At 64.7% G+C, this 55,551-nt stretch carries 57 protein-coding genes (2 of these 57 running past the window's edge); 34 read left to right on the top strand and 23 right to left on the bottom strand.

Translation table 11 applies throughout. The annotated features are described in order from the left end of the window. Positions 1-1,005, top strand: partial view of an APC family permease gene (locus ACVKN3_RS14455; RefSeq protein ID WP_285406839.1) — the 3' portion only. It extends 315 nt beyond the left edge of the window; the window shows 1,005 of its 1,320 coding nt (coding positions 316-1,320); its start codon lies off the left edge, out of view; it ends in the stop codon at positions 1,003-1,005. A 63-nt stretch (positions 1,006-1,068) separates the two neighbouring features. After that, on the top strand, positions 1,069-3,195 hold the full coding sequence (locus tag ACVKN3_RS14450) for a beta-agarase (RefSeq protein ID WP_354514912.1): 2,127 nt from the start codon (positions 1,069-1,071) through the stop codon (positions 3,193-3,195). Here ACVKN3_RS14450 and ACVKN3_RS14445 read toward each other — a convergent pair. The 4 genes from ACVKN3_RS14445 to ACVKN3_RS14430 form a co-directional block, all read right to left on the bottom strand. Next, positions 3,178-3,360 carry a DUF2061 domain-containing protein gene (locus ACVKN3_RS14445; RefSeq protein ID WP_036139620.1) on the bottom strand — a complete coding sequence of 61 codons (183 nt, stop codon included), beginning with the start codon at positions 3,358-3,360 and terminating at the stop codon, positions 3,178-3,180. The two genes, ACVKN3_RS14450 and ACVKN3_RS14445, sit on opposite strands and share 18 nt — an antisense overlap. Before the next feature lie 90 nt (positions 3,361-3,450). Continuing rightward, entirely contained in the window at positions 3,451-3,864 is a 414-nt protein-coding gene (locus tag ACVKN3_RS14440) for a hypothetical protein (protein ID WP_036139622.1), read from the bottom strand. A 13-nt stretch (positions 3,865-3,877) separates the two neighbouring features. After that, a complete protein-coding gene (locus ACVKN3_RS14435; protein ID WP_354514910.1) occupies positions 3,878-4,345 on the bottom strand; it encodes an Mpo1 family 2-hydroxy fatty acid dioxygenase in 468 nt (155 codons plus the stop codon). 112 nt (positions 4,346-4,457) lie between these two features. Further along, positions 4,458-5,354 (bottom strand): phosphoribosylaminoimidazolesuccinocarboxamide synthase, encoded by an 897-nt coding sequence (locus tag ACVKN3_RS14430; RefSeq protein WP_354514908.1) that lies wholly within the window; start codon positions 5,352-5,354, stop codon positions 4,458-4,460. 455 nt (positions 5,355-5,809) lie between these two features. On the opposite strand from ACVKN3_RS14430, the gene ACVKN3_RS14425 reads away from it, so the two are divergent. The 8 genes from ACVKN3_RS14425 (at position 5,810) to ACVKN3_RS14390 (ending at position 14,496) form a co-directional block, all read left to right on the top strand. Then, complete coding sequence (locus ACVKN3_RS14425) at positions 5,810-6,124, top strand: c-type cytochrome (protein WP_354514906.1); 315 nt, start codon at positions 5,810-5,812, stop codon at positions 6,122-6,124. Next, positions 6,121-6,933 carry a co-chaperone DjlA gene (djlA, locus tag ACVKN3_RS14420; RefSeq protein ID WP_036139630.1) on the top strand — a complete coding sequence of 271 codons (813 nt, stop codon included), beginning with the start codon at positions 6,121-6,123 and terminating at the stop codon, positions 6,931-6,933. Before ACVKN3_RS14425 ends, djlA begins: the two co-directional genes overlap by 4 nt. A 391-nt stretch (positions 6,934-7,324) precedes the next feature. Further along, the gene (rpe, locus tag ACVKN3_RS14415; RefSeq protein ID WP_036139632.1) at positions 7,325-7,999 is read left to right on the top strand and encodes a ribulose-phosphate 3-epimerase; all 675 of its coding nucleotides are present in this window, start codon (positions 7,325-7,327) and stop codon (positions 7,997-7,999) included. A 114-nt stretch (positions 8,000-8,113) separates the two neighbouring features. Beyond that, positions 8,114-8,884: an SEL1-like repeat protein gene (locus tag ACVKN3_RS14410; RefSeq protein WP_354514904.1), complete on the top strand. Its 771-nt coding sequence runs from the start codon at positions 8,114-8,116 to the stop codon at positions 8,882-8,884. A 434-nt stretch (positions 8,885-9,318) separates the two neighbouring features. Continuing rightward, entirely contained in the window at positions 9,319-10,008 is a 690-nt protein-coding gene (gene pdsR / locus ACVKN3_RS14405) for a proteobacterial dedicated sortase system response regulator (RefSeq protein WP_285406821.1), read from the top strand. Positions 10,009-10,018: 10 nt separating this feature from the next. Then, positions 10,019-12,016 carry an ATP-binding protein gene (locus ACVKN3_RS14400; protein WP_354514902.1) on the top strand — a complete coding sequence of 666 codons (1,998 nt, stop codon included), beginning with the start codon at positions 10,019-10,021 and terminating at the stop codon, positions 12,014-12,016. Between the two features lie 240 nt (positions 12,017-12,256). Then, positions 12,257-13,732 carry an anthranilate synthase component I gene (gene trpE, locus ACVKN3_RS14395; RefSeq protein ID WP_285406817.1) on the top strand — a complete coding sequence of 492 codons (1,476 nt, stop codon included), beginning with the start codon at positions 12,257-12,259 and terminating at the stop codon, positions 13,730-13,732. Between the two features lie 86 nt (positions 13,733-13,818). Then, positions 13,819-14,496, top strand: coding sequence for a hypothetical protein (locus ACVKN3_RS14390; RefSeq protein ID WP_354514899.1), 678 nt, complete (start codon positions 13,819-13,821; stop codon positions 14,494-14,496). 4 nt (positions 14,497-14,500) lie between these two features. Here ACVKN3_RS14390 and ACVKN3_RS14385 read toward each other — a convergent pair whose 3' ends face one another. After that, positions 14,501-15,499 (bottom strand): alpha/beta fold hydrolase, encoded by a 999-nt coding sequence (locus ACVKN3_RS14385; RefSeq protein WP_354514897.1) that lies wholly within the window; start codon positions 15,497-15,499, stop codon positions 14,501-14,503. Positions 15,500-15,598: 99 nt separating this feature from the next. On the opposite strand from ACVKN3_RS14385, the gene ACVKN3_RS14380 reads away from it, so the two are divergent. Continuing rightward, positions 15,599-15,916 carry a hypothetical protein gene (locus ACVKN3_RS14380; protein ID WP_354514895.1) on the top strand — a complete coding sequence of 106 codons (318 nt, stop codon included), beginning with the start codon at positions 15,599-15,601 and terminating at the stop codon, positions 15,914-15,916. Here ACVKN3_RS14380 and ACVKN3_RS14375 read toward each other — a convergent pair. The 4 genes from ACVKN3_RS14375 to ACVKN3_RS14360 form a co-directional block, all read right to left on the bottom strand. Continuing rightward, the gene (locus tag ACVKN3_RS14375) at positions 15,907-17,283 is read right to left on the bottom strand and encodes a leucyl aminopeptidase family protein (protein WP_285406809.1); all 1,377 of its coding nucleotides are present in this window, start codon (positions 17,281-17,283) and stop codon (positions 15,907-15,909) included. The two genes, ACVKN3_RS14380 and ACVKN3_RS14375, sit on opposite strands and share 10 nt — an antisense overlap. A 66-nt stretch (positions 17,284-17,349) precedes the next feature. Continuing rightward, positions 17,350-18,048, bottom strand: a complete 699-nt coding sequence (locus ACVKN3_RS14370; protein ID WP_354514892.1) for an HAD family hydrolase — start codon at positions 18,046-18,048, stop codon at positions 17,350-17,352. A 3-nt stretch (positions 18,049-18,051) separates the two neighbouring features. Then, positions 18,052-19,563 (bottom strand): LysM peptidoglycan-binding domain-containing protein, encoded by a 1,512-nt coding sequence (locus tag ACVKN3_RS14365; protein WP_354514890.1) that lies wholly within the window; start codon positions 19,561-19,563, stop codon positions 18,052-18,054. Positions 19,564-19,714: 151 nt separating this feature from the next. Further along, positions 19,715-21,085: a Do family serine endopeptidase gene (locus ACVKN3_RS14360; RefSeq protein ID WP_456991972.1), complete on the bottom strand. Its 1,371-nt coding sequence runs from the start codon at positions 21,083-21,085 to the stop codon at positions 19,715-19,717. Between the two features lie 364 nt (positions 21,086-21,449). Between ACVKN3_RS14360 and ACVKN3_RS14355 the strand changes: the two genes are divergently transcribed. The 3 genes from ACVKN3_RS14355 to ACVKN3_RS14345 are packed head-to-tail and all read left to right on the top strand — an operon-like array spanning position 21,450 to position 25,711. Beyond that, complete coding sequence (locus ACVKN3_RS14355; protein ID WP_285406799.1) at positions 21,450-23,597, top strand: adenosylcobalamin-dependent ribonucleoside-diphosphate reductase; 2,148 nt, start codon at positions 21,450-21,452, stop codon at positions 23,595-23,597. A gap of 21 nt (positions 23,598-23,618) precedes the next feature. Then, positions 23,619-24,878, top strand: a complete 1,260-nt coding sequence (locus ACVKN3_RS14350) for a hypothetical protein (protein ID WP_354514888.1) — start codon at positions 23,619-23,621, stop codon at positions 24,876-24,878. 59 nt (positions 24,879-24,937) lie between these two features. Further along, on the top strand, positions 24,938-25,711 hold the full coding sequence (locus ACVKN3_RS14345; protein WP_354514886.1) for a TSCPD domain-containing protein: 774 nt from the start codon (positions 24,938-24,940) through the stop codon (positions 25,709-25,711). A 273-nt stretch (positions 25,712-25,984) separates the two neighbouring features. Here the strand turns inward: ACVKN3_RS14345 and ACVKN3_RS14340 are convergent, their stop codons facing one another. Further along, on the bottom strand, positions 25,985-27,214 hold the full coding sequence (locus ACVKN3_RS14340; RefSeq protein ID WP_354514884.1) for a DNA cytosine methyltransferase: 1,230 nt from the start codon (positions 27,212-27,214) through the stop codon (positions 25,985-25,987). Positions 27,215-27,289: 75 nt separating this feature from the next. Between ACVKN3_RS14340 and ACVKN3_RS14335 the strand changes: the two genes are divergently transcribed. Together ACVKN3_RS14335 and ACVKN3_RS14330 are read left to right on the top strand one after the other, a co-directional pair. Then, the gene (locus tag ACVKN3_RS14335; protein ID WP_354514883.1) at positions 27,290-27,529 is read left to right on the top strand and encodes a helix-turn-helix domain-containing protein; all 240 of its coding nucleotides are present in this window, start codon (positions 27,290-27,292) and stop codon (positions 27,527-27,529) included. Between the two features lie 3 nt (positions 27,530-27,532). Continuing rightward, a complete protein-coding gene (locus tag ACVKN3_RS14330) occupies positions 27,533-28,615 on the top strand; it encodes a restriction endonuclease, SacI family (RefSeq protein ID WP_354514881.1) in 1,083 nt (360 codons plus the stop codon). A 275-nt stretch (positions 28,616-28,890) separates the two neighbouring features. On the opposite strand, the gene ACVKN3_RS14325 is transcribed toward ACVKN3_RS14330, so the two are convergent. From ACVKN3_RS14325 to ACVKN3_RS14315, 3 genes are all read right to left on the bottom strand, one after another. Next, positions 28,891-30,699, bottom strand: a complete 1,809-nt coding sequence (locus ACVKN3_RS14325) for an XVIPCD domain-containing protein (RefSeq protein WP_354514879.1) — start codon at positions 30,697-30,699, stop codon at positions 28,891-28,893. A gap of 17 nt (positions 30,700-30,716) precedes the next feature. After that, entirely contained in the window at positions 30,717-31,208 is a 492-nt protein-coding gene (locus tag ACVKN3_RS14320) for a hypothetical protein (RefSeq protein ID WP_354514877.1), read from the bottom strand. Positions 31,209-31,516: 308 nt separating this feature from the next. Continuing rightward, positions 31,517-32,245 (bottom strand): HNH endonuclease, encoded by a 729-nt coding sequence (locus ACVKN3_RS14315; RefSeq protein WP_354514876.1) that lies wholly within the window; start codon positions 32,243-32,245, stop codon positions 31,517-31,519. Positions 32,246-32,398: 153 nt separating this feature from the next. On the opposite strand from ACVKN3_RS14315, the gene ACVKN3_RS14310 reads away from it, so the two are divergent. From ACVKN3_RS14310 to ACVKN3_RS14300, 3 genes are all read left to right on the top strand, one after another. Then, entirely contained in the window at positions 32,399-32,530 is a 132-nt protein-coding gene (locus ACVKN3_RS14310; protein WP_456991966.1) for a hypothetical protein, read from the top strand. Positions 32,531-32,906: 376 nt separating this feature from the next. Next, the gene (locus tag ACVKN3_RS14305; RefSeq protein ID WP_354514874.1) at positions 32,907-33,305 is read left to right on the top strand and encodes a lysozyme inhibitor LprI family protein; all 399 of its coding nucleotides are present in this window, start codon (positions 32,907-32,909) and stop codon (positions 33,303-33,305) included. A gap of 143 nt (positions 33,306-33,448) precedes the next feature. Continuing rightward, complete coding sequence (locus ACVKN3_RS14300) at positions 33,449-33,904, top strand: SEL1-like repeat protein (protein WP_354514872.1); 456 nt, start codon at positions 33,449-33,451, stop codon at positions 33,902-33,904. A gap of 468 nt (positions 33,905-34,372) precedes the next feature. Here ACVKN3_RS14300 and ACVKN3_RS14295 read toward each other — a convergent pair whose 3' ends face one another. Next, on the bottom strand, positions 34,373-35,035 hold the full coding sequence (locus ACVKN3_RS14295; protein ID WP_354514870.1) for a hypothetical protein: 663 nt from the start codon (positions 35,033-35,035) through the stop codon (positions 34,373-34,375). A 182-nt stretch (positions 35,036-35,217) separates the two neighbouring features. On the opposite strand from ACVKN3_RS14295, the gene ACVKN3_RS14290 reads away from it, so the two are divergent. From ACVKN3_RS14290 to ACVKN3_RS14280, 3 genes are all read left to right on the top strand, one after another. Next, positions 35,218-35,964 carry a hypothetical protein gene (locus ACVKN3_RS14290; protein ID WP_354514868.1) on the top strand — a complete coding sequence of 249 codons (747 nt, stop codon included), beginning with the start codon at positions 35,218-35,220 and terminating at the stop codon, positions 35,962-35,964. Between the two features lie 151 nt (positions 35,965-36,115). Further along, complete coding sequence (locus ACVKN3_RS14285; RefSeq protein WP_456991963.1) at positions 36,116-36,496, top strand: hypothetical protein; 381 nt, start codon at positions 36,116-36,118, stop codon at positions 36,494-36,496. A 32-nt stretch (positions 36,497-36,528) separates the two neighbouring features. Further along, on the top strand, positions 36,529-37,053 hold the full coding sequence (locus ACVKN3_RS14280; RefSeq protein ID WP_354514864.1) for a hypothetical protein: 525 nt from the start codon (positions 36,529-36,531) through the stop codon (positions 37,051-37,053). A 91-nt stretch (positions 37,054-37,144) separates the two neighbouring features. Here ACVKN3_RS14280 and ACVKN3_RS14275 read toward each other — a convergent pair whose 3' ends face one another. Beyond that, positions 37,145-37,570, bottom strand: coding sequence for a hypothetical protein (locus ACVKN3_RS14275; protein ID WP_354514862.1), 426 nt, complete (start codon positions 37,568-37,570; stop codon positions 37,145-37,147). Between the two features lie 199 nt (positions 37,571-37,769). Here ACVKN3_RS14275 and ACVKN3_RS14270 point away from each other — a divergent pair, with 199 nt between their 5' ends. Further along, positions 37,770-38,222: a DUF4879 domain-containing protein gene (locus ACVKN3_RS14270; RefSeq protein WP_354514860.1), complete on the top strand. Its 453-nt coding sequence runs from the start codon at positions 37,770-37,772 to the stop codon at positions 38,220-38,222. Between the two features lie 123 nt (positions 38,223-38,345). Here ACVKN3_RS14270 and ACVKN3_RS14265 read toward each other — a convergent pair whose 3' ends face one another. After that, the gene (locus ACVKN3_RS14265) at positions 38,346-39,422 is read right to left on the bottom strand and encodes an FAD-dependent monooxygenase (protein WP_354514858.1); all 1,077 of its coding nucleotides are present in this window, start codon (positions 39,420-39,422) and stop codon (positions 38,346-38,348) included. A gap of 286 nt (positions 39,423-39,708) precedes the next feature. On the opposite strand from ACVKN3_RS14265, the gene ACVKN3_RS14260 reads away from it, so the two are divergent. The 3 genes from ACVKN3_RS14260 (at position 39,709) to ACVKN3_RS14250 (ending at position 43,222) form a co-directional block, all read left to right on the top strand. Further along, positions 39,709-41,601, top strand: coding sequence for a glycoside hydrolase family 76 protein (locus tag ACVKN3_RS14260; protein WP_354514856.1), 1,893 nt, complete (start codon positions 39,709-39,711; stop codon positions 41,599-41,601). Between the two features lie 137 nt (positions 41,602-41,738). Then, positions 41,739-42,374 (top strand): hypothetical protein, encoded by a 636-nt coding sequence (locus tag ACVKN3_RS14255; protein ID WP_354514854.1) that lies wholly within the window; start codon positions 41,739-41,741, stop codon positions 42,372-42,374. 542 nt (positions 42,375-42,916) lie between these two features. After that, positions 42,917-43,222: a hypothetical protein gene (locus tag ACVKN3_RS14250; RefSeq protein ID WP_354514852.1), complete on the top strand. Its 306-nt coding sequence runs from the start codon at positions 42,917-42,919 to the stop codon at positions 43,220-43,222. Between the two features lies 1 nt (position 43,223). Here the strand turns inward: ACVKN3_RS14250 and ACVKN3_RS14245 are convergent, their stop codons facing one another. Next, on the bottom strand, positions 43,224-44,120 hold the full coding sequence (locus ACVKN3_RS14245; RefSeq protein ID WP_354514850.1) for a restriction endonuclease: 897 nt from the start codon (positions 44,118-44,120) through the stop codon (positions 43,224-43,226). Positions 44,121-44,277: 157 nt separating this feature from the next. Beyond that, entirely contained in the window at positions 44,278-44,775 is a 498-nt protein-coding gene (locus ACVKN3_RS14240; protein WP_354514848.1) for a VOC family protein, read from the bottom strand. 98 nt (positions 44,776-44,873) lie between these two features. Here ACVKN3_RS14240 and ACVKN3_RS14235 point away from each other — a divergent pair, with 98 nt between their 5' ends. Continuing rightward, a complete protein-coding gene (locus ACVKN3_RS14235) occupies positions 44,874-45,926 on the top strand; it encodes an autotransporter outer membrane beta-barrel domain-containing protein (RefSeq protein WP_354514846.1) in 1,053 nt (350 codons plus the stop codon). Positions 45,927-45,930: 4 nt separating this feature from the next. On the opposite strand, the gene ACVKN3_RS14230 is transcribed toward ACVKN3_RS14235, so the two are convergent. Beyond that, a complete protein-coding gene (locus tag ACVKN3_RS14230) occupies positions 45,931-46,560 on the bottom strand; it encodes a restriction endonuclease (RefSeq protein ID WP_354514844.1) in 630 nt (209 codons plus the stop codon). Between the two features lie 257 nt (positions 46,561-46,817). Between ACVKN3_RS14230 and ACVKN3_RS14225 the strand changes: the two genes are divergently transcribed. Further along, positions 46,818-48,149: a lysozyme inhibitor LprI family protein gene (locus ACVKN3_RS14225; protein WP_354514842.1), complete on the top strand. Its 1,332-nt coding sequence runs from the start codon at positions 46,818-46,820 to the stop codon at positions 48,147-48,149. Between the two features lie 15 nt (positions 48,150-48,164). On the opposite strand, the gene ACVKN3_RS14220 is transcribed toward ACVKN3_RS14225, so the two are convergent. The 3 genes from ACVKN3_RS14220 to ACVKN3_RS14210 all read right to left on the bottom strand — a co-directional run bounded on the left by ACVKN3_RS14220 (position 48,165) and on the right by ACVKN3_RS14210 (position 51,838). Beyond that, positions 48,165-49,199, bottom strand: coding sequence for an autotransporter outer membrane beta-barrel domain-containing protein (locus tag ACVKN3_RS14220; protein ID WP_354514840.1), 1,035 nt, complete (start codon positions 49,197-49,199; stop codon positions 48,165-48,167). Between the two features lie 121 nt (positions 49,200-49,320). Beyond that, entirely contained in the window at positions 49,321-50,694 is a 1,374-nt protein-coding gene (gene cycA / locus ACVKN3_RS14215) for a D-serine/D-alanine/glycine transporter (protein WP_354514838.1), read from the bottom strand. Between the two features lie 79 nt (positions 50,695-50,773). Next, positions 50,774-51,838 (bottom strand): aldo/keto reductase, encoded by a 1,065-nt coding sequence (locus ACVKN3_RS14210; RefSeq protein WP_354514837.1) that lies wholly within the window; start codon positions 51,836-51,838, stop codon positions 50,774-50,776. Between the two features lie 110 nt (positions 51,839-51,948). On the opposite strand from ACVKN3_RS14210, the gene ACVKN3_RS14205 reads away from it, so the two are divergent. Both ACVKN3_RS14205 and ACVKN3_RS14200 read left to right on the top strand, forming a co-directional pair. Beyond that, positions 51,949-52,872: a LysR substrate-binding domain-containing protein gene (locus tag ACVKN3_RS14205; protein ID WP_354514835.1), complete on the top strand. Its 924-nt coding sequence runs from the start codon at positions 51,949-51,951 to the stop codon at positions 52,870-52,872. Then, positions 52,869-53,252 carry a nuclear transport factor 2 family protein gene (locus ACVKN3_RS14200; protein WP_036139697.1) on the top strand — a complete coding sequence of 128 codons (384 nt, stop codon included), beginning with the start codon at positions 52,869-52,871 and terminating at the stop codon, positions 53,250-53,252. Before ACVKN3_RS14205 ends, ACVKN3_RS14200 begins: the two co-directional genes overlap by 4 nt. 33 nt (positions 53,253-53,285) lie before the next feature. Here ACVKN3_RS14200 and ACVKN3_RS14195 read toward each other — a convergent pair whose 3' ends face one another. Then, positions 53,286-53,636 carry a response regulator gene (locus tag ACVKN3_RS14195; protein WP_354514833.1) on the bottom strand — a complete coding sequence of 117 codons (351 nt, stop codon included), beginning with the start codon at positions 53,634-53,636 and terminating at the stop codon, positions 53,286-53,288. Positions 53,637-53,775: 139 nt separating this feature from the next. Here ACVKN3_RS14195 and ACVKN3_RS14190 point away from each other — a divergent pair, with 139 nt between their 5' ends. The 4 genes in view from ACVKN3_RS14190 to ACVKN3_RS14175 are tightly spaced (at most 4 nt apart) and all read left to right on the top strand, a layout consistent with a single transcriptional unit that may run on beyond the window. Then, on the top strand, positions 53,776-54,630 hold the full coding sequence (locus ACVKN3_RS14190; protein ID WP_354514831.1) for an STAS domain-containing protein: 855 nt from the start codon (positions 53,776-53,778) through the stop codon (positions 54,628-54,630). A gap of 4 nt (positions 54,631-54,634) precedes the next feature. Then, positions 54,635-54,997: an STAS domain-containing protein gene (locus tag ACVKN3_RS14185; protein WP_354514829.1), complete on the top strand. Its 363-nt coding sequence runs from the start codon at positions 54,635-54,637 to the stop codon at positions 54,995-54,997. Beyond that, positions 54,994-55,398, top strand: coding sequence for an anti-sigma regulatory factor (locus tag ACVKN3_RS14180; protein WP_354514827.1), 405 nt, complete (start codon positions 54,994-54,996; stop codon positions 55,396-55,398). Before ACVKN3_RS14185 ends, ACVKN3_RS14180 begins: the two co-directional genes overlap by 4 nt. Next, positions 55,389-55,551, top strand: partial view of an ATP-binding protein gene (locus ACVKN3_RS14175; RefSeq protein WP_354514825.1) — the 5' end (the start) only. It continues 851 nt past the right edge of the window; only the first 163 of its 1,014 coding nucleotides appear in the window; it begins with the start codon at positions 55,389-55,391; its stop codon lies beyond the right edge, outside the window. Before ACVKN3_RS14180 ends, ACVKN3_RS14175 begins: the two co-directional genes overlap by 10 nt.

Raw genomic sequence — 55,551 nt, 5'->3', positions numbered from 1 at the left:
GGCAGCGTCGCCGCCGTCGCCACCACGTTCGCCGACTACGCGTGTCGTGCGACCGGCCTGCCGCAGGAGTGGGTCAAGCCGCTGGCGGTGGGGGCGATCGCCTTCATCGTGGCGGTGAACCTGTTCGGCATCCGTGCCGGCGCATGGGTGCAGAACATCTTCACCGTGCTGAAACTGGGCGCGGTCGCGTTGCTGATCGTCGTGGGCCTCTACCTGGCGCGCGGGCACCTGGGGGCGGCGTTCGTGGCCGATCCCACGCACGACGTGCCGGCCAGCACGGTGATCGGTGCCATCCTCCCGGCCTTGTTCGCCTACGGTGGGTTCCACTACCTCAACGACCTGGCCGGCGAAGTGCGTGAGCCCCAACGCACGCTGCCCCGAGCGCTGGGCCTGGGCATGCTCGCCGTCGTGGTCTGCTACGTGCTGGTCAACATCGCCTACATGGCCGGCCTGGGACATGCCGGCCTGGCCGCGAGCACGGCGCCCGCGGCGGACCTGATGCGTCGTGTGTTCGGCGAATCCGGCGCGACCATCATCGCCGTGGGCATTGCCTGCTCGACCTTCGGTTATTGCAGCATCGCCATCGCCGGCGGCGCACGCGTGCTGCAGGTGATGAGCGCGGACGGCATGTTCTTCCGTCCGATCGCGCGCATCGACGCGAAGACCGGCGCGCCGCAGTTCGCACTGGCGGCACTGGGCGGCTGGGCGATCGTGCTGATCCTGTCGGGCAGCTTCAAGGCGTTGCTCAACTACACCACGGTGGGCGAATGGCTGTCGCATGCGTTCGGCATCGCGACCATCTTCTGGTATCGCAGGAAATTACGCGATGAGCCCTCGCCCTACCTCGTGCCTGGGTATCCGGTGTTGCCGCTGGTGTTCACGACGACGGTGTTGTGCGTGATTGCCGCCACCGCGATTACCGAGCCGGGCGATGCCGGGATGAGCCTGCTCATCATTGCCGTCGGTGTGCCGGTGTATTACCTGTGGCGGCGGAAAAGCGCGTAGGCGCTCGCCTCGACAGCCGCCCCGTGTAACCCTCGTTCAAGCGTTCCGTGGCAGATTCGGGGCATGCGTACCTACCTGCCCCTGCTGCTCCTGACGGCCACCGTCTCCGCCCAGGCGACCACGGTCGACCTCGTCCACCCGACATCCGCCACGCATGTCACCACGCGTGACGCCACGCTCGATGCCACGCCACGCAAGGCGGCCGATGGCAGCGAGCTGGTGGCGGTGACGTTCAAGCCGTCCGCCGCGCCATCGCTGGTGATCGCGCCAGTGCAAGGCACGTGGGCATGGCAGCCGGATGGCACGCTGCGCCTGCGCGTACAGAACGGCATGCCCTGGCCGGTCACGCTCATCGTCGATATCGCCTCGGGCGAGAAGCACCTGAAGACGGTGGTCGGGCTGCCGCCGGGGCCACCGCAGACGCTGTCGGTAACACTGAAAGCCACCTCGCCGCGTGCGTTCGGCATGCAGGTGGGCCCGCCGATGCCGTTCGATGACGGCAAGGACAAACGACTGGTGGCCACGGCCGTGGATGGCGCGGTGGATGCCGGCGCCATCACCTCGGTGACCTTGTCCATGCCGCAACCGGGTGCTGCACAAACGCTGCTGTTCGGCACGTTGGACACGGTGGCGGGCGACAGTGACCTGCGCAAGGCGTACACCGGCATCGTCGATCGGTATGGGCAGTACACCCGCGCGACATGGCCGGAGAAGATCGACAGCGATGCAGCCTTGAAGGAGCGCGCGGCTCTACCGGCCGACGCGAAGGACGCCGCGGCGGCGTCGCCGGGTCTCGACCGTTTCGGTGGCCGCCTCGATCGGCCGGCACTCAAGGTCACCGGCTTCTTCCACACGCAGAAGCAGGGCGACCGCTGGTGGCTGGTGACGCCGGAGGGCCACGCGTTCTTCTCGCTGGGGGTGAATGCGGTGAACCTCACCGATGCCCGCACCTACGTGCAGGGCCGCGAATTCATGTTCCTCGATCCGGGCGTGTACCACGGCACGTTCAGCGGTGTGGCCGACAGCCGCAGCGACCAGGGCTCGCAGCGCGACAACGGCATGAACCACGGGCGCTGGTGGGACATCTATTCGCAGAACGTGTCGCGCAGCCTGGGCAACGACTTTGCCTCGGCGTGGCGCAAGCGCAGTGTCGATCGACTGCGCAGCTGGCGCTTCAACACCCTGGGCAACTGGAGCGACCCGGCCTTCGCCACCGACCACCGGATCGCCTACACGGTGCCGATCCTCATCAAGGGCGATTTCAACACGGTGAGCACGGGCTACGACTACTGGGGCCGGATGCCGGACCCGTTCGATCCGCGCTTCCTCAAGGCCACGCAAGCGGCCGTCGCCAACGCGAGCAAGGGCGTGACGGACGACCCGTGGTTGCTCGGTTACTTTGCCGACAACGAACTGGCCTGGGCCGGGCAGGGGCCGCAAGGGCGGTGGGCGCTGGCGGTGGGCTCGCTCGCCCAGGGGCCGGAAAGCCCGGCCAAGCAAGCCTTCCTCGCCTACCTGAAAAAAACTCACGGTGACGCCGCCAGCTTCGCCAAGGCGTGGGGCGTGAACGTCACCACCTGGGATCAGGTAGCCGCCAAGGGCTTCAAGGCGCCGGACCCGAGCGAAGCACATCCCGCCGTGGCCGCGGACAACATCGCCTTCCTGCGCCTGTTCGCCGATCAGTATTTCCGCACCGTCGCGCAGACGCTGAAGAAGGCGGATCCGCATCACCTGTTCCTCGGTGGCCGGCTTGCCGTCCGTACCCCGGAAGTGGAGCAGGCCAGCGCCGCCTACGCCGACGTCACCAGCATCAACACCTACACGGATGTGCCGGAGCACGGTTTCGACGTGGCGGCCTTTCGCAAGATGGACAAGCCCGTGATGATCACGGAGTTCCACTTCGGGTCGGCCGATCGCGGGCCGTTCGGCAACGGCGTGGCGGCCGTGGGAAGTGAGGAAGAGCGGGGCAAGGCCTACGCGCGCTTCGTGGACGCCGCCGTCGCGTCGGGTGTCATTGTGGGCACGCACTGGTTCCAGTACATCGACCAGCCGGTCACCGGCCGGGTGCTCGACGGGGAAAACGCGCACATCGGGCTGGTCGGCATTGCCGATATCCCTTTCAAGGACTTCACCCGGGCCGTTACCGACACCAATGCCCGGGTCGGCGGGGGCTCAGGCGGCGCGCGGTAGCGGCAGGTCGACCCGGCGCTGCCGGAGCAGGTCCCGGCCAAGAGCGAAGGCGATAGGCTCGGCCACGCCCACCAGGGCACTGACGGCCAGGTTCTGGTTGACGGCGTAGCTCATGGAAAACGCGATGCTGAAATGCGTCGCGGCGTACTTGATGGTGCGGGCCATGACGAAATCCTCAGATGGGAATGGATCTCATTATGGGGGTGCCGCGGGTGATGTCCAAGTGATCGTTTTGATGTTTTCGATAGCACGCGACTATCGATGCAGGGCCATGAATCCCACGATGCCGACTACCATCAGGATGGCCACGGTCATGCATGCGCTGGTCGGCTTGACCCGGCGCGCATCGACGCGCGGGACCAATCGCCAGATCAGGAATGCGCCGAGCAGCATGTCCAGCACCAGCCAGCCGCGGACCCAGGCCAACTCGAGCAGGGAGGCGTCCAGCGGTTGCCCATGCCGCGTCAGCAACAGCACCGCCCCGCCCACGCCCAGCGCGATCAGCAGCCAGACCAGCATGGCGAGATAGGTGCGGTTGAACACCACCGGGGTGCGTTCGAGCCAGCGCAGGGCCGACCAGCCGATCAGGGCCGGCACGACAGCGCCGACGCTGGCATAGAGCACCAGCCAGATGATGGCCGACAACAGGGTGAGGAGGGTCTGGGTCACGTGGGCGCCGGGATCAGTACGGTGTGCCGAAGCGGGACAGCGCCTTGCTCATCAGCCAGGCGGGCCCGATCAGCAGGTATTGCAGGTCGGTCAGGAAGGAGGGCCGCTTGCCCTCGATCCGGTGACCGATGAACTGGCCGACCCACGCGACCACGAAGACGACGATGGCCGACCACAACAGGTCGCTGCTGCCGATGCTGCGGTAGAGCGAATCGGTCACCAGGGCCAGGATGATGAAGGCACCCGCCATGGCGAGGCCGATCTTGCGCGACAGCCGGTAGAAGTAGAAACAGAAGGCCAGGAACATCGCCAGCACCGCCCACAGTCCCGGGCGCCCGAGCCAGCCCGGCACGGGCAGCAGCCAGAACAACGCCACCACGGACCAGGTAATGGCCGGCACGCAGATCCAGTGGATCAGCTGGTTGGTCTCGTTCTGGTGGTCACGGCCGTAGTTGCCGAACCAGCGTGCCGCGTCGCGCATGGAAACCCCCGGAAGCGTGGCGTCCCAGGCCGGGCATGGCGCTCCGGCCTGGGCGTGGAAGGCAAGCGTTGAGCCTGGGACGCTGCACGTCAACCTTGCGGTGCGGCAAGGCTCAGGTCAGGCGGATGCCGGCCAGCTTGTCCAGGGCCTCGGCGTACTTGGCGGCCGTGCCTTCGATGACGTCGGCAGGCACCCTTGGCGCGGGCGGCGTCTTGTTCCAGCCCAGGGCTTCGAGGTAGTCGCGCACGAACTGCTTGTCGTAGCTGGGCGGGCTGATGCCGCGCTGGTAGTTGTCCGCCGGCCAGAACCGCGAGGAGTCGGGGGTCAGCATCTCGTCCATCACGTGCAGCACCCCGTGCTCGTCCGTGCCGAACTCCAGCTTGGTGTCGGCGATGATCACCCCGCGCTCGGCAGCGTAGGCCGCGGCAAAGGCGTAGATCGCCAGGGTGGCCTCGCGTACGGCGTTGGCCAGGTCTTCGCCCACGGCATCGACCACGACGTCGAAGCTGACATTTTCGTCGTGGTCGCCCACGGCGGCCTTGGTCGACGGGGTGAAGATCGGTTCCGGCAGCTGCTGCGCCTGCTCCAGGCCTTCGGGGAGGCGGATGCCGCAGATCTCGCCGGTGGCCTGGTAGGCCTTCCAGCCGGACCCGATGATGTAGCCGCGGGCGATCGCCTCGACCGGCACGGGCTTCAGCCGCTTGGTGATGACGGCACGCTTCGCATAAAGCGTGGGGTCCACGCCGGCGGGGAGCACCGAGGCGACATCCTCGCCGGTGAGATGATTCGGAATGATGTGCCGGGTCTTCTCGAACCAGAAGTTCGAAATCTGGGTCAGCATTTCACCCTTGCCGGGGATCGGGTCCGGCAGCACCACGTCGAACGCCGACAGCCGGTCGGTCGCGACCATCAGCAGGCGGTTGCCGGGCAGGGCGTAGACGTCGCGCACCTTGCCGCGATGGATGAGCTCGAGGCCGGGCAGGTCGGATTGCGAGAGGGTGGTCGGCACGGCGAAAGCTCCGGAGGGGACGGTTCGAAGTCCGCCATTGTACGGCGGCCTTCGCGTATTTACCGGCGGCCCTGGCGTTCCGGGCGAGGGGTCTGAGCGATGGGCCCGGGCGTCCCTACCCATGAGACCGGCCAATGGGCCTCGGGGGTAGGAGCGCACGATGTGCGCGATCCGTCTACGTCACCTATGGCGAACGAAGCCACCCCCGCCATGGGCAAGGCGTTTCCAAGCGCCAAACGAAGCAACACCGACCCTCACAACCGGGTTCACGGAAGCGCCTGCCTGTGCCGACGCCCCGCTTCATTCGCAGCGTGGGGGCTGAGGGTTCGCGCACATCGTGCGCTCCTACCCGCAGGCGGACGTAGCTGAGGATTCGCGCACATCGTGCGCTCCTACCCGCAGGCGGACGTAGTCCGCCTGCTAGAATTCCCGGTTACTGCCCTTATTACCTTGCCATGCGATTCCTACTGCACGCGGCGCTTGTTCTGGCCGTTTCCGCCACTGCCCATGCCGCCACGCCGCCTGCCAAGCCGGCGCGACTGGGGCTGTGCGCGGCGTGCCATGGCGAGGACGGCATGGCGCGGATACCGGGTGCGCCGAACCTGGCGGGACAGAAGCTCGATTACCTGCGCGATGCGTTGCGCCAATACCGTGACGGCCGTCGCGACATCCCCGTGATGCGCGCGGCCACCGGCCCACTCACCGATGCGGAGCTTGACCAGCTGGCCCAGTGGTTTTCCGCACAGACCCCCTCCAGGGCCGCTCCATGAATTTTTCCGGCACTCTCATCGGCGCGGTCCTGGGCATGTGGGCTACCCACAACCTGCTCGGCGCGCTCATCGGCGGCGCGCTCGGCTTCATGTTCGACGCCAGTCGCCAGCAGCAGCGCCGACGCACGCCCGCGCAGGGCGGCTACATCGCGCCGCTGTTCGCGCTGATCGGCGCGGTGGCCAAGGCGGACGGGCACATCTCGCAGGCGGAGATCGCCATCGCCGAGCGGCTGATGGCCCGCATGAGCCTGGACCAGGAGCAGCGCCGTCAGGCCATCGATGCGTTCAACGAGGGCAAGCAGCCCGAATTCAACGCCACCGAGGTCATAGACGAGCTGCGCCAGTGGGTGGGCCACCGTCGCGACCACGCGTTCCCGGTGATCGACGTAGTCATCGAGACCGTGCTGGCCGAGGGCGGCAATCCGTCCACGGAGAAAATGGGCATCCTGCGCCAGTTGGCCTTCGCGTTGCGGGTCAGCGACATGGAGCTGATGGCGCTGATGGCGATGAAGGGCTATGCCTGGAACGCCACGGGCGGCGGCCGCGCCTACGGCAACCCCGGCGGTGGCGGCGGCGGTTACGTGCCGCCGCAGCGAAACACGGCCGGCCCCGATCCCTATGCCGTGCTGGGTATCCAGCGTGGTGCAGACGATCGCGCCATCAAGCGTGCCTACCGCAAGCTGATCTCGGAACACCACCCCGACCGTCTCGGCGACCTGCCCGACGACATGCGCCGCCGCGCGGAATCGCGGGCCAGCGAGATCAATGCGGCGTACGAGCGGATCAAGGCGGAGAAGGGCTTCAAGTAAGGCGTCGCGTGGCGTCCAAGACGCGGCCGGCGGGTGCGCAAAATGCATCCGGCGGTGCCCAAAACACATTCGGCGGTGCGTAGAACACATCCGGCGGTGCGTAGAACACATCCGGCGGTGCATGAACGCGTCCGGCCGCGCGTAGGAGCGCACGCATGTGCGCGACATGTGTTGAGGCCGGGACTGGGAGCTGGCGCGCCAGTTCGGTGGTTGTCGCGAAAAGATGTCGCGCACGTGCGCGCGCTCCTACCGGGCGGGTGTCGTGGCGGGCGGATGTCGTGGCGAGCGGTGGGGTTGTGTACGGCCCGGGTCGTGGCGGGGTCGTGTACGCCGCTTTTAGGGCCGCCGGGTTAAGCTGCCGGCCTCCGTCGACACGACCACGGTATTCGCCATGCCCAAGCAAGCCCCCGTCATCGCTCCGTCCATCCTCTCGGCCGATTTTGCCCGGTTGGGCGAGGACACCCGCAAGGTGCTCGATGCCGGCGCGCAGTGGGTGCACTTCGACGTGATGGACAACCATTACGTGCCCAACCTGACCATCGGGCCGATGGTGCTCAAGGCGTTGCGCGATTACGGCATCACCGAGCACATCGACGTGCACCTGATGGTCAAGCCGGTGGATCGCATCGTGCCGGACTTCGCCAAGGCCGGCGCGCGCAGCATCAGCTTCCACCCGGAGGCCAGCGAGCACGTCGATCGCACCATCCAGCTGATCCAGGGCGAGGGCTGCGAGGCCGGCCTGGTGTTCAACCCGGCTACGCCGCTGAACTGGCTGGACTACGTGCTGGACAAGATCGACATGGTGCTGATCATGTCGGTCAACCCGGGCTTCGGTGGGCAGAAGTTCATCCCCGGCGCGCTGGACAAGATCCGCCATGTGCGCGAGCGCATCGACGCCAGCGGCCGCAACATCCGCCTGGAAGTGGATGGCGGCGTCAACGCGGACAACATCGGCGCCATCGCCGCCGCGGGCGCGGACACTTTCGTGGCGGGCTCGGCCATCTTCACCGCGCCGGACTACGCCGACGTGATCCGCCGGATGCACGCTGCCATCGATGGCGGCTGAGCCCATTTTCACGACGCAATAGCAAACCCGGTAGTATGGTAATGGCAGGGTAAGGGTAGCCCCACACGAGGGGCTGCCTGAAAGGGATCGACTCGACCGCTCGGGAGACAGCTCATGCGCATGTTCCGTACGCTTTCGTTCGCCATACTCGCCACGTTTGCCATGGGCAGCGCGGTCGCCGACACCGTGGCCGAGCCGGCCGACCCGCGCGCCCTGTTGCGCAAGGTCAATGCCTACTGCCCCGGCGGCATCCAGCGCATCCTCCCCGGCGAGTACTACTTCTGTGCCGCGGCACGCGATTTTGGGTATGGCCATAACAGTCGTGCCCGCGAACGCCTGCGCGACGCGGCCTACTGGGCCAACAAGCCCGCCCAGTACGTGCTGGGCTTGATGTATTACAACGGCGACGAAGGCCCGGCCAACCGCCCGCTGGGCGTGGCCTGGCTGGCGCTGGCGTCTGAGCGCCACGACCCGCGTTTCGAGCCCGCGTTCGCCAAGGCCTACCTGGAGTTGTCGCCGGCGGAGAAGGCGCAGGCAGATGCCTACTGGGCCGACCTGCGCCCCAAGTACGCCGATGCGACTGCCGGCAACCGCGCGCATCGCATCTACCTCTCGGAGATGCGCAACCTCGAGGCCGCTGCCATGTTCGGCGGCTCGATTTTTCTCGACGGGCTCACCCCACCGAATTCGGACGCGGTCGGGATGTACAACAACGGTGACGGCTCACGCGTCGGCGGCGGCGCGCACGGCTTCTCGATGGAAAGGCTGATTGCCAGGACGGGCGAGGACTATTTTCGCGGCCTCAACGGCAGCGTGACCGTCGGCGATCCGCAGATGGTGCAGCTGGGCAGCGTCATGACCAAGCCGACCACGCGGGCCGAGTGACGCCCACATAAAAATCTCCCCTGGCCGTCTGGACAGGGGAGCGAAGGAAGCTCCGGCAGGAGCATTCGGGGGAAACGGTCAGTGCAGGCCGAACAACACACCCAGCACGAGGGCGCCCAGCGCCAGGGCCACGCGTAGCGGCTCGAAGTCGCGCTCGAGTTCGGTGTTGTCCGCGTCGGGTTTGGTCGTCATCGTCGTATCTCCATCGGCGCCACAAGCGCGCCGTCATGCCTAGTTGAATGCCGCGCGCGGCGGACGGAGCGTCCGACAAGGGGCAATCCGCGGATGGTTTATGGCAAACCGAAGGCAAAGGGTTCGTGCACGGCGCTCAAGGGCCGGGGATAGGGCGAAACGCGGGCAATCGACGGGCGGCCCTTGCGCCGGCGGGCCCCCCATAGCACCCTGCGCACGCCGATCCTCCCTACGGAATACCCATGGCCCGCAGCATCGCCATCGTCGAAGACGAACCCCTCATCCGCGCCAACTACGTCGAGGCGCTGAACCGCTTCGGCTATGAAACGCGGGGCTACGGCTCGCGTCGCGATGCCTCCACCGCCTTCGCCATGCGCCTGCCCGAGCTGGTCATCATCGATATCGGCCTGGGCGACGAGCCGGAAGGTGGGTTCGACCTGTGCCGCGAACTACGGGCCAAGTCGGCCACGCTGCCGATCATCTTCCTGACCGCGCGCGATTCGGATTTCGACGTGATCTCCGGCCTGCGCCTGGGCGCCGACGATTACCTGTCCAAGGACACCAGCCTGCACCAGCTGGCCGCACGCATCGCCGCGCTGTTCCGGCGGATCGAGTCGCTGAAGACGCCCGCGGCCAGCGAGACGGTGATCGAGCACGGGCCGCTGAAGCTCGAATCCGAGCGCATGCGCGTGCTGTGGAACGGCATCGAGATTCCGCTGACCGTCACCGAGTTCTGGATGGTGCACACGCTGGTGCGTTTTCCCGGCCACGTGAAGAACCGTGACCAGCTGATGCGCGAAGCCGAGCTGGTGGTGGACGATGCCACCATCACCTCGCACATCAAGCGCATCCGCAAGAAGTTCATCGCGCTGGCGCCGGATTTCGACGCCATCGAGACCGTGCACGGCGTGGGCTACCGCTGGACGCCGTGACGCCCCGCGCATGAGCCTGCGCCAGAAGCTGCTGCTGGTCGCCCTGTGCACGCTGGCCCTGCCGGTGGCGGGGTGGCTGTACGTGCGCCAGATGGAAACGCTGCTGCGCGAAGGCCAGGCGCAGGCCCTGGTGGCCTCCGCGCGCGCCATGGCCCGCAGCCTGGTGGTGGTCGACGCGCCGCTGCCGCCCGCGGGGCCGGCCTGGTACGTGCAGCGCACCAGTGTGCCGATCACGGTCGACGGTTACGCCGACGACTGGGCCTCGCTCAGCCCGTGGGCGCAGACGCTGGGCAAGGCCACGCGCGTGATGCTGGCCGAAGACGACCGCTGGATGTATTTCTACGTGGACGTGCGCGCCCCGCAGCGCCGCCGTGCGGATGCCGCAGACCGTCTCGCGCTCAATGCCGATCACCTGATCGTCTCCATCGCCAGCGGCGACGACACCCAGCGCTACCTCATGGCCAGTGCCGCGCCGGGTGCGACGACGGCCATCGCCCTGGATGCGGATGCCGGCGTCTTGCCCGACCGCATCAATGCGCAGTGGCAGGAAGACGGCAGCGGTTTCCGGGTGGAGTTCAAGCTGCCGCGCGGCCTGCGCCTGGACCGCTTCGGGCTCGGCGTCCACATCGCCGCCGACGGCGACAGCGAGCCGCTGACCGCCGACAACCGCCCGCTGCTGGATTTCTCCACGTCGCTGTCGCAGGAAGTGTCGCGGCTGGCGCCCGATGGCGTGCGCGTCCGCATCCTGTCGCCCGATGCCTGGCTGGTGGCGCAGAGCGGCAAGCTGTCGTTGCCGGACCTGCCCGCCGGCGATCGTCCCGGCTGGTTTGCGTCGCTGGTGTATCGATCGTTGCTGGCGACGCGGATGGACAGCGACAGTGCGTGGGCGGAAGACGCGCCCCGGGTGGATCTGCCCGAGGTGCGCGAGGCGATGCGGGGCAAGACCGCCACGGCATGGCGTGCGGGCGAGGCACGCGGCAGCGTGGTGCTGGCCGCCGCGATGCCGTTGCAGATGCGCGGCCGCAGCCACGGCGTGGTGTTGCTGGAGCAGCCCAGCCGCTCGGTGCCGCTGTTGGCCAACCGCGCGCTGTTCGGCCTTCTGCTGACCAGCTTCGCCGTGCTGCTGGTGGCCGGCGGCGTGCTGCTGCTGTTCGCCACGCGGCTCACCTTCCGCCTGCGTCGCCTGCGTAACGCGGCCGAACGGGCACAAGCCAATGACGGCCGTCTGGATGGCCCGTTCCCGCTGACCGACGCCACCGACGAACTGGGCGACCTGGCGCGCAGTTTCGAGCGCCTGTTCGAGGTGGTCGGCGGCTACACGGATTACCTGCGCACGCTGGCGTCCAAGCTGTCGCACGAACTCAACACACCGCTGGCGATCGTCAAGTCGTCGCTGGACAACCTGGATCACGCCGGCCTGCCGCCGGAAGCTGCGCCCTACCTCGCCCGTGCGCGCGATGGCGTGGCACGCCTGGGCCAGCTGGTCCGCGCGATGAGCGAAGCCAGCCGCATGGAGCGCGCCATCGCGTCGGCGGAGGCGGAAGACGTCGACCTGGCGGCTGTCGTGCGCGGCTGCGCCGAAGGCTATCGCGCCCTGGCCGGCGAGCGCCGCCTCGACGCCGATATGCCGGCCACGCCCGTGTTCATGCACTGCTCGCCGGAACTCATCGCGCAGGCGCTCGACAAGCTGTTCGACAACGCGCTGTCGTTCACCGCGCCGGATGGCTGGTTGCGCATCGCCCTACGCGCCACGCCCGATGGCGCCGACATCGAACTGGCCAACCAGGGCCCGCCGTTACCCGCAGCGATGCAGGGCCGCCTGTTCGACTCGCTGGTCAGCCTGCGCGACAAGGCCACCCCCGGCGATGCACCGCACCTGGGTCTGGGGCTGTACGTGGTGAGGCTGGTCGCCGAACGTCACCAGGGCAGCGCCAGCGCGCGCAACCTCGACGACGGCGTGGCCTTCACCCTCCACCTCCGCGGCCTCCCCCGCCAACGCCTGGGGTAACCACCCCGACGCGAACGTCTCCCACACCGCGCCGTTGTAGGAGCTCACGATGTGAGCGATCACCCGCCGTTGTAGGAGCTCACGATGTGAGCGATCACCGCATCGTATTTGCGTCGCGGTGATGAAGAGCATCGCCCACATCGTGGGCTCCTACCGGGGGGTGGGAGGGTGGTCGCAGCCCCATCCCCGTCACGTTGGGCCTACAATCGCGGGTCATCCCAAGGTCACCGCTGACGACCCATGATCTCCCGCGAACAATTCGACGCCTACGCCGCCGAGGGCTTTACCCGCATCCCGTTGGTACGGGAGGTGTTTTCCGACCTCGATACACCGCTGTCGGTATACCTCAAGCTGGCGGATGGCCCGTACACCTTCCTCTTCGAATCGGTGGAAGGCGGGGCGACCTGGGGTCGTCACTCGATGATCGGGCTGCCGGCGCGGCGGGTGTATCGCCTGCGTGGGCACGAGCTGGAAGTGGAGGAAAGTGGCGAGGTGATCGAGCGGCGCCACCTGGACGATCCGCTGGCCGAGATCGAGGTGCTGCGCAAGCAGTACGAGGTGCCGAAGCTGCCGGGGCTGCCCGACTTCACCGGCGGCCTGGTCGGCTACTTCGGCTTCGAGACCATCGGTTACATCGAGGAACGGCTGGCGCAGTGGGACAAGAAGGACGAGCTGGGCACGCCCGACGTCCTGCTGATGCTGGCGGACGAGATCGCGGTGTTCGACAACCTCAAGGGCCGCCTGTACCTCATCGTGCACGCGGACCCGTCCAAGCCGCAGGCCTACGCGGAAGCCATGCGGCGACTGGATGCCCTGACGTTCCGCCTGCGCCAGGGCGGCGTGTCGTATCCGCAGCTGCTGCAGCCGGCCGCGCTGGATGAATCCGACTTCAAGTCGTCGTTCACCCGCGAGGAATACGAGGCCATGGTGCGCAAGGCGCAGGAATACATCCTGGCCGGCGACATCTTCCAGGTGGTGCCGTCGCAGCGCCTGAGCGTCGGTTTCAACGCCCGTCCGGTGGACGTGTACCGCGCGCTGCGCGCCACCAACCCGTCGCCCTACATGTTCTTCATCGACATGGGCCCCACCCAGATCGTCGGCTCGTCGCCGGAGATCCTGGTGCGCCTGAAGAACGGCCGCGTGGTGCTGCGTCCCATCGCCGGCACGCGTCGCCGCGGCAAGGACGAGGCGGAGGACATGGCACTGGAAACCGAACTGCTGGCCGACCCCAAGGAACGCGCCGAGCACCTGATGCTGATCGACCTGGGCCGCAACGACGTGGGCCGGGTCAGCCAGACGGGCACGGTGGAGCTGGCCGAATCCTTCGTGGTGGAGCGCTATTCGCACGTGATGCACATCGTCTCCCAGGTGGAAGGCGACATCCGTGGCGACCTTTCCTACATGGATGTGATCAAGGCGACCTTCCCGGCGGGCACGGTCAGCGGCGCACCGAAGGTCCGCGCGCTGGAGATCATCCAGGAGCTGGAGCCGTTCAAGCGCAACATCTACGCGGGCGCCATCGGCTGGCTCGGTTGGTGGGGCGATGCCGACACGGCCATCGCGATCCGCACCGCCGTGATCCAGGATGGCCGCCTGCACGTGCAGGCGGGCGGCGGCGTGGTCTACGACTCCGACCCGGCGGCCGAGTGGGAAGAGACGATGAACAAGGGCAGGGCGCTATTTCGTGCGGTGGCGCAGGCCGCCAAGGGGCTGTAATGTCCACCTCGTCCCGCTTGCAACCGGTTGCGCCGGAAACGGCACCTACGTCCGGCGCATCCGCCCCCACGGAACGAGAGAGCCCCATGATCAACCCACGCACGCTTATCGCTGCCGGCAGCCTGGCCTTCATTGCTGCCGCTACTGCCACGCCGTCCCTGGCCCGCGAGCCCTTCTGCGACGACATCGCGTCGCGCACGGAAGCGCTGGCGCTGATCGAGACGCTCAACGCCGACCTGCTCAGCCATCCCAGCGCCACGCTGACGCTGGAGCGCTGGTGCGGCGACCACCAGCTGGCCGCCGTGCCGACCATCGTCGCGCGCCGGGTCAAGGGTCAGGACAAGCCGCTGCCCGACGACGCACGGCAGACGCTGGGCATCGGCCCCGACGAGCCGGTGCGCTACCGCCACGTGCAGCTGGTTTGCGGCGAGCGCGTGCTGTCCGAGGCGGATAACTGGTACGTGCCGTCGCGGCTGACGCCGGAGATGAACCAGATCCTGGACACCACCGACCAGCCGTTCGGCAAGGTGGTGCAGGCGCTGAACTTCCGTCGCCAGACCACCAGCGCCGACCTGCTCTGGGCGCCGCTGCCCAAGGGCTGGGAGATGGACGCGCCGCTGCCGCCGCCGAAGTTCGGCCCGCTGGACATCCCGCACGACGTGCTGCAGCACCACGCGGTGCTGTTCACCGGCACCAACCAGCCCTTCAGCCTGCTGGTCGAGACCTACACCTCCGAGGTGCTGGCCTTCGGGCGTCGTCGCTGAGCCCTCAAAGGGCCTGGTCCAGCGCCTGGTAGAAACGCTCCGGCGCCTCGAGCATGGGCGCATGGCCCAGCCCGTCGAGCGGGATCAATCGGGCGCCGGGGATTTTCGCGGCGGCTTCCCTGCCCAGGGTGGGGTAGTCGCCGAGCGTGGCGGCGATGGCCGGCGGGGTGCCGTCCTTGCCGATCACCGTGCGATCGGCCTGGCCGATGATGAGCACGGTAGGCACGCGGATCAGCGGGAACTCGTAGATCACCGGCTGCGTGTAGATCATCTCGTAGGTGAGCGCACCCGCCCACGATGACGTCTCGCGTCCGTCGCCTTCGTACTGGCCCGCCTGCATCAGCACCCAGCGGTCGTACGCCGGCTTCCACGTGCCGTCGTAGTAGCTTTTCATCTGGTACGCCTTGATGCTGGCGTAGGACGTTTTCAGCTCGCCCGCATACCACTGGTCCACACTGCGCCAGGGCACGCCCTTGGCGCGCCAGTCTTCCAGGCCCAGCGGGTCGACCAGCACCAGTTTCTCCACGCCTTCCGGATACATCAGCGCGTAGCGTGCGCCGATCATGCCGCCCATCGAGTGGGCGATCACCGTGGCCTTGTCCACGCCCAGACTGGCGAGCAACGCATGCGTGTTGGCGGCCAGCTGGTGGATGCCGTAGGGGTATTCGCGCGGCTTGGACGATTTGCAGAAGCCGATCTGGTCGGGGATGACCACGCGGTAGCCGCGGTCGCGCAGGTGCTCGGCGGTGGCCACCCAGTACGGGCCGCAGAAATTCTTGCCGTGCAGCAGCACCGCGGTGTGGCCGTTCGGATGGGCGGGCGTGAGGTCCATGTACGCCATCTCGAACGCGCGGCCTTCGCTGCGTACGGTGAACATCGTGACCGGATAGGGGTAGGGCGCGCGCTCCAGGCGTGCGCCCAGCGCCTCGACGCGCGGGGTGTCGTCCGCAAACGCGGGCAGGGCGGGAAGCAGTAGAGAGAGGGCAAGAAACACGCGACGCATCGCCATACTCCGACAAGGGATATCGGCCATCGTAGGACACCCCGGTGTGAAGGCCGGTGGCATACTCGTTCGCCTGAGTCCTACAGGGAGTGCCCCCTCATGTCCGAGATCGATCCACCGCTGCGCGAGTATGCCAAGCCACCGCTGACGCGCGGTGTGGACCCGCAGCGCATGAACTGGCTATGGCAACTCATCGTGCAGGCCACGGATCTGGATCCGGTCGACGTGCGCAAGGCGCTCAATGCGATGGGTGTCGGTGCCACCGACAAGCGCGTGGCCAGCTGGCAGGTCGGCGACCGCGATGCAGATTATTTCCCGCTGACCATCGCGGAGCTGGAGCGCAACCTCCGCGCCATGGTCGCGTGGAAGAAGGCCAGGAACGACGCACCCGTCGCCCCGGCCAGCGATCAGGCGTAGCGCTCGGACAGGAACCGGAAGAACGCGCGAAGCCCCTGGGCTTCGCCGCCGCGCGGATGCGCCGGTCGGTCGGCGTCGTTCCACGAGTAGGTGTCCAGGTGCATCCAGTTCTGGTTTTCCGGCACGAACCGCTCCAGGTACAGCGCTGCGGTAATCGCGCCTGCGTGCCGCGACGCGCCGGAGTTGGCGAAGTCGGCCACGTGCGATTCCAGCATGCGCCGGTACGGCCGCCACAAGGGCAGGCGCCACAGCGGATCGGCGGACACCTCGGCCGCACCGATAACGTGGTCGGCCAGTGCATCGCGGTTGGTGAACAGCGCCGGCACCTCGGGCCCCAGCGCGACGCGCGCGGCGCCGGTCAGCGTGGCGAAATCCACGATCAGGTCAGGCGTCTGCTCCACCGCGAACGCGAGGGCATCGCACAGCACCAGCCGGCCTTCGGCATCGGTGTTGTCCACTTCGACGGTCAGGCCCGCACGCGTGCGAATGATGTCGCCGGGGCGCATGGCGCTGCCGCTGATCGCATTCTCCACGGCCGGCACCAGCAAGGTCAGCCGCACGGGCAGCTTGGCCTTCATGACCAGGCTCGCCAGCGCGATCGCGTGCGCGGCGCCGCCCATGTCCTTCTTCATCCAGCGCATGCCGTCGGACGGCTTGATGTCCAGGCCGCCGGTGTCGAAGCACACCCCCTTGCCGATAATGACCAGCCGGGGGTTGGTGTTCTTGCCCCAGGTCAGCTCGATCAGGCGCGGCGCGCGATGGCTGGCGCGGCCCACGGCATGGATGGTGGGGAAGTTGGCGGCCAGCAGGTCGTCGCCGATCCACTCGCGCACCTTGGCCTTGTGCGGGGCGGCCAGCGCGTGGATGGCTTCGGCCAGCTGCTCGGGGCCCATGTCCTCGGCTGGCGTATTGACCAGGTCGCGCACCTGGTAGGTCGCATCGATGATCGGCTGCAACGCGCGCGACGTGGCCGTGTCCACCACCAGCTGCGCCGGCGCCCGGCCGCGCGCGCGATAGCGCTCGAAGCGATACGCGCCCAGGGCCCAGCCCAGCGCCACCAGGTCGGTATCGGTCGCCACGCTTTCCTTGGCGATCTCGTAGTTGCCTTCCGGCAGACGGTAGGGCAACGCACCCAGTGCCATCAGCGGTTCGGAGGCGTCCACACCCACCAGCACGCGCTCGATCGCACCGTGGGCGTCAGGTAGCAGGAGTACCGAGCCGGGGCTGGGGCGGAAGCTGGTCGAGGTCATCCACTGTCGGTGCGCCGCGGTAAGCCGCGCTTCCAGCGCAGGCGCGCTGGAAGCATCGATCATCTCGATCGGGATAGAGCGGCGCTTGCCGGGCTTGGTATCGATCAGTGACGACATCAGGGCTCCCGTGCCCCGCGGTGTGACACCGCGTATGGGAAGGTGGTGAACGGTATGACAGCTATTCTAGCTGTCAGCGGCCGTCGACGCTTCTATCCAGTCGGCAAGGGATGTCATGTCAGTGAATTCCAGGTCCGGTGCAGGCCCATGCGACCACACCGCGCCGTCGCGATTGAGCCACACGGTACGCATGCCGGCCTCGCGCGCGCCCACCACGTCCAGCAACGGATCGTCACCGACGTGAAGGACCTCGTGCGGGGGCAGGCCCAGCGCCTCGGCCGCGGCCAGGAAGATGCGCGGATCGGGCTTGGCCACGCCCACGCCCGAGGCGCTCAGGCGGGTGTGGAACAGGTGGTGGAGGCCGATGACTTCCAGGTCGGCGTTGCCGTTGGAGATCGACACGAGCGGCACGCGCTCGACGATCCGCTCCAGCGCGGCCAGGGAATCGGGGTAAAGCTCGACGTTGTTGCGGGCGGCGAAATAGATGCGCCAGGTCTCGTCGACCGGGGCGTCATCGATGCCGCAGGCGGCGAACGCGTGGCGGATGGTCAACCGGCGCTGTTCGCTGAAATCGTGGGAGAGGTGCGTGTTCTCGCGGGCGATCTGCTCGCGAAGCTCGCGCATGGCCTCCAGGGGCCATGCGCGGGCGACTTCGGGATGGTGCTGTTGCAGCCACCGGTCCACGCAGTGCTCGGCCTCGATCAGGGCCGGCAGTACCGGCCACAGGGTGTCGTCGAGGTCGAGGGAGACGGCGCGGACAAGCACGACTTAGCGGGCGCCGACCTTCAGCACCTGGCCCGGATGGACATTGTTGTCCTTCAGGCCGTTCATGGCGCGGAGCTTGTCGACCTCGACGTCGTTCTTCTTGGCGATCGAGTACAGCGTGTCACCGGCCGAAACCTTGTAGGTGCGCGAGGCGGCGGCCGACTTCTTCTCGGACTTCGCCTCTGCCTTCTCAGCCTTTTCCGCCTTGGCGGCCGGTGCCTTGGCCTTGGGGGCCTCGGCTACCTTGGGCGTTTCGACGCGCGTCGACTTCTCGGTGGCGTCCACCGGGGCCGCCGGCTTGGCGACCGGCTTGCCCTTCACGGTGACGGCATCGGCCGTGACCTTGGCGAACTTGCCACCGACCTTCGCGTTGTCGGACACCGTGACCGCTTCCGAACGCACACCGGAGAAGCCCATGTGTGCCGACGTGCTGACGCTGGCGGCGACATGCGCGAACTGCGACGGCTCGGCCGTGGTGGCGACAGAGGCCTTGGTCTCCTTCGCGACCTTGGCACCCTTGCCAGCCTTGCCGGTGACCTGCGCCTTGGCGACAGCGGTTTCCTTCGCGGCCTCGGCGGCCGGCGTAGCGGCGGCCACGGTCGGCGTCGTCATCGCCTGGCCCACGTTCGCACGGGTGCCCACGGTGGAAGCGATCTTCGCGCGACGGGCAGCATCGCCGGAAGCCAGCGACGCGCCATCGGCGTAGGGCACCAGGCTATGCGAGCGCAGCAGCGAGCTGCCGGCGCCGGAGGTGACGAACGCGATGAAGTCCTTGACGTCCGCGGCCTTCGGGCCGGTGTCGTTGGAGACCAGGTAGAGCTCGGTGTACAGCGGGTAGGCACCGCTGCTGACCGTCGACATGGACGGCGCGACGCCGTCGATGGAGAGGATCTTCACCTTCTTGTTGGACGACGCACCCGCGAGGGTGGTGGCGCCCAGTCCCTGCTTGTCGAGGGTGACGCCCTCTTCCAGCTTGGCCACGTTGACGTACAGGCGCGGCGCCGCCACCGGCTGGTTGCCGCGGCCGAACAGCAGCTTGCGCAGGCTGTATTCCACGCCGTCGCCCGGGCTGGCCACCGCGTAGAGGTTGATCGGCTGGTCGTTGCCGCCGAGTTCCTTCCAGTTGGTGATCTTGCCCATGTAGATCTCATGCAGCTGCATGAGCGTGATGTTGCTGACCGGGTTGGACGGGTAGGTGACCATGACCAGCGCGTCCCACGCCACCGGCGTGAAGGTCAGCGACTGCTCGGCAGCGCCCACGGCGGGGCGGGCGGAGCCGGCGATGTCGGCCGAGCCCTTGGCCACGGCGTCGATGCCGGAGGCCGTGTTGAAGGGCTGTAGCTCGATCTTGCCCTTGCCGGATTTCTCCCAGGCCTTGGCCACATCGGTGACCACACCGCGGGCAGTGGTGATGTCACCCCGCCAGATCAGTGAGGTGCCGGCGGCGAGAACGGTAGCGGAGGCACTGAGGCCGATCAGCGTGGCGGTGAACAGTCGCGCAAGACGAAGAGACATGGACGGCAAGAACCTCGGGACGGAAGCGGGGTTGGCAATGGGGCGCCATTGTGGGCCAAGGCGGGCGCGCGCGCACCATTGGCGTCGTTCAGCATCGTGCCCACCCCAACCGGAACGTAGCCTGTCGGGATGGGCCTGCCTGCAAACGGTATCAAAGCATCGCGTAATAGACGGCCTCGCCGCGCACCACGGTCAGCAGCAACTGCCTTCCGGCCAGGGCACTACCGACGGGCAGCCCCTTCACCGAGGCCACCTTGCGCTGACCGATGCCGATCACGATGTCGCCGTCGCGCAGCCCCGCGCGGTCGGCCGCGGAGCCGCGCTTGATCCCGCTCAAGGCCACGCCGAACAGGCCGGCGGCACGCTGCTCCGGGCTGAGGTCGCTCAGCACCACGCCCGCCAGTCGCCCGTCCACCTTGCCGCCATCCAGCGTCGCCAGCCTTGGTGCCTCGATGGTGGCCTGCACATCGCGGGCCGCGCCCTCGCGCTTCACCGACAGCGTGACCTTCGCGCCCAGCGGCAGCAGGCCCTCGGCGTTGCGCACGTCCTGCGAGCTGCGCACGGGCTTGCCGTCCACGGCGGTCAGCACGTCGCCCGTCTGCAAGCCCGCGCCCTCGGCGGGGGAGCCGGTGTCGACCCGGGTCACCACTGCGCCTGATGTGTCCTTCAGGCCCAGCGCCTGGGCGATGCGCGGCGTGATGTCCTGCACCTCCACGCCCAGGTTGCCGCGACGCACCTTGCCGTAGGCCAACAACTGCTTCATGACGCCGGTGGCGAGGTCGGTCGGGATGGCGAAGCCGATGCCGACGTTGCCGCCCGAGGGGGTGAAGATCATCGAGTTGATGCCGACCAGCTCGCCGCGCAGGTTGACCAGCGCACCGCCGGAGTTGCCGGGGTTGATCGAGGCATCGGTCTGGATGAAGTTCTGGAAGCCCTTGCCCAGGCCCGAACGACCCAGCGCGGAGACCATGCCCGAGGTGGCCGTCTGGCCCAGCCCGAACGGATCGCCCACGGCCACCACGAAGTCGCCCACGCGCAACTGCGAGGAATCCGCGATGGGCAGCGCCTGCAGTTTGTCCGCGGGAATCTGCAGCAGCGCCACGTCGGTGTCCGGATCGCTGCCGACCAGCTTCGCCTTCAGGTCGCGCCCATCCTGCAGGGTGACCGTGATGTCGTCCGCGCCGCCCACCACATGGTGGTTGGTCAGCACGTAGCCCTTGGCCGCATCCACCACCACGCCCGAGCCCAGGCTCTGCTCCACGCGCTCGCGCGGCGCGCCCTGGTTGCCGAACAGCTGGCGGAACAGCGGATCGTCGAAGTAGGGATCGCGCGCCCGCACGCGTGTCTTGGTGGAAATGTTGACCACCGCAGGTGTCACCTTCGACAGCATCGGTGCGAGCGAGGGTAGGGGCTCGCCATTGATGGCGGGTGGCAGGCTGGCAAACGCGGGCGTGGCGAGGGCCATCGCCAGGGCGGCACCGAGGACCAGATTCGGCATCCGCCGGGGGATAGATAACGGCATGGGTGAACTCCTTGGCTGTGTGCGCCAGGCACATCGATCGCCGCTTTCGACCACAGTCGCGTCGCCGGGTTTCAAACGGTGAGATGCCTGTCTTCGACACTTTACATCGACCCACGGCGGCGGTAAGGTTCCCACCGGTCGTAACCACAACATCTTGTGTTCTGCTGTTCGCTATTTACCAAGCACTGGTGTTGCGGATCGTCAGGTACCAGCGACAAACCTGCGTCCGCCAAGGCATTTCCGCCTGGCGGGCAGGGCGAGCGAGGATGGTCGGCAGCACTCGGGGGAGGGCTGTCGATGCGTGGGGCCGACTCAGCCCAACCCACACGGCCTACAGAAGCCGAGACACGAGGACGACACATACATGAGCACTGCACGTGCGCAAGCCATGGGGCTTGAGACCGCGGCCATCCCGCTTCAGCCCGCCTCGTACGACATCTGGGACAAGAAATACCGCCTGAAGGCGAAGTCCGGCGTGCCCGTGGACGAGTCCGTCGACGGCACCTACCAGCGCGTCGCCCGCGCCCTGTCCGAAGTGGAAGCCACCGACGAGCTGCGCGCGCACTGGTACGAGCGTTTCCTCTGGGCGCTGCGCCGCGGGGCGATCCCCGCCGGCCGCATCACGTCCAACGCCGGCGCGCTGGCGCACAAGCCGGCCACCTCCACGATCAACTGCACCGTGTCCGGCACCATCCTCGACTCGATGGACGACATCCTGGAGAAGGTGCACGAGGCCGGCCTGACGCTGAAGGCCGGTTGCGGCATCGGCTATGAATTCTCGACGCTGCGCCCGCGCGGCGCCTACGTGTCCGGTGCCGGCGCCCACACGTCGGGCCCGCTGTCGTTCATGGATATCTACGACAAGATGTGCTTCACCGTCTCGTCGGCCGGCGGTCGTCGCGGTGCGCAGATGGGCACCTTCGACATCAGCCACCCGGACGCCAAGGAGTTCATCCGCGCCAAGCGCGAAGACGGACGCCTGCGTCAGTTCAACCTGTCGCTGCTGATCACCGACGGCTTCATGGACGCGGTGGAGAACGACCAGGACTGGCCGACCGTGTTCCCGGTGCACGTGAAGGAAAAGCACGAGATCGACCTGGACGATGCGTCCAAGGTGGTCTGGCGCGAGTGGCCCACGAAGGAGAACTACGTCACCCGCGAGGATGGCCTGGTCGCCTGCAAGATCTACGGCCACATCCGCGCGCGGCACCTGTGGGACATGATCATGGTGTCGACGTACGACTACGCCGAGCCGGGTTTCATCCTGATCGACCGCGTCAACGAGATGAACAACAACTGGTGGTGCGAGCACATCCGCGCCACCAACCCCTGCGGCGAGCAGCCGCTGCCGCCGTACGGCTCGTGCCTGCTGGGCTCGGTCAACCTCACCACCTTCGTGCGCGACCCGTTCGGCCCCAAGGCCCGGTTCGACTGGGAGGAGTACCGCGAGGTGGTCCGCGTGTTCACCCGCATGCTCGACAACGTGGTGGAGATCAACGGCCTGCCGCTGGCGCAGCAACGTGAGGAGATCATCTCCAAGCGTCGCCACGGCATGGGCTTCCTCGGCCTGGGCTCCACGCTGACCATGCTGAAGATGCGCTACGGCACCGCCGACGCGGTCTCGTTCACCGACGAGGTGTCGCGCGAGATGGCCGTGGCCGGCTGGGAAGTGGGCCTGGAGCTGGCGAAGGAAAAGGGCCCGGCCCCGATCCTGATGCGCGAGTACGCCGTGACCGCCGAGATGCTGCGCAAGCGCCCGGAGATGGTCGCCGACGGCTGGACCGTGGGCCAGTCGATCAAGGGCAGCGTGCTGCACGCCAGGTACTCCCGCTACATGCAGCGCGTGGCCTCCGTGGCTCCGGAGCTGGTGGCTGCCCTGGCCGAGACCGGGGCGCGCTTCACCCACCACTCGTCCATCGCCCCCACCGGCACCATCAGCCTGAGCCTGGCCAACAATGCCTCCAACGGCATCGAACCCAGCTTTGCGCACCATTACTCGCGCAACGTGATCCGCGAGGGCAAGAAGTCCAAGGAAAAGGTCGAGGTGTTCAGCTACGAGCTGCTCGCCTACCGCGCCCTCATCAACGGCGATGCCCTGCCGTTCTCCGACGACCCGAAGACCCGCCTGCCGGATTACTTCGTGTCGGCCGACGACATCAGCCCCAAGGAGCATGTCGATATCCAGGCGGCCTCGCAGAAGTGGATCGACTCCTCCATCTCCAAGACCGCCAATGTCCCCACGGATTATCCGTACGAGGACTTCAAGGACATCTATTTCTACGCCTATAAGCAGGGTTTGAAGGGGTGCACCACCTTCCGTTTCAACCCCGCCGCGTTCCAGGGCGTGCTGGTCAAGGAAGCGGACCTCGAGAACACCCTCTATCGCTTCGAATTGGAAGACGGTAGCGTTGTCGAACTGAAGGGTAACGACGAGGTTGAGTACGACGGTGAAATGCACACCGCCGCGAACCTTTTCGATGCCTTGAAGGAAGGCTATTACGGTAAGTTCTGACCCCGCGGAGAGGGAATACGTATGTCGAGTGAAAACCAGATCGTCGAGGGTGAATTGCCCTCAGACGACACCATCGATACCGACAGCACGCCGGCAGCGGAGACGGAAGTCGCCGCTGACGTTGCGCCTGCTGCACCGGCTGTCGCCAAGAAAGTCGTCAAGCGCAAGCCGGTCGCCAAGAAGGTGATCGACGTGACGGCGGCCACCCCGGCCAGCGACACGGCCGAGCACGACCACCACGCGCTCGACGAAGACGATGCGACCGATTCGGTCGATTCGTCGCCCGTCGTGGCCGCGAAGAAGCCGCGCAAGCCGGCGGTGCGCAAGCCGAAGGCTGCCGCTGTCGAAGCCCCGGTCGAGGCGGAAGCCCCGGCGAAGAAGGCGACGCGCAAGGCTCCGGCCAAGAAGGCCGTGGCCAAGAAAGCCGTGGCGAAGAAGGCTGCTGCCAAGAAGACCGCGGTCAAGAAGGCGCCGGCCAAGAAAGCCGCTGCCAAGAAGACCGCCGTGAAGAAGGCGACCGCCAAGAAGGCCGTGAAGAAGGCAGCGGTGAAGAAGGTTGCCGCCAAGAAGGCTGCCGTGAAGAAGGCACCGGCCAAGAAGACGGCTGCCAAGAAGACGACCGCGCGCAAGGCGACCACCTCGACCGGTCGCAAGACCGCGGCGAAGACCACGGGTCGTACGGCCAAGTCGGCTGCGTCGAAGAAGACGGGGCGTGTCGCCAAGTCGGCGGCCGCTTCGAAGAAGACGGGTCGCGTGGCGAAGTCGGCCGCGTCGAAGAAGACCACGGGTCGGGTGGCCAAGTCGGCCGCTTCGAAGAAGACCGGTCGCGTGACCAAGTCGGCGGCGTCGAAGACCACCGGTCGTTCGACCAAGTCGGCGGCTGCCAAGAAGACGGGCCGTACGGCCAAGTCGGCTGCGGTCAAGAAGACGGGTCGTGTCGCCAAGTCGGCCGTCACCGGCCGCAAGACCGCCACCAAGTCGGCCGGTCGCGTCGCCAAGAAGGCCACCACCGGTCGCAAGACGACCGCGAAGAAGGCCAGCGCTCGGGTCGTCAAGGCTGACGCAGGCGCGCGTAAGGCGTTCAAGAAGGCAGCCGCAAGCGTCGCTCGCAGGAGCGGTGCCCGTCCGGCCACGAAGAAGACGGCTCCCAAAGCCGCCGGCAAGACGACCGCCCGCAAGGCGGTTGGCAAGAAAGCGGCTAGCGCCGTGAAGAGGTCCACTGCCAGCAAGACCGGCCGTACGTCGGCGCGCAAGTCCGCCGTCCGTGGTCGTCGCAAGTAAGTAGTACCCATCCGGCCCGGCATCCATGCCGGGCCGGATAACCTGACAGAGAAGAGATCATGGCGTTCAAGATCGACAAGAAGATCAAGGGCTACAACGTCGTCAAGCCCGAGGACAAGGCCACCCAGGCCCCCGCCGCCGCGCCCGTGAAAGAGGCTGCGCCGGTTGCCGAAGTGATCCAGATGCACGAAAGCCTGGAGCGTCCGGAAACCCTGGTCGGCAACACGTACAAGATCAAGTCGCCGCTCTTCGAGCACGCGCTGTACGTGACCGTCAACGATATCGTCCTGAACGCCGGTACCCCGCACGAACAGCGCCGCCCCTTCGAGCTATTCATCAACTCGAAGAACATGGACCACTTCCAGTGGATCGTGGCGCTGACCCGAATCCTGTCCGCCGTCTTCCGCAAGGGTGGCGACGTGACGTTTATCGTCGAAGAGCTCAAGGCCGTCTTCGACCCGCGCGGCGGCTACTTCAAGGCCGGCGGCGTGTACATGCCCAGCATCGTGGCCGAGATCGGCGGCGTGGTGGAGCAGCACATGAAGTCGATCGGCCTGATCCACGACCCGGAGATGAGCGACGCGACCCGCCAGCTGATCGCGGAGAAGCGCGCCGCTTACGAGAAGGCCAACGCGCCCAAGCCCGTTGCCGCCGTCACTCCGGCCGTGGGATCCGACGATGTCGGGGATAACCAGGGTGCCGCTGCTGCGCATACCAATGCCTCTGGCTTCCCGGCTGGCGCGACGCTTTGTGCCAAGTGCAATACGCAGGCGCTGGTGCTGATGGATGGGTGCCAGACTTGTTTGAATTGTGGGTATTCGAAGTGCGGGTGAGCTATGAGGCACAGCGTAAACAATGGGGAGTCATCGCTAACCCTTTGTTGCTAAGCTTTATCGTGATCCGCCGTTATTTGGCTGTGGTCAGCCTAAGTCAGTATGTTTCGATCGGGACGAAATGATCGAGACCTATGTTTAAATGTCGCGATGGTGTCCTCGCTGAAAAGCTTAAGCGTGATTTTCTACATGGCACCCGTTCAATCGGCTAGCTGCATTAGTACACCGTGAGGTGAAGCGGCTGGCATTCGTATCGATATCGCTGAAAATCTGTCATAGAGGGTCGGCCGCTCGTGCGGCTCGCTTGGCGACTTCTTTGCGAGAGCCCGGATGCGGCGCATGCTCCCCAACTAGATGTAGATACTTTGCGTGAACAGGACGAACTCGCGCAGCTTTTGGCGGTGAACCTGGCATGGTGTGTAGCAGCGTCGGCTTGCCCGCGGATCGCGCCCCAAAGAATTGTTTTCTAATCTGACGGGCCAAAATTTCCGCTAGTAGTGAGGGAACGGCATTTCCGATCATTCTCTGAGACTCAGTTCGACCAGAAGCGAATTTGAGCCCATCTGGAAATGTCTGAATTCTGCACAGCTCGGAAATGGTGAGCCTTCGGTTGTCCCAATGAAATGGACCGATTGCAGACCCGGGCTGCGCTTGGATCGTCCAGGATGGAAGCGTCTTTGACAGTTTCAGCAAGAAACTCCAGTACCTTGTCCTCCAGCCAAACAACGGGATTCCGCCACCCCTCGGCGTGTGCCAGAGATAATTCTGCCCCTCGGGGATTGAAGGGAGAAGATCCCCCCACTTTCCAGCGACCGTCAGGCCGTCCATGGAAGGCGGGGCATCGAGATCGCCGATTGCATCCCACGCTGTAGTACAAGGAAGAAGATCATCCGCAATCAAGCTATCATCGGTTGGATGAGGCCTCCGATGGGTAGGAAGTGGGAAATCAAACATTCGTCCGTCGCGCGCCGCAACGATGAAGACGCGCTCTCGCGACTGAGGAACCCCAAAATCAGCGGCATTTAGGATCTTCCATACTGGACGATAATTTGTGCCCTGGGTGCGATTTATCTGTGCGAGACCCCTCAGGATTAATTGGAGTCCCTCGTCCTTACCCTTGTAAGTTAACCCTGACACGTTTTCGAGTAGCAAGACACGTGGCTTCAGATCATGTACGACGCGGAGATATGCGGTGAGCGTGTCGGCGCGCGGATCGTCCAGACGCAATGTGTCACCATTCGCCCAGTACGAGGACTTCGAAAATGGCTGACAAGGCGGTCCTCCGAAAAGCATGTCGACTTCGTCAAGGCCTCCAGCTTCAAGTATTGCTCCTGAAGAGACTCGGTGGATATCATCCTCGATGACGGCCCACTTCTTATTGAGCCTCATCGTCTTACAGGCTGTCGGATCGAACTCAAGAGCGGTCGTTGTGCGAAAGCCCGCTGCCTCGAAACCAAAATCGAGGCCGCCAATGCCCGAAAACAAACTTACTGATCTAAGCATTCGAGTTAACTTCGCTGTCGTAGGACTTTGCACTGATCATGTTACACAACCAAAAGTGTATTGTCAATACAACAAATGCTTAGGATAAAGCTCAAAGAGGCGATGTCCTCGTATAGCGCCCGTCATGGCCGTCGCATCACATACGACTGGCTTGCCGCGCGTACTGGTTTGTCTCGCCAGACGATTGCTTCGTTGGCAAGCCGCCCTTCGTACGACACCCGGCTCAGCACAATCGAAAAAATATGTAGAGCGCTCGAGTGCCAGCCTGGTGAACTCTTGGAGCTAAGTATTAACCCGCCCCGTTTGGAATCTTAAGTCGTGGATATCGATAAGCATCAGGCATCGGTGGTCTTCGATGCTGCCGCAGCGATGAGCGCGGCGAGCAGCGATCCCAAATGGGAGGGACTGATCGAGCAATTGTCTGAAGAATGTAAGAGAGCGCCGAAGACGCATCTCGCATTCATTGGGACTGCGCTCTTAGCGAAAGCAGTCGATTTGCATGTAGATGCGCGACTGATTAAAGCGCGAATAGGTGGCGATAGGGCTTATTCGGCGCGAAGCTTAGCAAAGGAGGTGCTGGTCCCTCGCGCGATGGCGGCGGGCGTAGACCTTGGTGTTACCGGCCGCGAGCCGCTGAACAATCAGCCATATTTTCGCTTAGACGTTGTGGATGATGCGGCCCCGGTCCACGGAAATGCTAAGGAGGCATTTCGTCTTGTCTTAGAGATGTTGCGCGAAATGGAGCGGTTTAGCCTAAAAGAAGATGCGATGCGAGCGCTTGCCGCATTCATAAAGGTTAGACGGAGGTTTGTACCTGTCTACCCCGAATTGCCCGCCGAGTCGATGACGATAAAGCCGGAGGCGCTGCTACAAGTAGTGGTGACGTTTGTAGATGAAGATTCTGAAGGTGGCCGGCGGGCTCAGGCAGTCGTCGCTGGTTTACTCGACGTAGTATTCGGTCCGGCCCGCGTCTTGAGCGGGCGCATAAATGACCCTTCTCGAAAATTTCCTGGTGATGTGATCGTAAGGAGTGTGAGCGGAAAAACCATCGAAAAGAGTATCGAGGTGCGGGATAAACCCGTCACTTCAGCCGACATTGCAAACTTTGTTCGAAGAGTCGCTGAAAAGGGGGTCGTGGATGCAGCAGTCGTCGCCGTCGCAACGCGACAGCGCAGCGTTGACTTGACGAGCTTGGGATTTACAGATGGGTCGCTCTTTGGCGCCCACGTGTTCTGGTCCTGGGCCAGTCTCTTGACGCAAGTGCTTTTTTGGGCTCCAGCAACGCAACTCGCAGCCACTACTCAAGCTGCCGCGTACGTGGTTGCAAGGCTGCAGGAAATCGAAGCCCGGGTCGACTCCGTGCAACGGTGGATTGATCTCGTTGATGAAAAAACGCGATAGGACGACTTAGTGCGCGTGACATTATGCGCCATGGAGCTTCACCGGCTCGCACGAAGTGTTTTCGAGGGGACAGTATGAGACCGAGCAGAAGCCGTGCTTACGACACATGTCCTTGATCGGCATGATGACCTCGACCTCACGAAGAAAGACAATTATCTGCTTTCGGAAAATGCTTCTTTACGTCCAATCTCCTTCTCGTTGGGGATTGGACTCGAAACCGGGTCGCTATCCAAATTTAGGAAGGCTATATTTGTGGTTTAAAGTGATCAGTACAGCTAGGGGCCATGACCCACGTGGCTCATGACCGGGCCTTGCGCCTGCGCTTGGCTCTGACTGACCTGCTGGCTCTGCGCTTGTTGCTGTTGCGTCTGCTCAAATTGCTGCATGGCTTGCGGCCACTGAGCGCCGCTTTGGGCCATGGGGGTCATGGCTTCGGCGGTCGGCACACTGCTTTGCTTGTCAAATAGATGGTCCGCGCGCCCCGGCGGGGTCTGCACCGACCACAGCCGCTGGCCGTCGGTGGAGAGTGCAACTTGGTCAATGCGATGCAGCCCATCGGCGCGCGCTTGCACCACCGCGGCTGAAGCCAACTGGTCGGTGTGCACATCGGGGGTGCGACCGAGGCTTTGGTCCAAGGCCACAACATGGCCGCGGGCTTGTTGGTAAAGCGCGTGATCGGGATGACCGGGGTCGTCTAACCGGTTGGGTGCTACCGGCACATACTGGTATTGGTTAGGACCATCAGCGGTGTGGTCGAATCGATGCGGCGTAGCCGGCTGCGTGCTGCTGTCCAAATACGGCACTGCTAGCTTGCTCGGCGAGAAGTCCAGCCCGCCTTTCTCCATCATCTCCTCATACAACCCAGCATGTTTCATGTTGATTTGGATTTGCGGGGCAGGACCCTTGCCATGGGCGGCGGTACGCTCTTCCGACCCGATAACAGCCACGGCCCAGCCGGCGTAGTAGTTCGGATAGTCGGACTGTTTGCCCACACCAAGGCCGATGTCTTGCCGGCTGTCCCCCGGCAGGTGATGGGCGACGGTCGTCCGGTCAAAGTAGTTGTGGCCCATCGCGGCGACATTGTCCGGCGTTGGGCTCAGGCTTAAGTCCGACTTGAGATGGAGGTTGGAGCGCGGACCGAGCTTGCCATTCGCGACCTCGAGAAAATCGTCCACGCGCTGAGGCTCGGCCTGCCGAAGGTTGGTCAGGGTCACCGAGCCTTGGTCGTGCTGGACGCGGTCTCGCAGTGCGTTCCATCCGGCAATTTCTGCCTTGGCCTCGTCCTCACGCCCCGATTGGATGTGGCGCTCGACCAGAGCGGTGTAGTCGTGTACCGGTCCCGGCGTCGCAGCAAGTGCGCGCACATCGCGGATAAACGCTTTTCGCGCCTGCTCGGCGTCCTGCGCGTTGAAGCCGTGCTGCACTTCGTGGCCGATGACGAACGTGAGGTTGCTCGCGCGATAGCCTCCCGAGGTGCTGCCCGGCGGAGGCGTGGTCATCAGCGAGTCGCTGACTAGGTTCATCGTGTGGTGTCTCGGACTGAAGCTGCCACCGACCCCCGCACCAGGTGCCGTGAAGTCGAAGGACTCCAGGATGCGCTGCCTCGGTTGATTCGGCTCAGCCGGAGCAAGGGTCGTGGAGGCGCGCTTCAGTTGGTCGGCCAACATGGGCGACCCGTTCATCGTGTCCTGGAGATTGGTCACCATGTCCGGCGTGGTCGGATGCTTCGCACCGGCCGCATCGGAGAACGATTTGCCGGCGAAGTCCACCACCATCGACTGCACGCGCAGCACGCCGTGCAAATCTGCCGATGCCCCAGGAGTCGCCGGCGTGAACGCCGAGGCGGGCAGCATCATGGTCCGATTCGCCGGGTCGTAGTAGCCCACCGGTTGATTCGGAGATCCCGGCGCTGCCGCCGCAAATCCGTGCAGTGCACCGGAGGCAGCGGATGTCTCCAATGACTGGGTGAGTGCGGGGTCCGATGCTAGCGTCGCACGCAGCTGGCTGACCTCAGCGGGGGTCACGCCAGGCTGTTGCGCAAAGCGGACGATGGCCGATTCCAGGGACGGATGCGGGGTCGACATGGAAACCTCCTGGTTGCTCAGCGACCATCGATGGTTTGGATGGCGTTGAAGCACTCATCGCCATTGGGAGCCACCAGCAGATTCGACCGAAGGACCGTTAGCACGACGTCGTTCTTGACGAACTCCACCGAATCCACGCCACCGATTTCCGAGCGGTCAAACTTTTCTGCATAGCCGTGGGCTACCAACTGTTTGCGCAGGGCATCCAGACTCAAGGCGCAAATCGGGGTCGGGTCGGCGTCGCGCTGGGGGTTGTAGAACCAAAAGTTGAATCCGGCTTTGAAGGCCTTCGAAGGCAGGATGACTTTCACCCCGTAATTCCACCCTGCGCCTAGGTCGGCACTGCGGTAGACGAAGGCGTCGTCTTCAGCGGTCAGTGCGCCGCCAAACTGTTTGCCCACCCGCTCAAGCGTGATGTCGGAACTCGACGACAAATGCGTTAGGAAGTCGACCAGCTGCTGCGTCGCATGGACGGCAGCCGCCGAGCGCGGCGGGGCAACGGAAGTCATGGAGGCTCCTTGGGAAGCTTTGCTGGAGGTCGATGCGGCGGCGGCTGGGCGAGCGGTTGCATGCGGGCCGCTGTGTACGGCTGATTCGTCAAGCGGGGCGGCAGGATGTCCCAATGCAGCGGCACTGGACCAAATCAGAGCAAATAGCGCGGCACGGCGGGCATGACGCAAGAGGTTCATGGGCTCGGCATCCTCGACTGCTTGAGCTCGGGCACGGGGGCGATCTTGTCTTGGCGCATCATAGCGGGCCGGCCGCATCACTGCATGGCGACGGGAACACGGTTTCGGCAAAGCGGGAGGGTATGCTTTCACTCGGTGTGGTCGTTATTAAGCAGCAGTCGAAGATCGTCGATCGACACCCATCTCCCCGACCTTGAAATCAATCGGTGGATAGTTCGGTGGCAATTTGCGCACAAAAGAGAAACATCACTTATCTTTGTGATGGTAGATCCAAGTGTAGACAGCGGCACAAGATGATGGGCTTCGAATATCGCATCTTTAAGCCGTCCATCTGTGCTGCCCTGAATCAGGCACGCATCGCAATGGAGTGGCCCTTTCTTCGTCCGTTCGCTAATCAATTTAGAACGGACTTTTTTGCTTCGCTCAATTCGCTTATGAGTTCGCGTGACGATGGATCCCTCCATGAACTCTGCATCGTCTTCATCTATGTCATGGTCGATAGGCGCTGAGGGCGCGAAAGCCTTGATGAGCTGAACTATGTCCTTGACGCGCGAACTACGGTTCTCGAAATCTTTCCAAACGCTGATATCTATAGCGGAAACATTCGAAAAACCTTTTCCGGTCGCGATGCTCTGGAGGTTCGAAAGCTTGAATGCGACCCCCGCGGGATTACGAAAGCTAGGGGATGTAGCTCGGCCTTCGTTGCCAGGCAGCCCCCGCAACGTATTCGACAGTTCAATAACCCGATGATCGCTATCGGACAGCGCTACCAATCCTGCATCGTAGAATAGGTCTAGAGCGAGAATAGTTTCATCACGTGTCCACGGCGGGTTTCGCCGTCCGTCCGTCTTTGCCATTGAATTCCCCTTCTGATGAGAAGTATCTCAACATTTGAAGGAAGGGCAAGGGGCTCGACTCGCGTGATGTCGGCAGATTTTAATTTTTGATTTAAATCATGGATATAGTGTTTTTTTTCTGATTAGGCTATGCCTCGCGCATCCCGGAAAGGAATGCCGGCGCCCGCGGCCACAAACGAGGTCTGGTCCATCGATTTCTTTGACCGCACCGCCGTGGCACGCGTTCTGAAGCGCATGACGGTCGTCGATGACGCCACGCACAAGGCAGTCGCCATCGAGATCTAGCGATCTCACGTATCGGCGTAACGCGCGTCATGGACCGCCTGGCCGCCACTCGTGGCCTGCCAAAGATCATCCGCAGCGATTCGTTTAAGCAAGTGTGTTCAGTGAGAGCTGTCGAGATGCTCAATAGTTAAATTCGGTCGCCCTTTGTGCGCCGATTCCACCGGCAAAGGTGTGGCGATAGACGTTTCGCATCCCGCTCCTGATGTCGTTGCCATCGCTGAGGTGCGGCGATACATTGCGGCATTACCAGATGACGATGTGGTCGCGCTCTAGGGAATAGACCTAGTTGCAATCCCAGTCCGATCAGCGAGGTAGTAAGATTTTGCCGAACTTAGATCGCGCCTACGTGAGACCGTCCCTGCGGACGCACAAAGCTATGCCATGTCTACTTGCAGCTTGCCTCGTGTTCGCACTCGACAGCGCCGAGGCTACGAGTAGTAATCCTTCGGCAGCGGTTCTTCGATCGTCATACACATTCTGCGTCAAAGAAGCAGGCGGAGACATGGCCCCTATGCAGGCGTGTATGGACGAAGAGTTTGCATATCAGGACAAGCGCCTTAACGCAGTCTATAAGCGTCTCATGGGCTCTATCGACGAGGGCGGCCAATCGAAGCTTCGAAGCGAAGAGCGCGAGTGGTTGAAAGCAAAGCGTAAAGCTTGTGGCCCAGGAAAGGATCCTGGTCAGTTCCAGATGATCGACTCCTACTCTTGCGAGATTGGCTATACGGCTGATCGGGCAGAGGAGCTTGAAGGTCGAGAAAAGCTCAAAAAATAAGTGATGCGGTACTCAAGGAGAGAGCACATGAGCGACGACATTAAGTGGGTCTTGGTCCAGACGTCCGCTCATCACGAGAGCGCTGTACATTCGACCATGCCAACACCGGTACGATTCTGGAGTTCAAGCCCTGAGGACTCTCGATGAAGCATTCCCAAGCGCTACTGCCGTTGGTTTTGTTGCTCGCCAGCCAGGCGGTCTCCGCGCAAAACACTTCGGAGCAGCCGGTAAACCTTAATCAGGACCTGGTTCTCACAAAGAAGCAACTGCAGAAGCTTGCGGTTGAGGCGATGCGTGGTTCGTCAGAGGCGGCGTCTAAAATCTCTGTCTTTTACGGTTTCGTGCTCCTCAACCCGATGGAGGAACGGCGTTGGGCACTTATTGCTGCAGAGAATGGTGACCCCGTGGCGCAGTACAATGTCTACGAGGATTTCGTGAACAACGACACGGCGCTTGATCGCGAGCGTGCACTGTTCTGGTTGAGGAATTCAGCCAACGCCGGCTACAAGGATGCGCAGGAAAAACTAAAGCGCGTCGAGCAAGAGGGGAGGCATGCGTTGGACCCGCATGCTTTGAAATCAGGTGCGAGCGGTAAGTGAGCAAATGGTTTTGCATGACCAGAATGGCTATCGCGCGCCGGTCCTTACAACTTTGGCTTTACTCAATTCGCGACTAAGGCCTGGGTGTATCTCTAAGTGAATCGTGTCCGGATGGCTTGCACCCGCGTTCTCCGCATAGGTCCTGCCACCAAACTCCGCGATCATCGCTTGCACGCGCAGCACTGCGCCTACGTGATGGTGCGACCCCGAGAACGCGGAGCTGGGCAAGGTCATCGTGCCGGCCGTGCGGTCGTAGCTGCCTACCGGGCGATCGGGTGCGCCGGCCGCCGCGAGTGCAAAGCCGTGCAGCGCGCCGCTCGCCGCTTGCGTATCCAGGCGCTGGCTCACATTGGGGTCGGCGGACAAGGCAGCGCGAAGGGCCGAAACGTCGGCCGGGCTGTTGTGCAAACTGCTAGATGGCCGCATCGAGGGCTAGGTGGGGCGTTGCCATGGGCAATCCATAGTCGGTCAGTGGCCGTCGGTGGTCTGAATGGCGAGCACGCAGGCGGTGCCATTAACGTCCGTGCCGTCCCGCGGGGTCAGGGTCAGCACCACATCGCCTTTGCTGAACTCCACAGCCAGGATGCTGCCGATTTCTGAGGGCACTGGTCGCTCGACCCAACCGTGCGCGGTCAGTGTGCTGCGCAGCCGGTCCAGAGGTAATGCGCACACCGGAGTGGCATCGGCCGTCCGGTCGGGATGGTCGAACCAGAAGCGGAAACCGTTTTTCATCGAGGGCCGGGCATTGGACTGTTGCACCCAATACATCCATCCCTGGCCCAGGTCCGGACTGTGATAGACCGTCCAGCCCGCGCCATTTTCGGAGTCGGGGCCGAGCGTGACGCCGAAGGCCTGGCCCAACGGTGCTGGCTTGAGCCTTTCGGTGCTGTCCAACGTCGACAGGAAGCCCAACAGGTGAGCAACCGCCGCGCGCGCCCCGGGCAGCGCGTGGGCTTCGAGGGAAGACGGCGTGGAATGATCCTGGGTGGTGGGAGGGGGCGCGGCATTGGTCTGCGCCGAGAGGCAGGCAGGCGTGGCGCAGGCGACCAAGAGGGCGGCGCAAAGGCTGGCCATCGCGGCGGCAGGGCGCATCATCGGGTCGGCATCCGTGGCTCCTTGGGATTTTGCCATACCATTTCGGTAGCAGGGGTTATCTTAGCCATGCGGGAGTGCCCCCGCGTGGGGACGAATGCAAGGTTTTGGTGGACGAGTGGCTGCCTTCAGCGGGTCGCTGCCGAGTCACGAAGAAAGCCACGTGACCCGACTACGGTCTGCATGGACACATTCAAGCCGCCGAAGATATCGAGGCTCATATGGATCAGAAAAGTGAATACACGCTATCGCTTCGAATTGATGGTGAATCGATTGATTTCGGAGAGATAGACGAAGCGTTGGGTATAGCGGGCTCTCGGATACTCGTCGATAGGCCGTCAACGCGTTTCCGGGCTAGGCAGAACTACCGGCGATGGGAGGCAGAGGCTTCCCGCTTGGGTGTCAGGTTTTTCGACAACATCAATGACGCCTTCTCCGCACTGGATTGCGCCCGCCTGGCTTCGGGGCTCGCGGATTTGGCTCTGTATGAGGGCGGTGAGGTTTACTGGTGGTGCGGATGCTTTCATGGCGTCACGCCAGCACATACATTGATGCCAAGAGAACTGTTGAGAATTCTCGGAAGAGCCAGGGCTCCAGTTATTCTGGACACCTATTTTTCCCCGGAATCTACCTACGTCGCCGCGGTATCAGGCGTCGAAGACATCGGCGAGCAATTGATCGATGACTTTGGGCACCGATACCGGTTCACACTGACAGATAGTGAACTACCGCCGCCCATTGGTAGTTGGGGAAGCTATTTCGACGATTTTACTGAAGGACTTGAGTCGGTGCTCGGCGGTCTTGCTGACGTGGAGTGCGACGAGGCGCTTCTGCGCGGCGCGGTCAGGCGAATCGTGTGCGAGCATACGCAACATGCGTTTGATGGCGGACCGCAGCTAAGTGCGGAGCAGTCGCTCGAAATTGCTTCTCGGGGCCTGGATCTTGAGATCGTATGGATAAATGACTGAGATGAACGCCATGGCTTGCCCGGCTCATCCAGGGCAGACGTATTGTTTGGCCGGGAGTAGCAGTCAATCGCAGTATTGATCGCACGGCATGTGTAGGAGAGCGGCGGTTCAGTAGCCGGCTTGTGCGGCTGATTACGCGGAGGATTGATTAATGCAAAGACGTCTCATGTTCGTGACCAAGGTCTGCTCCGTTCTCGCGGTGGCATGCTTGGTCGCCTGGATATCTTATTGGGCCGGCTTCGCTCAGGCCTTGCAGATAGGCCAGTACAACAATCAAATTCACGACGATGCACAGGCGAACGAATACGACTATCTCGCGAAGAAACTCGCTGCTGGAAAGCTCGACGATGTCGCATCTCACCTGAAAACGGTAAGTGGCATTCTCAAGCAGCAGGTCTCTGTAGAGGGGAGCGAGCGTCTTTCGCTTATGGATCTCATCGTTCCTGGGTCTGGCATGTCCTTAGTGCGTGATTACAATGAACGTCGGGCCGGTGACGCCTTAGATGCCCAGCGGCATAAGATCGTTCGGTAATGGAGTTTTTCGGAAGCACGCCGCCAGGCAGCATGTCTGAGACAGCAACCTTCAGATACGGAAAACTCTTGTGGCTGGCCTCTGTGCTTTCGGTGTCTCTACTCGCCATGGCTGCCTATGCTTTCTTCAAGGCCGCCATGGTATTCACTTCCGGCGGTCTGATCTATTTCTTGGTGGGTATTCCTTTTGTCATTGCATCTGTGACGTTTCCGATGTTCGCTTACCAAGATGTCGTGGTTTCTTCTAAAGGTATTGGTCGATCGTTCTTCGGCGTCCCGAACGGATTCGTCTCATGGGGCCAGATCACAAGCGTGCGCTGCGGGGTCCTCTCCGCAGGTGATCGATCCGTCAGTAGCTACCATCTCCGTGTGGGTAATCGAGCGATATTCGGCGGTGTGCGAGTCATGACGATGATCGATGATGTCGACGTGTTGGTTGCGAGAATTGACGCAGAGGTATCGAGGCGGACGATTTCGATCACAGCCTGGGATGTCGATACGCTGGTCACGTTGGATCGACTGCCTCCCCCGAAAAAGGGGGCGGCAGCTTGGAACTGAGCACCATGCGACTGGGTTGCTGGAATCCCATGATTTGCATGCGACCACCATACGCAGCGTATTCTGCTTGGTGTATCAACGGCACCGACGTTCATGCCTTCAAATCCAACCCAATAGCCTTCCCGTCTAGGCCCATCATGATATCCAGCACGCGCTGGTGCCTATCCGCCTCTTCGATCCGTCCCGCCGGTTTCGTAAATCCAATCACTTCTTTAAGCCAGTCATAGGAGATCTTGGCTGGCATGGCTCTCGTCTCCTCGCATGAGCTTACGCCGATCGGTCCAGGAAACGTTAGGCTTAAATCCGTGGCTTCGTCAGCGGATATTTTTCCGGACTTGATGAGCACGCTGAGCGTGTCATAGAACTCACCAACGGTCATCGTCTGGAAATCGATTTTTTTTATCGAGTCAGTGCGGTTCAGATTCTTAGGCGCGGGCGTTGGCGCCGAGCTCTGTGTAGAGCGAAGTTCTGTTTTCATGAGAGGTGTGTGTGTTCCAGAGGGATAAGAAATATGCACGACGGTTCCTTGGCTCTAGTGTTTGGTCTAGCTCGCCCTGCAAACAAAGTGCCTTTTTGTGCGGGCGTGGCAAGAGCGCGTAGAAGGACTACACGTTTTTAAGCGGTAAGGAACCTCGACAAAGCTCGCCAGCGGCATATAGGCACTACTGCGTCATCTACGTTTGTCAGGCAGCACATCGCCTGCATCAGGAGAACGTATGAAACGCATGTATCTGTTCGCAGCGTCGCTGGCCTTCGGCGCGCCGATTGTCGTCGCATCGGCACAGTCCTTCGGCACCGGCACCGCGCCGCCTGTATCCGAGGTCATCGTGACAGCTGTGCAGTCCTCGATTGGCGGGGCCGAAACGACCAGCGGCGCAACCTCGACCCGTATGCATCACGGGGGCTCGTTCGTTCGAATCACGACGCTCGAAAAAGGCATGGGCCAAGCCATCGCAACGATGAACGGCGCGCAGCTAAAGGAGTTGCGGGTAACCAATGTTTGCATCCAAGCCACCGGCTACTGGGCAGCTTGCAGGAATGGTCAGACGGTGCAGGGGCGGCTGCGTGTATGGGATGCGACTGGCAAGGGGAACGGAAGCTTTGTAATCCGCGTAACTTCAGTCAACTGGCCGCGCAATACGGTCACCAAGACGCACAGTATCCAGTAACCCTGGCTCTAATCGGCGAAAACTCTAGCTGACCGTGTGAATCGCGGCGGATGCGCCGAAGGCCTCTGCCGCGATCCTCGACATCGTTGATAGCCGGTGCCAACGATGCTTAGCGCTCCACCTTCAGCCGCCCGCCCCAAGCACCTGCCGACAGAACCCCACAGCCCCAGCCTGCACGTCCTCAAGATACGGCCGAAACCCCGCGTCGTACGCCGCGAATGCCTCCGCATACTCACCACCATGCTGCTCAAAAGCATCAGCCAAAGCCGCCGCACCATCCAACGCCAGCGACCCACCTTTCCCTGCCGCAGGCGAAGCGCAATACCCCGCATCCCCAACAAGCGCCACCCGTCCTTTCGTCCAGGCGGGCATCAAGATCTGCGTAATAGGCCCGAAGTAAAAATTCTCCGCGCGCTCCACTTCTTCAAGCATCGCAGTAATAGGCCCGCCCATCGTGGCAAACCGATCCACCACGATGCGCCGCTGACTATCCTTGTCACGCCAGTCCACATCCAGCTCGTCTTTCGACGCGAACAGCTGAATGATGTCGGTCTTCCCGTTGTACGTATTCACGGAAACGAACCGCCCATCCTCCCCGAACATATTCGACGTGCCTTCCGGCAGCAAAAGCCTGTCGACAATCGTGACCGCCCCATACGCCCCAAGAAAGTGCGCATAGTCCTTCTCCGGACCGAACCAAAGACCACGCACGTTGGAATGGATGCCATCACAGCCAAACACGAGATCGAATCGACGGTCGGAACCCTTATCGAACGACACCGACACGCCCGTATCATCCTCACGCATCGACCGAATGCCATCGTTGAACACAAACTCGACGTGACCCTCAACCGTGTCGTATATCAGCCGAAGCAACACATCCCGCTCGATCTCGTGATCAACATCATCCGGCATACCTTCGCCGTCCTTCTCGTCCCGAAACCTCGCCTCCACATGTTCCGGTCCGGAAAACTCCGTCAGCGTCTTGATAATGCGATGTGACTCGATCTGCTCGAACAGCCCCATACGACGCACCACGTCGACGGTAGCGTCCTTAATATTGACCGGCGTCCCTCCACGCTTGAGAGCCGGCGCCGCTTCCACAACCGTCACGTCATAACCGAGGCGCCGCATCCAGTAGGCCGTCGCCAGCCCGGCGAAGCTCGCCCCCGAGATCAAAACGCTTTTACCCTGTGCCATGTCATCACTCGTGGTCGGCTAGTGGCTGGTATGTGATCCCCTTAGGCAGCCCGGCGCAAGCCCCAGGCGTCATCGCTCCCCTTGACCCAGTTCTCACTCCCCACCACCCCAACCCTGCAACACTCCCCAGACTCGCAACCGCCGTCCACCGCTCCACGCTTCAGACGAACGGCCCTTGCGTGCACCTGTCCCGCCGGATCACCGCCCACGGTCCGGCGTTGAGCGGGGTGTGGGGGAGGGGAGCCTCCATGGCCCTTCGTGGGTATCCAGAGGAGCGTTTCTCATCATGCGAGTGCATACCCTGCTGGCAGCCGCCAGCCTGACGGCCTTGGCCGTCGTTTCTCCCACCTCGGCCACCGATCGTCCCCACCTGGCCGATCCCCAGTGGGATGGCCCCACCGCCGTCGCCCGTGCCCGCGTAGCGGCAGACGTACTGATGGCCTCGTACGACCCCGGCAAAGCCTGGTTCCCCGCCAGTTGGTGGAACTCCGCCGTCGCCCTGCAGACCATCGGCGACTACATGCAACGCACCGGTGACCGTCGCTACCTCGGCCAACTGGACAACACCTTCGAGAAGGACAAGGGTGCGTTCCCCGCCGGCGTGCTCTCGGGCGATCCGCTGCTGGGCAACTTCACCAGCCGCGCCATCGATGACTCCGAGTGGTGGGGTCTCACCTGGCTGCAGGCCTACGACCTGACCCACGATCCCAAGTACCTGGACATGGCGGTCACCATTGCCGACTACGTCAACGGCTACTGGGATACCTCCACCTGTGGCGGTGGCGTCTGGTGGGATGGCGAGCGCACTTATAAGAATGCCGTGACCAACGGCCTGTGGATTCGTCTCACGGCCGAGCTGCATAACCGCCTCCCCGGCGACACGCTGTGGCTGGGCCGCTCGCGCGCCGCGTGGTCATGGTTCCAGGGCAGCGGCATGGTCAACGCCGATGGCCTGGTCAACGACGGCCTCACCAACGCCTGCACCAACAACGGCCAGGCCGTGTGGAGCTACAACCAGGGCATGCTGATCGGTGGCGGCCTGGAACTGTGGCGCGCCACCGGCGACCCCGCCATCCTCGTTAGCGTGCGCCGCCTCGCGGACGCCGCCATCGGCCCGAACGGTCTGGTCACCAACGGCATCCTGTCCGAACGCTGCGACGCGTCCGACCAGACCTGTGACGACAACGGCAAGCAGTTCAAGGGCATCTTCACCCGCTACTGGACGGACCTGGTCGACACCACCCACGACCGCCGCTACGCGGCCTTCCTCGATCGACAGGCCAACAGCGTCTGGGACAACGATCGCGACGCCGCCGGACGTCTGGGCACCCGCTGGTCCGGCGCCACCAGTGATAGCCATCCCAATGTATTCGACTGGCGCACGCAGGCCAGCGCCCTCAGTGCCTTGGTCGGCTATATCCCCGCCACGCCACCGCACGAATCGCTAGCGGCCACGCTGTCGCCGGCGCAGCCGGTCATCATGCCCTCGGCGTCGGGCGTCACCTCGGTCGCGCTCGATCTTGGCATCTCCGCCACCGGCGTGCTGCCTGTGCAGGCGTTGACGGTAATCGACACCCCCGCAGGATGGCGCACCACGCCACGCGCCGCCCGTCTCCCCCTGCAACCCCGCGGCAACGCAACGCCCGTGTACGGCAACGTTCCCTTGCAGCTCACGGTGCCGGCGACGGCGACCGACGGACACCATGCCGTCACCGCCAATGTCGCGGCCGCCGGCCTGGGCTTCAGTACGCAGGCCGACGTGCTGGTGGCGCACGCGATCGACTTCGACACGGGGACGGTAGATGAGAATCCTTGGCTGGTCGATGCCGGCGGCTCGCAGAGCAACGGCGTGCAGAACCGCTTCGCCGACGGCAATGCGCACTTCACCTATCGGTTCCCGTTCCCGGCCGATACCACGTCCGCCCACGTCACCCTGACCATCGATGCCGAGTACCTGGTGCAGGTCAGCCTCGACAACGCGCACTGGACCACCGTGTTGCAGGAAGACCGCCCGATCACCGACGGCTCCAACAAGGCCGACCACAGCATCGACCTGACGCCGTACCTGGGCAAGGCCATTAACGGCTCGCGGCCGATCTATCTCAAGGTCTCGGACTCTTTCCCCAGTGATGGATGGGGCGGACGCGTGTATCACGTGGCGGCCACGATCGTGCAATAGCGGTACGGGCACCTCCGCCCCTGCGTGAGCGGCGGCGGTGCCTTCTTATGTTGCGGCCACAGGGCAGGGCATCCGGCAGATAAAGCCGGAGGGATCGGATATCGTTCGCGCTACCACCCCGATCGAGGCCAGGCACGATGCGCTTCCCCATTCCGCTCGCGATGCTTGTCGCCTGCCTCATCGCCCAGGCCGCCACGGCCCGCGACCTCGGCGTGACACCCCTCACGGGCGAGCAGCGCGACGACGTCGCCAGCTACTACGACAACGGCAGCCAGATGCTCAAGGCGCTGGCGTACCCCGATGCCTACACCAACCTGCGCATGCTGGCCTTCGGCGGCAACCGTAACGGTCCCACGATCGACGGCAAGAGTTACATCTCGCTGCACGCCTACGGCTTCATCGAAGACCACGGCGGCTACCTCGCCAAGTGGGAGATCAAGGACACCAACGGCAGCCCGCTCTGCGGCATCCAGCCGCTGACGTCACTGGTCGATGTGATCGATGCGGGTGACGGCAATGCCTTGGTGATGGTGCCGTACTGGATCGATTGCGACGGCCTCGATCCGACCACGGTGAAACTGATCACCGTGTACAAGGACACGAAGTACGCGATCCGCGGCAGCCTTCCCCGGCAACCGGGTGACGAGGTCGTGCGCGTGCCGGGCGACAACTTCAAGGCATTGCCGGAGGCAGTGCAGAAAACGGCGATGGCGTATTACGACAAGGTCGAGGCGGCGGTGAAGAAGGCCTCGGGTTGGACGTCTCCGAACTAGAACGGAACGGCATCCCGGTTGAAATGGCCCGCTTTCTCATCCCCGCGACTACAGACAACCGCAAGTTGATTTGTTACGTTCGTCACGTCGCCTGCGCCGGGTTCCACACGCTCCGCAGGCGACCACCGCATCAAGCGGTGAAGCGCGGCCCAAGGGTGCTACCAACACCCTTGGACCGCTGACCATAGCCAACTGAATAGAGAGTTGATCATGGCTGACACCGATCATACGGTACTCGCTCGCCCGCCGAATCCCCCCGGCGACACACCCACCGGTTACCGGGCGGTCTGCGTCCCTCGCAGATACGGTTGAAGAACCGCGGCGCCTGCCGTTGGAGTTGAGATTTTTCCCTGCCGAAGCACGCGGCGCGTTATCGCGTGAGCGGCAGAAAGGCGAGCGCCGCTACACACGTCGTCAATCACACCGTCCGGCGCCCGGCCACGGGCAGCCGTGAACCCGCGAATCCGCATGATCCGCGGCACACCGCGTTCCAACGGTGTGCCGCACCTGGAATCGCGAACGACGGTCAACAGGAGAAAGCGATGACCCAATCGAGCGAACGCCCGACACCGGACTCTATGTGCTACCACGCCGACCCGGAAGCGACCGCCCATGCGCTGTTGAACGAAGCCACCGAATGGCTGCAGTTTGCGCGTGGTCTGACCGGACTGCTGGCCGACCTGATCCACGAGGCCGACACCGTGGATTGCAAGCGAATGGCCTTGGGTCTGGAAGCCATTGGCGCACTGACGAACATGGGCGTGCAGTGCGCGGCACAGGCGCATGTGCGGATGTGTTGGGAGCAGGCCCAGAGAGGATGCGAGCTGGGCGACGGAACGGGACGCTAGCTTAGTTCGACCCCAGCTCCGGCGTCGTCTTCTCAAGGATCTTCATCGACTTCGCGTTCTCCGCCTGCCAGGCGGAGATCTCGGCTTTCGTGGTCGGCGTCGATCCCGTAGCCCGTGGTTTGCCGTCGGCCGCGGTGATCGGCGTCTGCGCGTTGGCGGCGTTGCTGGTATCCCGTGCGGCATAAGAAGCCGGTGCTACGCCATGCGACGCGCGGTAATCGGGGTAGGGTGTCGCCGCGCGTGCCTGAACGTCGCGCGCATTCGCCCTGGCATTAGCCACGTTCTGCGAGGTCGATCGGATGATGCTGGCAGACATGTTGCTAAAGACGTGCGGGATATAAAAGCAGACGAACAACACCATCGCGGCGAAAGCCACAAGTCTGACGGCGATGGACCTCGCCGAGGCCGGATGACTCCTTCGCCTGTGGCGCCTTTCCACCACCCAGCTGGGCATCTCGTCGCGTGCCGAGGAAGAGGGCATATCCATCTCCGGGATCGGACCCAGCATGGCGCGGATCTCGGCGCCCCCGATCAGCTGGATCGGCATGTACTTCTCCGCCGAGCGCATCGCATGATTGGTGAACTCACCGGACGATATGAGGACGGCGCGCTGTGCACCCTGGGTGTGCATGACGCCGATCAGCTCGTGCACGGCGTTATGCGGCACCTGACCGGTGTTCCAGTGCTTGCACTGCACCACGGTGTACTCGCCGCCGCGGAACAGCTTGAGGTCGATGCCGCCGTCGCTCATCCCGAGTGTGGCCCCGGTACCCGTGTGCTCCACGCGATAGCCCTGCCCGCGGTAGTACTCCGCGACACGGCGCTCGAAGTCGTCCCAGCCCACCCGGGTAAGCGAGTCGTCCCACCGTGAGCGCACGGGCTTCCAGCGGTTACCCATGACTGATCGCCGGGCACGCCGCACAGGCCGGGCGCACCTGCGCCGATACGATCGAAGCCATGTGTTCCCCTTGATACGCGGTGTGCGGGTTCCGCAGGGATAGGCCGAGCGGTGAAGGAAATAGTACTTACGAAACGTCGCTTTGGGTAATCAGCCTCTAAGCGTTTTCCGGCTGGAGTGGCAACTGCATCAGCTCCAACGTGATGTTGTCCGGCCCCGACACATACACCACCAGCGTCCCTTGCCTTGGCCCACCGGGAATCGCCTGAGGACTCCCCTTGACCCTCCACCCCGCCGCCTCGATACGCGCGATCGCCGCATGTATGTCACGCACCGCCAGCGCCAGGTGCACGGCACCGATAGCTCCCGCACTTTCAGGTGCCAAACCATGGCGAGCACCCTGCGAGTACGCCAGCAGCTCGACCATGTAGCCGCCCGGTGCCCTGACGATGGCGGTCCGCACCTGAGGATCGTCGACACCGGTCACCTGATGCAGGAACGTGCCGCCCATCTCCGACTGCCGCTCGAGTGTGAAGCCGAGGGCCTCTGTCCAGAAGCGTATGGCGTCGTCCAGCGATGACACGACGAAGCCCGTATGGTCGACGGCGATAACGCCTGCGTTGGTGTCCACGGTCTGGTTTTTTCCGGCTGTCATGACGAAGATCGTAGCAGTACTCGTTTCCCGCCCGTCACTTCGTCGATAATCGCCGCCTGCATCGGCGCTACTGCCCAGGCATTCAGTGGAAAAATCGAATGAACCGTACTTACCGTCCCGCAGGGAACAGCGCCCCGCGGCTTTGCCAGGCGCTGCTGGCCGCCGGCCTCTGTGTCTCCCTGTCCCCCGCGTTCGCGCAGGATGCCTCGGGGGCGCCGCTCTCCGGCGATATCCACGCCAACCTGCCCGGCGCACTGGCCGATGATGGCCGCTTCCAGCGCGACGCGATCAACCAGCACCTGATCACGCAGTACGCCGACCAGACCGAAGACGCCGTGGCCACGTGGGCATCGGCGTGGGGCCATCGCGGCCACCACGACGAGGACGGCAGCGCGGCCAGGCTGGACACCAAGGGCAGTGGCGTGATGGTGGGTGCCGACATGGGCGTGGGGGCGCAGTCGCGTCTCGGTGTTGCGCTGGGCGGCGGTCGTGTCTCCGCGGATGCGCGTGACGAGTCGGCCAGTGGCCGCTCGCTGACCGCCGCGATCTACGGCGGCGGCCAGTACGGCAACGTGCTGATCCAGGCGGGCGGGCTCTACGCGCGCTACGACGTCGATACGCATCGCACGGTGGTGGACCTGGGTACGCTGGCCGCCCGGCTGGCAGGCAGCATGAAGGGCCAGGCGTTGCAGGGTTTCGTCGAGGCGGCCTACGAGTTCCGCTGGGACTCCGGCGGGCTGGCGCCGTTCCTCAGCCTGGCGCAGCAGCAGTTGCGCACGGGCTCGGTGAACGAACGCGGCGGTGTCGCGGCGTTGCACGTGATGAGCGACAAGAGCGACGTCACCTACGGCACGCTGGGCCTGCGCGCCCGCAAGGACTTCGGCGAGGATGGTCGCTTCGGGATATTCGGCAGCGTGGGTTGGCAGCATGCGGCGGGCGATACGCAGCCCGCCAGTCGCCAGCGCTTCATCGCGGGCGGTGCCACCATCGAGTCGCTGGGTACGCCCATCGCGGAGAATGCCGGCGTCGGTGTGGCGGGCATCCGCTTCCTGGCCACGCCCACGGTGACCGTGGATGCGTCGTGGAACGGTCAGTTCGCCAGTGCGGCGAAGGACCAGTCGGCGCGGCTTGCGCTCAACTGGGTGTTCTGACCGCTCAGGGCATCGCCACCGTCGCCGCATGCGCGGCGGTGGCCTGCATCGACTGCATCTGCGCGCGCTGGATCTCGTGGATGTAGACGCCATACATCACGCACAGCATCAGGCCCATGACGATCACCGCGCCCACGGCGGCGACCATGGGCGCACGGCTGCGCAGGTGATCCTCATCCTCGGCCCAGGGCGGCACGCCACCGGGCAGCAGCACGGGCAGCGGCGGTTCGGGCACCTTGCCCAGGATGGCGCGGATGCGCATACCGTCGATCAGCGTGACGTGGGGCAGGCGCTCGGCGAACTCCACGGCCGAGCGGCTGAACTCGCCCGAGGTAATGGCGATGACCTGGCTGGCACCGGCGGCCGGCATGGCGTTCACCAGCTGGCGAACGTCCTGGTGCGGTACCTGCTGGGCCACCCAGTGACGGCACTGGACGATGATGGAGGTGGCGCCGCGGGTGAGGGTCAGGTCCATGGCGTCTTCCGCGCGGTGGCGGCCGGCGCGACCGCCGGTGTGCTCCACCACGTAGCCCTGCTCACGGTAATGCGTGGCCACCAGGCGACCGAACTCGTCCCACGGGATGCGTGTCAGCGCGTCGTCGTGCCGAAAACGCACAGGCTTGGTGAACCTCATCGCCGGTCTCCCGGGAGGTCACGCAGCAAGGAAGGGCGCACGTGGGCGCTATATGGGACAGCCATGGTGGTTCCCCTCGTCCGAACGTTGCGCACCCCCTTGGCACGTCGCTGGACGGGGTGGAATATAGCGGGTTGTTGCCGGAATTCCTGTAGGCGAAACCCTACATTTGGGGACGCAGTTGTGAACCTGTCTTCACGCGGTGCCGGTAGATTTGGACGTCTTGCCATCCACTCCCTCTTGAGGACATGCCTCCCGTGCCGACCCCGACCCGATCGATCGCCCTTGCCGTGCTCTTGTGCTCCCCGGTGCTGGCACACGCCGCCGGCTTCGACTGCGCCAAGGCCGGCACCCCGGTCGAGAAAGCGATCTGCGCCTCGCCGAAGGTGTCCGCGCTGGATGGCGAACTGGGCCAGGCGTTCCGTGCGGCCCTCGCCGCGCATCCCGGCATGGCCGAAGCCCTGAAACTGGACCAGCGCCACTGGCTGGCCGAGCGCGATGCCGCCGTGTGGTCGCAGCTGCGCATGGCGCCGGGCAAGCCGCTGCCGGCGACGGTAGCAAGCTACCGGGCACGGATCGACGTGCTCAAGGGCCTGGACACGCCGGCACCGGCGCCGCTGGATCGCATCCGCACGGTGCTGGGCAAGGTATCGGACGGATCGCGCGACGTGCTCGACCAGCTCGGCGAGCACGGTGTGCCCATCACGCGATCGACAGACGGCGACGTGGAAAGACCGGGCGATTTTCCGTTCCAGCCGGACAAGACCGTCGCGGCCGCCCTGGCCTCTGCGAACACCACCTACTGGCGCAAGCTGCCCGGCTCGCCGGTGAGTTCGCTGTACGCCATGGAAGGCACGATGCATTGCTGGGACGAGACGCCGTTCCGCATCGACGGGAACAAGGCGATCGCCGTGCCGACGCCGGTGTCCTGGAGCGGCGACTGCATGTCGCAGCACGACCTGGCGAAGATCGGTGACGACTACGTCGCCCTGTGGCTGGCCTATCCGACCCCGGACGAAATGATCCTGCAGACGGCGCGCTGGGAGGGCAAGGCGTTTGGCAAGGACGCGCGGCTGGTCGCGCGTTTCGATTACACCCTGTCGGTCAAGGGCAGCGCGTGCGCACCGAAGCAGTCGCCGTGCGACGACTTCGCCACGACGGCCATGGCGGCGGTCGCCCGTTACGATCGCAGTCCGATGGCGGCGACACTCGCACGTAACCTCGCTGGCAAGGACAAGGCGACCTACGATGCGCTGGTGGCCGCGGCGAAAGGCGGCAAGGGCCTGGCAACGTCGAACGGCGGCGTGGCTCCCGATCTTCCCGATTTCGGCAGCGGTTACGCCGATGGCGTGATGGCCGGCTACAGCGAGGATGCCGACGTTTTCCCGCTCACCTTCCGCGGCGAGACCCTGCTGGGCTACATCGACCACGGCCATGTCGGCTGGCGCGTCAACAACGACTGGATCGTCTCGGCCTGGCGCCTGAAAGGCGACGCGCTGGAGCCGGTGGCCTCGGTGTATGTCGAGGTGAAGAGGGGCGCCTTCCTGCTGTCGTCGATGGTGCCGGTGCCGCCGCCGGAGGAACACTGAGGCTGACATGCGGCGCTACCAGCGCACGGTGACGCTGATCCGTACGCCCTGGTCCTTCGCGCCGCCGCCGAACATGCCGCGGTAGCTCGCATCCACCGAGGTGCCCTTGCTGGTGGCGAAGGCGATGCCGACATCGGCCACCACCGCGTGGCGCGGTGTCGGCACGCCGATGGCGCGGAACGGATCGCCACCGCTGGCATAACGCTGCGTGTCCACGGGGCGCACGTCGTCGCCCCAGGCCTGCTGCACGCCGACGCCGGCGTGCCCCACCACGCCATCGGCGAACTGCATGGCGCCGCGCACGCCGATCGTGCCGATGTCGACATGGCCGCGGTTGGCATCGACGCGCAGCGCGGCGATGTCGTTGGTCTCGTGGATGGGATCCTGATGCAGCTGGGCCCGCGCGAGGTTGACGAAGGGGGTGATCGAGCCGCGGTCGAAACCGATGCGGTAGCCGCCGTCCAGCCACGCCTGCGCGATACCGCTGTCGTAGCGCGCGGACGCGGTGTTGCCGATGCCCAGGCCGGCCACGCTGGCGCGGCGGTGGCTCTGCAACTGGCTCCATGAATAGCTGACGCCGCCCTGCCAGTGCAACGCACCGTGCGCGCCCGCGGCATACACGCCGACGATGGAGGTCTTGGACTGCACGTCCGCGCCCGGCGTGCGTGCGGTGAGGGTGCCGGCGCCGGCGATCAGGCCGACATGGGCGTCGCCCAGGTCCCGGTCGACGCCACCCAGCACGCCGCCGCCATTGCTGCGCAGGCGTGCGGCCTCGTCGTTACGGTCTTGGTCGCCCCAGTGGCCCCAGGTGGACGTCCACAGGCCGTCGTCCCGCGTGCCGCCTTCTTCCTGCACCAGCGAGTGGCGCAGCACGGTCGCGCGGATCTGCCGGGCGTCGTCCAGCATGGCGGTGCGCGTGGAGGTGAGCATGCTGCCGTCGATGACGGCCGCCGCGGAGGACGACGAGAATACGAGCAGCCCCGTGCCGGCCCCGAGGGCGGCAAGGATGGGCAGTTTCTGACGTGACGCGCAATGACGGTACGGCGGCATGGGTGCTGGATTTCCCCGGTGAGGCGACGGGGAACCGACGCACGTCGGCCCCCGGGGTCATCGCAGCAATGCCTGTGCCAGCGCGTGTGAAGGCCTTCACATACGTGAGGCGCCGGCAGGTTTACGCCTTGCGACGGCGCAGCGCATAGCCGATCGCCAGCAGCGCGAACCAGGCCGGGCTGGCGATCAGCGCCTGGCGGGTGTCGCTTTCCAGGGCCAGCAAGCCCAGCACGAAGGCGAAGAAGGCCAGGCACACCCAGCACATCACCACGCCACCGGGCATCTTGTACGACGACACGGCGTGCAGTTCCGGACGCTGGCGCCGGTAGGCGATGTACGCCGCCAGGATCAGCGACCACACGAACATGAAGAGGATGGCGGCCAGTGTCGTGACCAGCGTGAACGCGGTGACGAGGTTGGGTACCACGGCGATCAGCATGGCGCCGCCGAGCAGGCAGATGCACGAGAACAGCAGCCCGCGCGAGGGCACCGCGGCGCGGGACAGCCGGCGGAACGCGGACGGCGCGTGGCCTTCCTCGGCCAGGCCGAACAGCATGCGGCTGGTGGAGAAGATGCCGCTGTTGGCCGACGAGGTGGCCGAGGTGAGCACCACGAAGTTGATCAGGCTGGCCGCGGCGGGGATGCCGGCCAGCAGGAACAGCTCGACGAAGGGGCTCTTGCCCGGCACCACCTGGCGCCACGGCGTCACCGACATGATCACCACCAGCGACAGCACGTAGAACAGGATGATGCGCACGGGAATCGAGTTGATCGCCTTGGGCAGGTTGCGCTCCGGGTCGGCCGTCTCGGCGGCCGTGGTGCCGACCAGCTCGATGCCGACGAAGGCGAACACGGCGATCTGGAAACCGGCGAAGAACCCACCGATGCCCATGGGGAAAAAGCCCCCGTCCGCCCACAGGTTGGACAGCGAGGCCACGTGCCCGTCGGGCGAGGTGAAGGCCCAGGCCATCATGCCGAAGCCGGTGACGATCAGCGCGCAGATGGCCACGATCTTGATCAGCGCGAACCAGAATTCCAGCTCGCCGAACAGCTTCACCGTGGTGAGATTGAGCACCAGCAGCAGTAGCACGCACAGCACCGCCGGCACCCACGGGGCCAGCCCGGGAAACCAGAACTGCGCGTACGAGGAGATGGCGATCACGTCCGCGATGGCGGTGATGATCCAGCAGAACCAGTAGGTCCACCCGCAGTAGAAACCGGCCCAGGGCCCCAGCAGGTCGGTGCAGAAGTCGATGAACGACTTGTACTCGAGGTTGGACAGCAGCAGCTCGCCCATCGCCCGCATGACGAAGAACAGCATCACGCCGATGATCAGGTACACGAACAGGATGGACGGCCCGGCCAGGCTGATCGTCTTGCCCGAGCCCATGAACAGCCCGGTGCCGATGGCCCCGCCGATGGCGATCAGCTGCAGGTGGCGGTTGGACAGGCTGCGCCTGAGGTGCTCGGGTGACGACTCCTGCGGAAGGGACATCGGGATGCTCGGGTCGGGACGAAGCGACGAACATACGGGGAACCGCCCGGGCCCGCAAACGCTTCCGTCCCGATGTCGGTCAGCGGGGCCGGGTGATGCTTTGCCCGCCGAACACCTGCGGCAGCACCTTCGGCAGGAAGCTGTGCGGGAAGACGGGAGCGATGGCGCTCGCTTCGTCCAGGCGTTGGACGTGCGCCTCGGAGAGGGTGACCTCCAGCGCCGCCAGGTTCTCCTCGAACTGGACGGCCGTGCGCGCGCCGATGATCGGGATGACCGTGGGCATCTGCCGGGCCATCAACCATGCGATGGCCGTCTGTGCCACGGTGTGGCCCACGTCCTCAGCGACATCGCGCAGCACATCGACGATGTCGAGGTTGTGCTCGCTGAGCGCGCCCATGCCGGCGGCCACTGCCGCGCGCGTCCCGTTCCACGGGTCGGCATCCTTGTGCCGGGCGATGTCCTCGCGGGTGTACTTGCCGCTGAGCACGCCGCTGCCCAGCGGCGACCAGGCCAGCACGCCCAGGCCCAGTTCGTGGGCCATCGGTAGCAGGTCGTGCTCCACGGTGCGCTCGATCAGGCTGTGTTCGATCTGCAGGGCGACCAGCGGTGCCCAGCCGCGCAGGTCGGCCAGCGTCTGCATGCGTGCCACCTGCCAGGCGGGCGTATCGGAGATGCCGGCGTAGACGATCTTGCCCGCGCTGACCAGGTCGTCGAAGCCGCGCATCACCTCCTCGACCGGCACCAGGCCATCCCACACGTGCAGGTAGTAGAGGTCGATGTAGTCGGTGTCCAGGCGACGCAGGCTGGCTTCCACGGCGCGCACCATGTTGCGCCGGTGGTTGCCGCCGGCATTGGGGTTGCCCGGTTCCGTCGCCAGCGAATACTTGGTGGCGACCACTGCGTTGTCGCGGCGCCCGGAGAGGAATTTACCCAGAAGGGTCTCCGACGTGCCGCCGGTATAGAAGTTGGCGGTGTCGATGAAGTTGCCGCCGCGCTCCATGTAGAGATCCAGCATGCGGCGGGATTCCGCTTCGGCGGCACCCCAGCCCCAGTCGTCGCCGAAGGTCATCGTGCCCAGCGACACCGGGCTGACGCGCAGGCCGGAGCGGCCGAGGGTGAGGTAGTCGTTCAGTCGCGTGCTCATCGTGCCGTCCTGTGGAGAGGAAACAGACCCGACGATAGGCGCGTGGCTGGCGTGGATAAATCGGCCGGCGCGGCATAGGCTATGAAGCCCGGCTTCACAATGGCTGCGCGATGTCCTCCGAACTGCTGCCCGCCATCGCCGCCTTCGCGCGTGTCGCGCACCATGCCAGCTTCACCCGTGCGGCCGCCGAGCTGGGCGTGTCGCCTTCGGCCCTGTCCCAGACGGTGCGGGCGCTGGAAGGGCGCCTGGGTGTGCGGCTGCTCGATCGCACCACGCGTCGGGTCGGCATCACCGAGATCGGCCGGCGTTTCCTCGACGAAGCGCAACCCGCGCTGGCGACGCTGGCCCAGGCGGTCGAGTCGGTCAACGAATCGCGCGCATCGGCGGCCGGCCTGCTGCGGATCAACCTGCCGCGGGTGATCGCGGAAGTGATCGTGCTGCCGCACCTGGCGGAGTTCGCGGCGGCCTATCCGGACGTGGTGGTGGACCTGCATTGCGAGAACACTTTCGTCGACCTGGTGGATGGCGGTTTCGATGCCGGTTTCCGTATCGGCGAGAGCCTGGCGCAGGGCGTGGTGGCCGTGCCGGTGGGCGGACCCCAGCGCCTGGCCACGTTCGCCTCGCCCGCCTACGTCGCGCGGCACGGCATGCCGGTGGACCTGGCCGACCTTTCGGGGCATCGCTGCACCAGCGTCCGCCTGGCCAACGACCGCAGCCTGATGCCGTGGGAGTTCCTGGAGGGTGGCCGCATCGTGGAGCGGGATACCCGCCCGGCCATGGTCAGCAACGACGGCGAGGTGCTGTTGAAGGCGGCGCTGGCCGGCGTGGGCATCGGATGTCACTTCGAGACGCTGGTGCTCGACGATCTGGCCGCGGGTCGTCTGGTCCCGGTGCTGGAAGCGCACTGGCCCACGTATGCGCCCTTCCATGTGTACTATCCCAGCCGCATGCACGTGCCGCGGAAGCTGCGTGTTTTCATCGACTTCTTTCGCGAGCGCCATGCGCCCGCCGCCACCCGAGGACCCACCGCATGACCGCCGACTACCACCAGGCCCTGATCGGGGCGTACATCGACGCCTATAACCGTTTCGACGTCGAGGGCATGCTGGTGACACTCACCGACGACGTGCGCTTCGAGCACCACGTGGCCGACCAGCTGGCGGTGGCCACGGACGGCAAGGCGGATTTCGAGAAACTGGCGCGGGTGGGGGCGGCGCTGTTCGCCTCGCGCAAGCAGACCCTGGTGGACCTGCGCGACGACGGCGATACGGTGGTCGCTACCATCGATTTCCACGGTGAGATTGCCGAGGACATCCCGGACGGCCCTGGCGCGGGCACGATCATCGAGATGCAGGGTACGTCGGAGTTCGTCTTCCGTGACAACCGGATCGCACGGGTGATCGATCGCGGGTGACCGATCCAGGCCTGAGGCGGCAGGCCTGTCGCGTCAGGCAGCGAGGCGCTCGATGGCGGCCAGCAGCGATTTGCGGTCGTACGGCTTGGCCAGGTAGCCCATCGGCTCCTGCACCCAGGCATGCTGTTCCTTCGCCTCGCCGGATGTGACCAGAATCGGCATGTCGCTGTGCCGACGGGCCAGCTCCTGCCCCGAGACCGTGCCGGGCATGCGCACGTCGGTGAACAGCAGGTCGGCCTTGCCGGTTTCCAGCCAGGCTTCGGCTTCGTCGCCATTGCGCGCCGTGTGCACCTCGTAATCCCCCTCGAGGATCATCGCGGTCAGTTCGCGGATGGCATCGTCGTCCTCGACGAGCAGAACGACGCGCTTGGGCTGTGATGTCATGGTGGGCACTTTTGAGGGAATGAACGGCGAGGCAGATACCGGTTCTGGCGTGAATGCCTTGTCAACGTCAGGGGGTGCCCGGGTGCTATTCCATTGCGCCTTGTGCCCCCGCATCATATAGCTTTACAGGGGGACCACCATGACCGCACTCAGCCAGCAGACCGTCGAAGCCATTCGTTCCAACGAGGCGCACCTCCTCGCCAGCTGGAAGGTCAACCTGGAAGCCAGTGGCGTGTCGCGCGATTCCCGCCTCAACCACGTCGAGTTCGACGCGCAGACGCGCGACTTCCTGCGCCTGCTGGTCAGCGGCGCCTATGTGGGCGACGCCACGCTGGCCAACCAGGAATGGTCGGAAACCCGGGTGTTCCTCGAGAAGCTGTCGCGCAGCCGCGCCATGCAGGGTTTCGACTCGCAGAGCACGGCCAGCTTCATCTTCTCGCTCAAGCGTCCGCTGTTCGATCTGCTGCAGCGCGAATACGCCACCGACCCGACCGAGCTGGGCAACCAGCTTTGGGCGATTTCGGAGTTGATCGACGCGCTGGGCATGCACACCATCCGCGCGTTCCAGAAGTCGCGCGAGGACGTCATCGCCCGCCAGCAGGAAGAACTGCTGGAGCTGTCCACCCCGGTGGTGAAGCTGTGGGACGGCGTGCTGGCGCTGCCCATGATCGGCACGCTGGATTCGCAGCGCACGCAGGTGGTCATGGAGTCGCTGTTGCAGCGCATCGTCGAAACCGGCTCGGAAATCGCCATCATCGACATCACCGGCGTGCCCACCGTGGACACCCTGGTGGCCCAGCACCTGCTCAAGACGGTCACCGCGATTCGCCTCATGGGTGCCGACGCCATCATCAGCGGCGTGCGTCCGCAGATCGCGCAGACCATCGTGCACCTGGGCCTGGACCTGCAGGGCATCGTGACCAAGGCCAACCTCGCCGACGCCCTGGCGCTCGCGCTGAAGCGCCAGGGCGTCACCGTCTCCAAGGCCGCCTGACGCCATGGACCGCATCCCTATCCTGCGCATGGGCGAGTTCCTCCTGGTCACCATCCAGGTGGACATGCACGACCAGCTGGCCCTCACGCTGCAGGACGACCTGGCCGAGCGCATCAGCGCCACGTCCGCCCGCGGCGTGCTGATCGACATCTCGGGGCTGGACATCGTCGATTCCTTCATCGGCCGCATGATCGGCACCATCTCCGGCCTGTCCAAGATCATGGACGCGGAAACCGTGCTGGTCGGCATGCAACCTGCCGTGGCCATCACCCTCGTGGAACTGGGGCTCACACTGCCGGGCGTGATCACCGCGCTGGACGTGGAGCGGGGCATGAAGCTGCTGCGTGAACGCGTGCAACGGCAATGACCATCCTCAAAAGCGGCTCCCAGGCGGTCGGCGTCGAGCAGGACGTGGTGCTCGCGCGCCAGACCACGCGCAAGCTGGCGGTGGAGTGCGGATTGCGCCTGGTTGACCAGACCAAGCTGATCACCGCGGCCAGCGAACTGGCGCGTAACACCGTCATCTATGGCGGGGGCGGCGACATGGACTGGGAAATCCTGCAGGAAGAGGGGCGCAAGGGCCTGCGCCTGCTGTTCCGCGACGAGGGTCCCGGCATCGCCGACATGAAGCTGGCCATGACCGACGGCTGGACCTCGGGCGGTGGCCTGGGCCTGGGCCTCACCGGCGCCAAGCGCCTGGTCGACGAATTTTCCGTGGACAGCGCGCCGGGTGCCGGCACGCGCGTCATGATCTGCAAATGGACGTAACCCTCAGCGGCAGCCTGACGCGCGTCGTGCCCATCGAGGAAACCAGCCAGATCGGACATGCGCGTCGCGTGGCGCAGCAGGTGGCGGCCGAGGCCGGCTTCGATGCCACCGATGCGGGCCGCGTGGCGCTGGTGGCGACCGAACTGGCCACCA

Source organism: Luteibacter sp. PvP120 (assembly GCF_054055715.1).
Note: the sequence above shows the minus strand (reverse complement) of the source record. Positions and strands in the feature narration are given on the sequence as shown.

Coding starts and splice junctions, on each gene's coding strand:
- ACVKN3_RS14350 (WP_354514888.1), top strand. CDS start 23,619: ATGTCGAGTGAAAACCAGATCGTCGAGGGTGAATTGCCCTCAGACGAC.
- djlA (WP_036139630.1), top strand. CDS start 6,121: ATGAATTTTTCCGGCACTCTCATCGGCGCGGTCCTGGGCATGTGGGCT.
- ACVKN3_RS14300 (WP_354514872.1), top strand. CDS start 33,449: ATGAAGCATTCCCAAGCGCTACTGCCGTTGGTTTTGTTGCTCGCCAGC.
- ACVKN3_RS14280 (WP_354514864.1), top strand. CDS start 36,529: ATGTCTGAGACAGCAACCTTCAGATACGGAAAACTCTTGTGGCTGGCC.
- ACVKN3_RS14435 (WP_354514910.1), bottom strand. CDS start 4,345: ATGCGCGACGCGGCACGCTGGTTCGGCAACTACGGCCGTGACCACCAG.
- ACVKN3_RS14250 (WP_354514852.1), top strand. CDS start 42,917: ATGACCCAATCGAGCGAACGCCCGACACCGGACTCTATGTGCTACCAC.
- ACVKN3_RS14245 (WP_354514850.1), bottom strand. CDS start 44,120: ATGGGTAACCGCTGGAAGCCCGTGCGCTCACGGTGGGACGACTCGCTT.
- ACVKN3_RS14270 (WP_354514860.1), top strand. CDS start 37,770: ATGAAACGCATGTATCTGTTCGCAGCGTCGCTGGCCTTCGGCGCGCCG.
- ACVKN3_RS14290 (WP_354514868.1), top strand. CDS start 35,218: ATGGATCAGAAAAGTGAATACACGCTATCGCTTCGAATTGATGGTGAA.
- ACVKN3_RS14235 (WP_354514846.1), top strand. CDS start 44,874: ATGAACCGTACTTACCGTCCCGCAGGGAACAGCGCCCCGCGGCTTTGC.
- pdsR (WP_285406821.1), top strand. CDS start 9,319: ATGGCCCGCAGCATCGCCATCGTCGAAGACGAACCCCTCATCCGCGCC.
- ACVKN3_RS14255 (WP_354514854.1), top strand. CDS start 41,739: ATGCGCTTCCCCATTCCGCTCGCGATGCTTGTCGCCTGCCTCATCGCC.
- ACVKN3_RS14205 (WP_354514835.1), top strand. CDS start 51,949: ATGTCCTCCGAACTGCTGCCCGCCATCGCCGCCTTCGCGCGTGTCGCG.
- ACVKN3_RS14260 (WP_354514856.1), top strand. CDS start 39,709: ATGCGAGTGCATACCCTGCTGGCAGCCGCCAGCCTGACGGCCTTGGCC.
- ACVKN3_RS14375 (WP_285406809.1), bottom strand. CDS start 17,283: ATGTCGTCACTGATCGATACCAAGCCCGGCAAGCGCCGCTCTATCCCG.
- ACVKN3_RS14285 (WP_456991963.1), top strand. CDS start 36,116: ATGCAAAGACGTCTCATGTTCGTGACCAAGGTCTGCTCCGTTCTCGCG.
- ACVKN3_RS14445 (WP_036139620.1), bottom strand. CDS start 3,360: ATGGCCCGCACCATCAAGTACGCCGCGACGCATTTCAGCATCGCGTTT.
- trpE (WP_285406817.1), top strand. CDS start 12,257: ATGATCTCCCGCGAACAATTCGACGCCTACGCCGCCGAGGGCTTTACC.
- ACVKN3_RS14265 (WP_354514858.1), bottom strand. CDS start 39,422: ATGGCACAGGGTAAAAGCGTTTTGATCTCGGGGGCGAGCTTCGCCGGG.
- ACVKN3_RS14360 (WP_456991972.1), bottom strand. CDS start 21,085: ATGCCGTTATCTATCCCCCGGCGGATGCCGAATCTGGTCCTCGGTGCC.
- ACVKN3_RS14240 (WP_354514848.1), bottom strand. CDS start 44,775: ATGACAGCCGGAAAAAACCAGACCGTGGACACCAACGCAGGCGTTATC.
- ACVKN3_RS14230 (WP_354514844.1), bottom strand. CDS start 46,560: ATGAGGTTCACCAAGCCTGTGCGTTTTCGGCACGACGACGCGCTGACA.
- ACVKN3_RS14355 (WP_285406799.1), top strand. CDS start 21,450: ATGAGCACTGCACGTGCGCAAGCCATGGGGCTTGAGACCGCGGCCATC.
- ACVKN3_RS14410 (WP_354514904.1), top strand. CDS start 8,114: ATGCGCATGTTCCGTACGCTTTCGTTCGCCATACTCGCCACGTTTGCC.
- ACVKN3_RS14450 (WP_354514912.1), top strand. CDS start 1,069: ATGCGTACCTACCTGCCCCTGCTGCTCCTGACGGCCACCGTCTCCGCC.
- ACVKN3_RS14380 (WP_354514895.1), top strand. CDS start 15,599: ATGTCCGAGATCGATCCACCGCTGCGCGAGTATGCCAAGCCACCGCTG.
- ACVKN3_RS14390 (WP_354514899.1), top strand. CDS start 13,819: ATGATCAACCCACGCACGCTTATCGCTGCCGGCAGCCTGGCCTTCATT.
- ACVKN3_RS14295 (WP_354514870.1), bottom strand. CDS start 35,035: ATGGCAAAATCCCAAGGAGCCACGGATGCCGACCCGATGATGCGCCCT.
- ACVKN3_RS14180 (WP_354514827.1), top strand. CDS start 54,994: ATGACCATCCTCAAAAGCGGCTCCCAGGCGGTCGGCGTCGAGCAGGAC.
- ACVKN3_RS14310 (WP_456991966.1), top strand. CDS start 32,399: ATGCCGGCGCCCGCGGCCACAAACGAGGTCTGGTCCATCGATTTCTTT.
- ACVKN3_RS14210 (WP_354514837.1), bottom strand. CDS start 51,838: ATGAGCACGCGACTGAACGACTACCTCACCCTCGGCCGCTCCGGCCTG.
- ACVKN3_RS14325 (WP_354514879.1), bottom strand. CDS start 30,699: ATGTCGACCCCGCATCCGTCCCTGGAATCGGCCATCGTCCGCTTTGCG.
- cycA (WP_354514838.1), bottom strand. CDS start 50,694: ATGTCCCTTCCGCAGGAGTCGTCACCCGAGCACCTCAGGCGCAGCCTG.
- ACVKN3_RS14425 (WP_354514906.1), top strand. CDS start 5,810: ATGCGATTCCTACTGCACGCGGCGCTTGTTCTGGCCGTTTCCGCCACT.
- ACVKN3_RS14340 (WP_354514884.1), bottom strand. CDS start 27,214: ATGCTTAGATCAGTAAGTTTGTTTTCGGGCATTGGCGGCCTCGATTTT.
- ACVKN3_RS14190 (WP_354514831.1), top strand. CDS start 53,776: ATGACCGCACTCAGCCAGCAGACCGTCGAAGCCATTCGTTCCAACGAG.
- ACVKN3_RS14195 (WP_354514833.1), bottom strand. CDS start 53,636: ATGACATCACAGCCCAAGCGCGTCGTTCTGCTCGTCGAGGACGACGAT.
- ACVKN3_RS14385 (WP_354514897.1), bottom strand. CDS start 15,499: ATGCGTCGCGTGTTTCTTGCCCTCTCTCTACTGCTTCCCGCCCTGCCC.
- ACVKN3_RS14185 (WP_354514829.1), top strand. CDS start 54,635: ATGGACCGCATCCCTATCCTGCGCATGGGCGAGTTCCTCCTGGTCACC.
- ACVKN3_RS14320 (WP_354514877.1), bottom strand. CDS start 31,208: ATGACTTCCGTTGCCCCGCCGCGCTCGGCGGCTGCCGTCCATGCGACG.
- ACVKN3_RS14200 (WP_036139697.1), top strand. CDS start 52,869: ATGACCGCCGACTACCACCAGGCCCTGATCGGGGCGTACATCGACGCC.
- ACVKN3_RS14305 (WP_354514874.1), top strand. CDS start 32,907: ATGCCATGTCTACTTGCAGCTTGCCTCGTGTTCGCACTCGACAGCGCC.
- ACVKN3_RS14345 (WP_354514886.1), top strand. CDS start 24,938: ATGGCGTTCAAGATCGACAAGAAGATCAAGGGCTACAACGTCGTCAAG.
- ACVKN3_RS14400 (WP_354514902.1), top strand. CDS start 10,019: ATGAGCCTGCGCCAGAAGCTGCTGCTGGTCGCCCTGTGCACGCTGGCC.
- rpe (WP_036139632.1), top strand. CDS start 7,325: ATGCCCAAGCAAGCCCCCGTCATCGCTCCGTCCATCCTCTCGGCCGAT.
- ACVKN3_RS14365 (WP_354514890.1), bottom strand. CDS start 19,563: ATGTCTCTTCGTCTTGCGCGACTGTTCACCGCCACGCTGATCGGCCTC.
- ACVKN3_RS14220 (WP_354514840.1), bottom strand. CDS start 49,199: ATGCCGCCGTACCGTCATTGCGCGTCACGTCAGAAACTGCCCATCCTT.
- ACVKN3_RS14315 (WP_354514876.1), bottom strand. CDS start 32,245: ATGGCAAAGACGGACGGACGGCGAAACCCGCCGTGGACACGTGATGAA.
- ACVKN3_RS14335 (WP_354514883.1), top strand. CDS start 27,290: ATGCTTAGGATAAAGCTCAAAGAGGCGATGTCCTCGTATAGCGCCCGT.